The organism is Neorhizobium sp. R1-B (genome assembly GCF_004368875.1).
Taxonomy (GTDB): domain Bacteria; phylum Pseudomonadota; class Alphaproteobacteria; order Rhizobiales; family Rhizobiaceae; genus Neorhizobium; species Neorhizobium huautlense.
Genome location: NZ_SOEM01000009.1, coordinates 57,672 through 114,262 on the forward strand (window position 1 = coordinate 57,672; position 56,591 = coordinate 114,262).

At 60.8% G+C, this 56,591-nt stretch carries 51 protein-coding genes (1 of these 51 only partly in view); 33 read left to right on the top strand and 18 right to left on the bottom strand.

The genetic code is table 11. From position 1 onward, the window contains the following. The 4 genes in view from EDE05_RS14415 to EDE05_RS14430 are tightly spaced (each overlapping or abutting the next) and all read left to right on the top strand, a layout consistent with a single transcriptional unit that may run on beyond the window. A protein-coding gene (locus tag EDE05_RS14415; RefSeq protein ID WP_134101758.1) for a siderophore ABC transporter substrate-binding protein crosses the window boundary here: on the top strand, positions 1–436 show its end. It extends 464 nt beyond the left edge of the window; the window shows 436 of its 900 coding nt (coding positions 465–900); its start codon lies off the left edge, out of view; the stop codon is at positions 434–436. Further along, positions 433–1,410, top strand: a complete 978-nt coding sequence (locus EDE05_RS14420) for an iron chelate uptake ABC transporter family permease subunit (protein WP_134101761.1) — start codon at positions 433–435, stop codon at positions 1,408–1,410. Before EDE05_RS14415 ends, EDE05_RS14420 begins: the two co-directional genes overlap by 4 nt. Further along, entirely contained in the window at positions 1,403–2,344 is a 942-nt protein-coding gene (locus EDE05_RS14425) for an iron chelate uptake ABC transporter family permease subunit (RefSeq protein ID WP_134101764.1), read from the top strand. The genes EDE05_RS14420 and EDE05_RS14425 overlap by 8 nt, the downstream gene beginning before the upstream one ends. Continuing rightward, positions 2,341–3,099 carry an ATP-binding cassette domain-containing protein gene (locus EDE05_RS14430; RefSeq protein WP_134101767.1) on the top strand — a complete coding sequence of 253 codons (759 nt, stop codon included), beginning with the start codon at positions 2,341–2,343 and terminating at the stop codon, positions 3,097–3,099. The genes EDE05_RS14425 and EDE05_RS14430 overlap by 4 nt, the downstream gene beginning before the upstream one ends. A 103-nt stretch (positions 3,100–3,202) precedes the next feature. On the opposite strand, the gene EDE05_RS14435 is transcribed toward EDE05_RS14430, so the two are convergent. Then, a complete protein-coding gene (locus EDE05_RS14435; RefSeq protein WP_134101770.1) occupies positions 3,203–5,239 on the bottom strand; it encodes an NADH:flavin oxidoreductase in 2,037 nt (678 codons plus the stop codon). Positions 5,240–5,382: 143 nt separating this feature from the next. Here EDE05_RS14435 and EDE05_RS14440 point away from each other — a divergent pair, with 143 nt between their 5' ends. After that, positions 5,383–6,009 (top strand): TetR/AcrR family transcriptional regulator, encoded by a 627-nt coding sequence (locus EDE05_RS14440; protein ID WP_134101772.1) that lies wholly within the window; start codon positions 5,383–5,385, stop codon positions 6,007–6,009. A 59-nt stretch (positions 6,010–6,068) separates the two neighbouring features. Here EDE05_RS14440 and EDE05_RS14445 read toward each other — a convergent pair whose 3' ends face one another. Then, positions 6,069–6,314, bottom strand: a complete 246-nt coding sequence (locus EDE05_RS14445) for a DUF6074 family protein (protein WP_134101775.1) — start codon at positions 6,312–6,314, stop codon at positions 6,069–6,071. Between the two features lie 335 nt (positions 6,315–6,649). On the opposite strand from EDE05_RS14445, the gene EDE05_RS14450 reads away from it, so the two are divergent. From EDE05_RS14450 to EDE05_RS14465, 4 genes are all read left to right on the top strand, one after another. Next, positions 6,650–6,880, top strand: coding sequence for a hypothetical protein (locus EDE05_RS14450; RefSeq protein ID WP_134101779.1), 231 nt, complete (start codon positions 6,650–6,652; stop codon positions 6,878–6,880). A 78-nt stretch (positions 6,881–6,958) separates the two neighbouring features. Further along, positions 6,959–7,228 carry a hypothetical protein gene (locus tag EDE05_RS14455; RefSeq protein WP_134101782.1) on the top strand — a complete coding sequence of 90 codons (270 nt, stop codon included), beginning with the start codon at positions 6,959–6,961 and terminating at the stop codon, positions 7,226–7,228. Between the two features lie 211 nt (positions 7,229–7,439). Continuing rightward, entirely contained in the window at positions 7,440–8,162 is a 723-nt protein-coding gene (locus EDE05_RS14460; protein ID WP_134101785.1) for a response regulator, read from the top strand. Further along, positions 8,159–9,652, top strand: coding sequence for a HAMP domain-containing sensor histidine kinase (locus EDE05_RS14465; RefSeq protein ID WP_208325217.1), 1,494 nt, complete (start codon positions 8,159–8,161; stop codon positions 9,650–9,652). The genes EDE05_RS14460 and EDE05_RS14465 overlap by 4 nt, the downstream gene beginning before the upstream one ends. Before the next feature lie 30 nt (positions 9,653–9,682). On the opposite strand, the gene EDE05_RS14470 is transcribed toward EDE05_RS14465, so the two are convergent. Beyond that, positions 9,683–10,450, bottom strand: a complete 768-nt coding sequence (locus EDE05_RS14470) for an ABC transporter permease (protein WP_112800004.1) — start codon at positions 10,448–10,450, stop codon at positions 9,683–9,685. A gap of 112 nt (positions 10,451–10,562) precedes the next feature. On the opposite strand from EDE05_RS14470, the gene EDE05_RS14475 reads away from it, so the two are divergent. Both EDE05_RS14475 and EDE05_RS14480 read left to right on the top strand, forming a co-directional pair. Next, positions 10,563–12,653 carry a 4Fe-4S binding protein gene (locus EDE05_RS14475; RefSeq protein ID WP_134101788.1) on the top strand — a complete coding sequence of 697 codons (2,091 nt, stop codon included), beginning with the start codon at positions 10,563–10,565 and terminating at the stop codon, positions 12,651–12,653. After that, positions 12,650–13,525 (top strand): FAD:protein FMN transferase, encoded by an 876-nt coding sequence (locus tag EDE05_RS14480; protein WP_112800008.1) that lies wholly within the window; start codon positions 12,650–12,652, stop codon positions 13,523–13,525. The genes EDE05_RS14475 and EDE05_RS14480 overlap by 4 nt, the downstream gene beginning before the upstream one ends. A gap of 2 nt (positions 13,526–13,527) precedes the next feature. On the opposite strand, the gene EDE05_RS14485 is transcribed toward EDE05_RS14480, so the two are convergent. Further along, the gene (locus EDE05_RS14485) at positions 13,528–14,424 is read right to left on the bottom strand and encodes a transporter substrate-binding domain-containing protein (protein WP_208325218.1); all 897 of its coding nucleotides are present in this window, start codon (positions 14,422–14,424) and stop codon (positions 13,528–13,530) included. A gap of 5 nt (positions 14,425–14,429) precedes the next feature. Next, positions 14,430–15,116 carry a cytochrome c-550 PedF gene (pedF, locus tag EDE05_RS14490; RefSeq protein ID WP_112800010.1) on the bottom strand — a complete coding sequence of 229 codons (687 nt, stop codon included), beginning with the start codon at positions 15,114–15,116 and terminating at the stop codon, positions 14,430–14,432. Positions 15,117–15,265: 149 nt separating this feature from the next. Between pedF and EDE05_RS14495 the strand changes: the two genes are divergently transcribed. From EDE05_RS14495 to EDE05_RS14515, 5 genes are all read left to right on the top strand, one after another. Then, positions 15,266–16,450, top strand: coding sequence for an ABC transporter substrate-binding protein (locus tag EDE05_RS14495; RefSeq protein WP_112800012.1), 1,185 nt, complete (start codon positions 15,266–15,268; stop codon positions 16,448–16,450). Position 16,451: 1 nt separating this feature from the next. Continuing rightward, positions 16,452–17,417, top strand: coding sequence for a YVTN family beta-propeller repeat protein (locus EDE05_RS14500; RefSeq protein WP_112800014.1), 966 nt, complete (start codon positions 16,452–16,454; stop codon positions 17,415–17,417). Between the two features lie 15 nt (positions 17,418–17,432). After that, complete coding sequence (locus EDE05_RS14505; protein ID WP_245519913.1) at positions 17,433–17,894, top strand: hypothetical protein; 462 nt, start codon at positions 17,433–17,435, stop codon at positions 17,892–17,894. 7 nt (positions 17,895–17,901) lie between these two features. Beyond that, positions 17,902–18,615, top strand: a complete 714-nt coding sequence (locus tag EDE05_RS14510; RefSeq protein WP_134101792.1) for an ABC transporter ATP-binding protein — start codon at positions 17,902–17,904, stop codon at positions 18,613–18,615. Positions 18,616–18,677: 62 nt separating this feature from the next. Then, complete coding sequence (locus EDE05_RS14515) at positions 18,678–19,454, top strand: ABC transporter permease (protein WP_162712428.1); 777 nt, start codon at positions 18,678–18,680, stop codon at positions 19,452–19,454. 75 nt (positions 19,455–19,529) lie between these two features. On the opposite strand, the gene EDE05_RS14520 is transcribed toward EDE05_RS14515, so the two are convergent. Further along, a complete protein-coding gene (locus tag EDE05_RS14520) occupies positions 19,530–20,210 on the bottom strand; it encodes an ATP-binding cassette domain-containing protein (RefSeq protein ID WP_112800019.1) in 681 nt (226 codons plus the stop codon). Further along, positions 20,182–21,156 carry an ABC transporter substrate-binding protein gene (locus EDE05_RS14525; protein WP_134101795.1) on the bottom strand — a complete coding sequence of 325 codons (975 nt, stop codon included), beginning with the start codon at positions 21,154–21,156 and terminating at the stop codon, positions 20,182–20,184. Before EDE05_RS14525 ends, EDE05_RS14520 begins: the two co-directional genes overlap by 29 nt. 190 nt (positions 21,157–21,346) lie before the next feature. Here EDE05_RS14525 and EDE05_RS14530 point away from each other — a divergent pair, with 190 nt between their 5' ends. From EDE05_RS14530 to EDE05_RS14550, 5 genes are all read left to right on the top strand, one after another. After that, the gene (locus EDE05_RS14530; protein WP_105372369.1) at positions 21,347–23,113 is read left to right on the top strand and encodes a PQQ-dependent methanol/ethanol family dehydrogenase; all 1,767 of its coding nucleotides are present in this window, start codon (positions 21,347–21,349) and stop codon (positions 23,111–23,113) included. 111 nt (positions 23,114–23,224) lie between these two features. Continuing rightward, positions 23,225–23,911: a response regulator transcription factor gene (locus EDE05_RS14535; RefSeq protein ID WP_245422878.1), complete on the top strand. Its 687-nt coding sequence runs from the start codon at positions 23,225–23,227 to the stop codon at positions 23,909–23,911. A gap of 95 nt (positions 23,912–24,006) precedes the next feature. Continuing rightward, a complete protein-coding gene (locus EDE05_RS14540) occupies positions 24,007–25,158 on the top strand; it encodes an FIST N-terminal domain-containing protein (protein WP_245519914.1) in 1,152 nt (383 codons plus the stop codon). Continuing rightward, positions 25,155–27,347 (top strand): PAS-domain containing protein, encoded by a 2,193-nt coding sequence (locus EDE05_RS14545; RefSeq protein ID WP_134101799.1) that lies wholly within the window; start codon positions 25,155–25,157, stop codon positions 27,345–27,347. The genes EDE05_RS14540 and EDE05_RS14545 overlap by 4 nt, the downstream gene beginning before the upstream one ends. A 75-nt stretch (positions 27,348–27,422) precedes the next feature. Next, a complete protein-coding gene (locus tag EDE05_RS14550) occupies positions 27,423–27,860 on the top strand; it encodes a pseudoazurin (protein ID WP_134101803.1) in 438 nt (145 codons plus the stop codon). 103 nt (positions 27,861–27,963) lie between these two features. Here the strand turns inward: EDE05_RS14550 and EDE05_RS14555 are convergent, their stop codons facing one another. The 4 genes from EDE05_RS14555 to EDE05_RS14570 form a co-directional block, all read right to left on the bottom strand. Next, a complete protein-coding gene (locus EDE05_RS14555; protein WP_112800028.1) occupies positions 27,964–28,749 on the bottom strand; it encodes a TIM barrel protein in 786 nt (261 codons plus the stop codon). A gap of 8 nt (positions 28,750–28,757) precedes the next feature. Beyond that, positions 28,758–29,768 (bottom strand): Gfo/Idh/MocA family oxidoreductase, encoded by a 1,011-nt coding sequence (locus EDE05_RS14560; protein WP_112800030.1) that lies wholly within the window; start codon positions 29,766–29,768, stop codon positions 28,758–28,760. Positions 29,769–29,778: 10 nt separating this feature from the next. Further along, positions 29,779–30,678 (bottom strand): sugar phosphate isomerase/epimerase, encoded by a 900-nt coding sequence (locus EDE05_RS14565; protein ID WP_134101806.1) that lies wholly within the window; start codon positions 30,676–30,678, stop codon positions 29,779–29,781. 257 nt (positions 30,679–30,935) lie between these two features. Next, positions 30,936–31,964, bottom strand: a complete 1,029-nt coding sequence (locus EDE05_RS14570) for a LacI family DNA-binding transcriptional regulator (RefSeq protein WP_134101901.1) — start codon at positions 31,962–31,964, stop codon at positions 30,936–30,938. 338 nt (positions 31,965–32,302) lie between these two features. Here EDE05_RS14570 and EDE05_RS14575 point away from each other — a divergent pair, with 338 nt between their 5' ends. Genes EDE05_RS14575 through EDE05_RS14590 form a run of 4 tightly spaced genes read left to right on the top strand, consistent with a single transcriptional unit; the run spans position 32,303 to position 37,833 of the window. Beyond that, positions 32,303–33,358: an imelysin family protein gene (locus EDE05_RS14575; RefSeq protein WP_112800036.1), complete on the top strand. Its 1,056-nt coding sequence runs from the start codon at positions 32,303–32,305 to the stop codon at positions 33,356–33,358. Between the two features lie 52 nt (positions 33,359–33,410). Further along, on the top strand, positions 33,411–33,938 hold the full coding sequence (locus EDE05_RS14580) for a hypothetical protein (RefSeq protein WP_112800038.1): 528 nt from the start codon (positions 33,411–33,413) through the stop codon (positions 33,936–33,938). After that, positions 33,935–35,485 carry a multiheme c-type cytochrome gene (locus tag EDE05_RS14585; RefSeq protein ID WP_112800040.1) on the top strand — a complete coding sequence of 517 codons (1,551 nt, stop codon included), beginning with the start codon at positions 33,935–33,937 and terminating at the stop codon, positions 35,483–35,485. The genes EDE05_RS14580 and EDE05_RS14585 overlap by 4 nt, the downstream gene beginning before the upstream one ends. After that, positions 35,482–37,833 (top strand): FTR1 family protein, encoded by a 2,352-nt coding sequence (locus tag EDE05_RS14590; protein WP_112800042.1) that lies wholly within the window; start codon positions 35,482–35,484, stop codon positions 37,831–37,833. The genes EDE05_RS14585 and EDE05_RS14590 overlap by 4 nt, the downstream gene beginning before the upstream one ends. 182 nt (positions 37,834–38,015) lie before the next feature. On the opposite strand, the gene EDE05_RS14595 is transcribed toward EDE05_RS14590, so the two are convergent. Continuing rightward, complete coding sequence (locus EDE05_RS14595) at positions 38,016–38,852, bottom strand: ferritin family protein (RefSeq protein ID WP_112800044.1); 837 nt, start codon at positions 38,850–38,852, stop codon at positions 38,016–38,018. Between the two features lie 155 nt (positions 38,853–39,007). Here EDE05_RS14595 and EDE05_RS14600 point away from each other — a divergent pair, with 155 nt between their 5' ends. From EDE05_RS14600 to EDE05_RS14635, 8 genes are all read left to right on the top strand, one after another. Next, positions 39,008–41,299 (top strand): NosR/NirI family protein, encoded by a 2,292-nt coding sequence (locus tag EDE05_RS14600; protein ID WP_166675465.1) that lies wholly within the window; start codon positions 39,008–39,010, stop codon positions 41,297–41,299. 24 nt (positions 41,300–41,323) lie between these two features. After that, positions 41,324–43,243, top strand: coding sequence for a TAT-dependent nitrous-oxide reductase (gene nosZ / locus EDE05_RS14605; protein ID WP_112800046.1), 1,920 nt, complete (start codon positions 41,324–41,326; stop codon positions 43,241–43,243). 32 nt (positions 43,244–43,275) lie between these two features. Beyond that, complete coding sequence (locus EDE05_RS14610; RefSeq protein ID WP_245519915.1) at positions 43,276–44,616, top strand: nitrous oxide reductase family maturation protein NosD; 1,341 nt, start codon at positions 43,276–43,278, stop codon at positions 44,614–44,616. After that, on the top strand, positions 44,613–45,524 hold the full coding sequence (locus EDE05_RS14615; RefSeq protein ID WP_112800050.1) for an ABC transporter ATP-binding protein: 912 nt from the start codon (positions 44,613–44,615) through the stop codon (positions 45,522–45,524). Before EDE05_RS14610 ends, EDE05_RS14615 begins: the two co-directional genes overlap by 4 nt. Continuing rightward, the gene (locus EDE05_RS14620; protein ID WP_112800052.1) at positions 45,521–46,348 is read left to right on the top strand and encodes an ABC transporter permease; all 828 of its coding nucleotides are present in this window, start codon (positions 45,521–45,523) and stop codon (positions 46,346–46,348) included. Before EDE05_RS14615 ends, EDE05_RS14620 begins: the two co-directional genes overlap by 4 nt. Next, entirely contained in the window at positions 46,345–46,896 is a 552-nt protein-coding gene (locus EDE05_RS14625; protein ID WP_112800054.1) for a nitrous oxide reductase accessory protein NosL, read from the top strand. The genes EDE05_RS14620 and EDE05_RS14625 overlap by 4 nt, the downstream gene beginning before the upstream one ends. After that, positions 46,889–47,860: an FAD:protein FMN transferase gene (locus tag EDE05_RS14630; protein WP_166675466.1), complete on the top strand. Its 972-nt coding sequence runs from the start codon at positions 46,889–46,891 to the stop codon at positions 47,858–47,860. The genes EDE05_RS14625 and EDE05_RS14630 overlap by 8 nt, the downstream gene beginning before the upstream one ends. 149 nt (positions 47,861–48,009) lie before the next feature. Further along, on the top strand, positions 48,010–48,177 hold the full coding sequence (locus EDE05_RS14635) for a twin-arginine translocase TatA/TatE family subunit (RefSeq protein WP_112800058.1): 168 nt from the start codon (positions 48,010–48,012) through the stop codon (positions 48,175–48,177). Positions 48,178–48,282: 105 nt separating this feature from the next. Here EDE05_RS14635 and EDE05_RS14640 read toward each other — a convergent pair whose 3' ends face one another. The 6 genes from EDE05_RS14640 to EDE05_RS14665 form a co-directional block, all read right to left on the bottom strand. Continuing rightward, on the bottom strand, positions 48,283–49,083 hold the full coding sequence (locus EDE05_RS14640; protein WP_105372348.1) for an SDR family NAD(P)-dependent oxidoreductase: 801 nt from the start codon (positions 49,081–49,083) through the stop codon (positions 48,283–48,285). An 11-nt stretch (positions 49,084–49,094) separates the two neighbouring features. Next, positions 49,095–50,264, bottom strand: a complete 1,170-nt coding sequence (locus tag EDE05_RS14645) for a zinc-dependent alcohol dehydrogenase (protein ID WP_112800060.1) — start codon at positions 50,262–50,264, stop codon at positions 49,095–49,097. A 144-nt stretch (positions 50,265–50,408) separates the two neighbouring features. Then, positions 50,409–50,936 carry a DUF4142 domain-containing protein gene (locus EDE05_RS14650; RefSeq protein ID WP_105372346.1) on the bottom strand — a complete coding sequence of 176 codons (528 nt, stop codon included), beginning with the start codon at positions 50,934–50,936 and terminating at the stop codon, positions 50,409–50,411. A 189-nt stretch (positions 50,937–51,125) separates the two neighbouring features. Continuing rightward, entirely contained in the window at positions 51,126–52,682 is a 1,557-nt protein-coding gene (locus EDE05_RS14655) for a SpoVR family protein (protein WP_134101813.1), read from the bottom strand. Between the two features lie 12 nt (positions 52,683–52,694). After that, positions 52,695–54,014, bottom strand: a complete 1,320-nt coding sequence (locus EDE05_RS14660; protein ID WP_105372345.1) for a YeaH/YhbH family protein — start codon at positions 54,012–54,014, stop codon at positions 52,695–52,697. Between the two features lie 24 nt (positions 54,015–54,038). Then, positions 54,039–55,988: a PrkA family serine protein kinase gene (locus tag EDE05_RS14665; protein ID WP_105372344.1), complete on the bottom strand. Its 1,950-nt coding sequence runs from the start codon at positions 55,986–55,988 to the stop codon at positions 54,039–54,041. Positions 55,989–56,591 lie beyond the last annotated feature (603 nt).

Sequence of the window (56,591 nt, forward strand, 5' to 3'; positions counted from 1 at the left end):
GCTGGACGAACAGATCAAGGCCGCAAAGGCAGCCGTCGCCGGCAAGGGCAAGGGGCTCATCATCATGACCAATGGACCGAAGGTGACGGCCTATGGTCCCGGCTCGCGCTTCGGCTGGGTGCATGCCGCGCTCGACCTGCCGCCGGCCGTTACCGACGTGAAGGCGGCGAACCACGGGGAAGCGGTATCCTTCGAATTCATCGCCAAGGCCAATCCCGACTGGCTGCTGGTTCTGGATCGCGCCGCGGCGATAGGCTCAGGCGAACAGGCCGCAAAAGCGACGCTTGACAACGAACTGGTCGCACAGACGGCCGCATGGAAGAAGGGACAGGTCGTCTATCTGCCGGCCGCAGAATTCTACATCGCCGCCGGCGGGATCCAGTCGATGCAGCGCGTGCTGGCAGCCATCGCCGAGGCCTTTGCCGCCGTCAGATGAATACAGCCGCTCGCCAGAAGCCGTCACCTATCGGATTGGCCGCGGGTTTCGTACTTGCGGTTCTCGTCATGTTGAGCCTGTTCGTCGGCGTCATCGACATGCCCTTTCGGCGGGTGTTTTCCGACGCCGGGGCGCTAGAACTGCTGCTGATCAGCCGCCTGCCGCGAACGCTGGCGGCTCTGCTTGCCGGATCGGGTCTGGCGATCGGCGGCCTCATCATGCAGACGCTCGCCCGCAACAGTTACGTCGAGCCCTCGACAGCCGGTACCGCACAGAGCGCCGAACTTGGCGTGCTTCTCGTCACGCTGCTGTGGCCTTCGGCAAACCTTTTGATAAAAAGCATCGTCGCGACCACGACCGCACTTTTCGGTACGTCGGTCTTCCTGATGACGGCGCATCGGCTGCCGCCGACCCAACCCTTTCTGGTTCCCCTGTTCGGCACCGTTTATGGCGGCGTCATCGGGGCAGCGGTTACCTTCGTCGCCTGGCAGGCGGACCTGCTGCAGTATCTCTCAGTCTGGACCAACGGAGATTTCTCCGGGGTGCTGCGCGGGCGGTATGAACTATTGTGGGTCGGCGCGGCCATGCTGGTGGTTGCATGGATGATCGCCGACCGGCTGACGATCATGGCGATGGGCCGCGACGCCAGTATCGGGCTTGGCATCGATTATCCCCGCATGCTGCAACTCGGTCTCGTCATCGTCTCCGTCATCTCGGCCCTTAGCACCGTGATCGTCGGAATGATCCCCTTCGTCGGCCTCGTCGTACCAAATATCGTATCCCGGCTGATGGGCGACAACCTGCGTGGTACGCTGCCCGTCGTCGCCATGAGCGGCGCGATCCTGGTGCTTGGCTGCGACATCCTCGGCCGGCTGATCCGCTACCCCTATGAAATTCCGGTCGGTACGGTGATGGGCTGCGTCGGCGGCGTGGTTTTTCTCTGGCTTCTCTTTCGGCGGCCGGCCCATGCCTGACCGTCGGCTCCTTTGTCTCGGCGCGGCAGCGATTGTCTGCATCGCCGCCTATATGACAATCGGACTGCGCGGCAATATCGGCTTCGTGCTCTTACTGCGCGCAACGAAACTCGCGGCCCTGCTGCAAGTCAGCCTATCCATCGCCCTGTCGACGGTGATTTTCCAGACGGTGACCAACAACCGCATCCTGACGCCCTCGATCATGGGGCTCGACGCGCTCTATCTGTTCGGGCAAATGCTGCTCGTGTTTCTGCTGGGCGGTCTCGGCTACTCGGCGCTCGATCCCCAGCTGAAATTCGCCGGCGAAGTGATGCTGCTCATGGGCCTGGCGACCGCTCTCCTGCTGCCGATGCTGAGGCGCCGCACGGATATGGGGCTGATGCTGCTTGCGGGCGTCATCTTCGGCATCCTTTTCCGCAGCCTGCAATCACTCTTGGCCCGCCTTGTCGATCCCAATGACTTCGCCGTGGCACAGAGCGCGAGCTTCGCCAACTTCAACGATGTCCGCACCGACGTGCTGATCTTTGCAACAATTCTGACCGCCGTGGCCGCGGTGATCGCCTGGCGGGCGCGGCATCTCCTGGACATCGTGGCGCTCGGCGCCGACAGCGCGACCGGACTTGGGGTCGCCTGGGCGAGAACGGTCGCCGGCCTTCTACTGCTCGTCTCGTCGCTGGTAGCCGTATCAACCGCACTGGTCGGGCCGATCGCCTTCTTTGGTCTCCTGGTCGTCGCCATCGCGGAGCGGGTTGTCGATACCCGGCGCCATAGCATGCTGATGCCTGCAGCGGCCTTCACCGCCGTGATCATCCTCGTCGGCGGCCAGACATTCTTCCAGCATGGGCTCGACAACAGTTCCACGCTCGGTGTCGTCATCGAATTCGCCGGCGGCCTTGCCTTCCTCATTCTCCTCTTCCTCGGGAGCCGCAGATGATCCGGGTGGAAAAAGTCTCGCTGAAACACGGTTCGACGAGGATCCTGCACGATATCTCGCTCGAGATCCCGAAAGGCGGCATCACCGCGCTGATCGGTCCAAATGGGGCGGGCAAGTCCTCACTCCTCTCGCTGATCGCGCGGCTTCAACCGCTGCAGACAGGAAAGATCAGCATCGAGGGCTTTCCGGTCGACACGACACCGAACCGGGATCTCGCGAAGATCATCGCGATCCTGCGTCAGGACTCGATCGTGACAAGCCGGCTGCGTGTCCGCGAACTCGTCGGCTTCGGCCGTTTCCCGCACGGACGCGGCCGGTTGACGGAGGAGGACCAGAGGATCATCAATCAGTCGCTGCAGCAATTCGACCTGACCGATCTTGCGGGCCGGTTCATCGAGACGCTCTCCGGCGGGCAACGTCAACGGGCCCTCGTTGCCATGGCTTTCGCGCAAGGTACCGACTATCTGCTCCTCGACGAACCGCTTAACAATCTCGACATGTATTTTGCCCGTGAGCTGATGCGGTCGCTGCGCAAGATCGCCGATGGCAAGGGCAAAACCGTCGTCATCGTGCTGCACGATATCAACCAGGCGGGGGTCTATGCGGACCGCATCGTGGCGATGAAATCCGGCCGCATCATTGCCGATGGCCCGCCCTCAGGACTGCTCACCCCGGAAACGCTGCATACCATCTTTGGATTCGGGATGCGGGTGGAAACGATCGACGGCATTCCGATCGTGGTGCATCTTCGTTAAGCAGCCATTCCCGAAGCCTGACAATTCCACCGGCCTGGGACGCGTTCAAGATACTGATGCTAATCGGGAGTCGCTTTCAGATCTTCGCTGGCTCCGGCTACTCTCAGATGTCCTTTGCAAGCCGCAGCGCATCGTAGATGGCAGCATGCGTGTTGCGGGCCGCCACCGCATCGCCGATGCGGAAAAGCTGATAGGAGCCAGCCGGATTGCGTTCGATCGTCTGCGGTGCCCCGGAAAGCAGTTCATCATAGGAGACTTCCCCGAGGTTTTTCGAACCTGGCTTCAGCTCGAAGTATAGATCGTCCAGCGGGATGGTCCCGTGATTGACGACGATCTGGTCAACCATTCGCTGCTTGGCAACCCCGCCATAGTCGCTGCCGACATGGGCGACGATCTGGTTGCCGCTCCTCTCCACTGCTTCCAACCGGTAGGTGACCGTGAAGGTTACGTCGAGCTTCTGCAGCGCCCGCATGTAGGGCACGAGGTTCATCGCCATGACCTCCGGCGCGAAGGAACGGTCCGGCGTCATGATCTCGACCTTGCCGCCCGCCTTGGCGATAAATTCCGCGGCCTGCAGCCCTGCATGGTCACCCGCGTCGTCGAAAACCAGCACGTTGGTGCCGGGCCTCACGTCGCCCGAAATGATATCCCAGGAAGAAACGATGAGTTCGTTGCCCTTCGAAAGCACCTCGGTATGCGGCAGTCCGCCGGTCGCGATGATGACAACGTCTGGATTTTCCGCCGCAATCGTGTCCGCTTCCGCCCAGGTGTTGAAATGGAAGGTGACGCCAAGCTTTTCGCATTGGCTCATCCGCCAGTCGATGATGCTGATCATTTCCCGCCGACGTTCGCTCTGCGCCGTCAACCGTATCTGGCCGCCAGGATCGTTCGCCGCCTCGAAAACCACGACGTGATGGCCACGTTCGGCCGAAACGCGTGCGGCCTCCAAGCCTGCCGGCCCTGCCCCGACGATCACCACCTTCTTGCGCAGGGCGGCTTTTGGAATGGTGTGCGGCATGGACTCCTCGCGACCTGTCGCGGCATTATGGATGCAGAAGGCCATGCCGCCCTGATAGATGCGGTCGAGACAGTAATTCGCGCCAACGCAGGGACGGATGTCGTCTTCCCGCTTCTCGATGATCTTTCGCACGATATGCGGGTCGGTCATGTGCGCACGCGTCATGCCAACCATGTCGACCTTGCCCGCCGCAATGGCATGACGCGCTGTGGCGACGTCGGGGATCTTCGCGGCATGAAAGGTCGGGAAGTTCGTGGCCGCGCGGATCTCGCCGGCGAAATCGAGGTGCGGAGAGTTCGCCATTCCCTGGATCGGTATAACGTCGGTCAAGCCGGGATCCGTATCGATATGGCCGCGGATGACGTTCAGGTAGTCGATCAGCCCGCTGTCCTTCAGGCGTCTCGAAATCTCGATGCCTTCAGCTTGTCCGGTGCCGCCGGGAAGACATTCGTCGGCGGTGTAGCGGACACCGAGAATGAAATCATCGCCTACCCTCTCTCGCATCGCCTTGAAGACTTCGAGACAGAAACGCATCCGGTTTTCAAGGGATCCACCATAAGGTGCCTCAAGCTCATTTGTGAGCGGGGAAACGAACTGATCGATCAGGTGGCCATAGGCCTCCAGCTCCACGCCGTCCATCCCGCCTGCCTTCATGCGCTCGGCCGCATCAGCGAAGTCCTTGACGATGCGCTCGATATCCCAATCTTCGAGCTTCTTCGGGAAGGCGCGGTGCGCAGCCTCGCGATGATGGGAGGGGGCGACAACGGGCAGCCAGTCACCCTTGTCCCAGCGCGTGCGGCGGCCGAGATGGGTGAGCTGGATCATGATCGCTGCCCCCTCCTCGTGCACGGCATCGGTCATCTGCCGGATCCACGGTACGATTTCGTCCTTGTAGGCGAGCAGATTGTTGAAGACCGGGGGACTATCCTTCGACACAGCGGCGGAACCGGCCGTCATGGTCAATGCCACGCCGCCCTTCGCCCGCTCGACCGTATAGGCCCGGTAGCGCTCCTTCGGCATGCCGTCCTCCGGATAGGCCGGCTCGTGCGATGTCACGATGATACGGTTGCGCAAGGTCAGATGCTTCAGCTTATAGGGCTGAAGGAGTGGATCGTTCGACATGCGCGGGCTCCGGCCTAGGGATGTTCACGCAAAGTTAGGTGGGAATGTACATATATGTCAACGATGAAAACAGTCATGTCTTCTACCTGGGCAGATATGTACATTCGGCTTGTAGCTCTCGCTTGGATTTGTTAGGAGAATTTATGGATCAAGCGACAGGTGACAGCGGCTGGCGGGGCTCCTACGAGGGATGGCTCGAAGCTGCCTACGTTTCGCTGCTCGAGTCCGGTGTGGATTCGGTGAAGATCCTGCCGCTTGCAAAACGGCTCAATCTTTCCCGGACGAGCTTCTATTGGTTCTTCAAGGATCGCGAAGAGCTGCTGTCCGCGCTGATCTCGCGCTGGCGAGAGAAGAACACCGGCAACCTTGTGAAGCAATCCGAGGCCTATGCGGAGACGCTCGCCGAAGCGATGCTGAACGTCTTCGACTGCTGGCTGAACAAGGAGCTTTTCGATTCCCAATTCGAATTTGCCGTTCGCAGCTGGGCGCTTCAATCGCCCGAGATCCTGGCTGACGTGCAGCAGGCCGACCAGGTGAGAATGGAGGCGCTCAGCCGAATGTTCATGCGGTTCGGTTGCGACGAGGGGTCCGCGGATGTTCGCGCGAGAACGACCTATCTGGTACAGATCGGGTATATCTCGATGCAATCCAGGGAGGACATCGCCCTGCGCATGAAACGCATCCCCCGATACGTCGCGATCTATACCGGCCAGGCGCCCCAGCAGCGGGAACTCGACCGCTTTTTCGCCCGGCATGGCTACAGACAATAGCCTCCACGCCGTAAGCGGACGTCAAGACGACCGATCAAAGCGGGAGATGCAATCGTCGTTCATGATCCCGATGCGGCGGCAGCGTATTCCTTCTGCAGTTCCAGCTGCACCGCATTCATGAAGAGGCTCGCCTGATGGGAGATTTCTTCCACAGATGCGCCTTGCGCTGAGAGTTCCGCGGAAAAAAGCACCATTTCCGATCGCCAGAAAAGGTTTGCTTCTTGGCCATGGAGTGTCCGAAGAGCTTGCGCGCAACGTCTCACTTCGGCCGCCCGCCGGTCGGCGGGAAATTGCATTAGGGTCATGCCGTCTCCGTCATTGCCAAACGAATCGCTTGGTGTGGCAGAAGACTGGCCGCCAGTCCTTCACAAAAAGTGAACCTGCCCATCGGTCACGATTGTAAATGTCGTGGCGATCCAGAAAACCGGAAAGGTCGACGACTCCTTCTTGGATCGGCCATTGTGGAGAAGTACCGCAAGCCCGACGCGGTGTCCTATTCATACCAACGAACCGGTGGGAGCCGTAAAACGGCTCCGTGACACTTTGATACAATTTTGGTGCACCGCGGCATAGCTGTGCGACAAATGAGGGTTATTCCTTTCTCGTACCCCAGAGGTACGGCTAACGAGAAAGGAAACACATGTTCAGACATCTCATCATCGCACTTACCGCAGGTCTATCTTTCGCCAGCGCAACGCTCGCAGAAGACGGCAAAAACCGGCTGGACCGGACCCAGACGAATAGCATCAGCGTCGAAAGCGACAGCTATCGCAGCTCCGAGCAAACGCCTTTCGGCTCTCGCACCAGCCGCGACGACCGCCGCATCTTCGACAGCGGTGACTATTACGACGGTGCGTTTCGGCCCAACTAACCCCCGCAGCTCATTCAAGACCCCGATTGCCGCACGGTCGCAAACTCAAGCGCAATCAAAGCACAAGGATTTATACCAATGATCAAGACCACCAGCATCACTTTCTTGCTTGTATCCGCAGCTCTAGCCACCCCGGCCCTTGCCGAAGGTGATTATTACGAGGGCGTTCAGCGCCAGTCGCCGGTAGAGGCTGTCTCGCCGGGACGCAATTCTCTTGGCGATCACAGCAAGACCTTCTACTTTCCGAAGTCGGACGCCGGCTCATTCGCATGGAACACCACCCGCGACGACCGGAAAATCGGCGACAGCAGCGACAGTAGCGGCGACCAAGGAGGCCTCTCGCGCTAGAACCGAATGACACGGCCTCAACCCCGCACGCTGTTGTGAGGTTACCGGCCGAAGCGTCCCAGCAGTCACTCTGCGCCACCTCACGCAGAGGGCTGGTGGGACGGCGGTTTTTGGTGAGGAAAAGCCGTGCTCGTGATTATGTAAATGGGCTGTCCTTTTCCGGTCAAATTTGATGGCGGGGGCGATCGAATTGAATCTCGTGGGAATTGCAATGGAGACTTCGCCGCATATCGCCGTCGTGGATGACCATCATGACATCCGGGATCTGGTTGGCCAGTACCTGACAAGACATGGCTACAGGGTTAGTCTGGCCGAAAGCGGCGAGACGCTGCGTGAGATCTTGGCGCGCGAGGCCATCGACCTCATCGTGCTCGATATCATGATGCCCGGCGAGGATGGCATCAGCATATGCCGGCAGCTTCGCGCATCCATGGCAACCCCCATCATTTTCCTCACCGCGATGTCGGAAGACACCGATCGCATCGTCGGTCTAGAAATCGGTGCGGACGATTATCTTGTCAAACCCTTCAATCCTCGCGAACTGCTTGCACGGGTCCGTGCTGTCCTGCGTCGCGTCCAGGGGACGGCAGCGCGACAGAGTGAACCGATCAAGGGAAGCACTATTCGTTTTGATCACTGGACCTTGGACTTCGCCCGGCAGGAACTTACCGACAGCGATGGTATAGGTGTAGCATTGAGCACGGTCGAATTCCGGTTGCTCAAAGCGTTTCTCGATCATCCCGGAATGGTCCTCAGCCGGGACCAACTCCTTGATCTTACCTCCGGAAGAACCGCCGACCCCTTCGACCGCAGCATCGATAATCAGGTCAGCCGCCTGCGCAAGAAAGTCGAAGCAGATCCCAAAAATCCGGCCATCATCAAAACCCATTGGGGCGGCGGCTACAGCCTTTCGGCAAGCGTGGTGAAGTCATGATCGCGTGGTGGAAACGAAGTCTGGCCAGACAATTCATAGGCTTTATTCTTTTAGCGCTCGTCGTCTCGCAAGTGCTTTCGTTTCTCATCTCGTGGGATGAGCAGGGCAAGGCGCTGAAGGCGGCCTCCAAAAGCGAGTTTTTCACACGGACGGGTTCGATTACCCGACTCATGGAGGTCATTCCTACCGAACTTCGCGAAGAGGTACTGCAAGCCAGCGAGACATCCACCACTCGTTTTTGGCTGACAACTGGTCCACCGGCAGATCTTGTTGCCTGGCGGCGCAGCGCGACCTCGCACCTCGTCCGCCCGATCCGCAACGCTGTGGCCCTGCCTCCTGAATGGGGTCTTGGCTCTGCTTCGGGACAATTGGAAGCGGCACGAAGCGTAGAGACCGAAATCAGCGCCACCGCCGGGATGCCTGAATGGATTCAGGCTGGCGGCACGCTCTGGCCCTTGGATCAGCCCGCCAGATACACCGATCTCGTGACGTCGAACGGCAGCGGCTCGGGAATGGGAATGGCCGTCCAGCTCAAGAGCGGACTTTGGCTCAATACAGCCTATTTCAAGACAGCCGGAACACCCTGGTGGCGCTCGCCGTCGCTCTATTCCTTCGCATTAAGCGTCGTGATCCTCTGCGTGATCGTGATCCTTGCAACGGCCCGCATCACTCGTCCCATGCGCCAGCTTGCCATAGCTGCCGACGCTTTGGGGCGCGGCGAGAACATTTCGCCTATTCCCGAAAGCGGGCCCGACGACATCCGCTTGACAGCCGTGTCCTTCAATCGAATGCAGCAGCGGCTGCACCGCTATGTCGAGGACAGGGTCAGGATGCTTGCGGCGATCGGTCACGATTTGCGAACGCCTTTGACTTCACTGCGGCTGCGGGCTGAATTCGTATCGGATCCCGATGTCCAGCATCGAATGCTCGATACCATCGATGAAATTCAGGCGATGACGGAAGCGACCATAGCCTTTGCCAAGGGCGAGGCATCCACCGAGGAAACGCGGACGATCGATCTGTGTGCGCTGGTTGAAAGCCTCTGTCACGACCTGGGCGATCTGGGCCACAAAGTGGAATTCACGGAAAGCAAGAAGACCCACTATCGCTGCCGTCCCGGGGCATTGCGCCGCGCCATACGCAATCTCGTGGAGAATGCAGTCAGGTATGGTGGCAGTGCGAGCGTATCGATCGTCGAAACCGCGACCGGCTTCGACATTCTCGTCAAGGATCATGGTCCTGGCATTCCGGAGGAAATGCGGGACAAAGTGTTTTCGCCCTTCTTCCGGATGGAGAAGTCACGCAATCGGGAAACCGGCGGTATCGGCCTCGGAATGTCGATCGCCCGGGCGATCGTGCGGCACCACGGAGGGGATATAGAACTGTCGTCCAACAATCCGGGCCTGATGGTATGCGTGCACCTACCGAAAATGGACCGTGCAAACATCCGACATCGACAGGATGCGATGGCGGCACAATGGACATTATAGGTTGCCATGGCCGGCAATGGTCAACGAAGTTCAACGTTTCCAGCTCGCCGCCCGTGCCTCCCAGCGCTGGATGATTCCGTGCTCGGCGACCAGCATGACAGCGACGAACGAAAGTGAGTAGACGAGTACGTGGGCGGTCTGGAACTGCTGGAAATACAGGTGGATACGGAAACCGACCCCATTGGACCGGCCAAGAAATTCGACGACGAGCACGATCTTCCAGATGATAGCAATGCCGTTGCGTGCGGCCACTGCCAGCCAGGGTGCCAGTTGCGGCAGGACCAGGTGCCGAAGACGCTCCCCGCGCGAAAGCCGGGCCACCAATGCCAGATCATCGAGCGCCGGATCGAAGGACCGTACGCCTTGGCGGATGGTGACCATGACCATCGCCGTCTTGTTGAGCGTCACCGCGACGATCGCCGCAAGCTCGTTGAGCCCGATCCAAAGGTAACAGAGCACGATCAACACCAGCGCCGGCAGGTTCATGAAGATCGTCACCCAAGGATCAGCCCAGCGGTTGAGAATCCGGTGGCGCCCGAGCAGGAAACCGAGCAGGCAACCCGCCGCCATGGCAAGTCCGAATGAGACGACGACGCGCAGAAGTGTCGCGAACAGTTCTCTCGGCAATCGACCGGCCGCGGCCTCCGACCAAAATACCTGCGCGACGTCGACCGGCCCGGGAAGGACGGTCGGGTCCGCTTTCAAGGCGGCGAGGACGGCCCAGAATAGCCCGAACAGGCTGAGGGAAAGAAGGAACACGCCCCCTTGCAACCGGTCTTCGAGGCTCTTCTGCGACATCTGAATTCTCCCGAACCAACTATAGCGGCCGAACCGCATGTCCGATCCGCGACCTTGGTCGTATGGCGACCTCTCGCGCGCTGCATAGAAATCTGGCTGGGAGGATTGCGCCATGGGAAGACGCCTGGCCCTACTGAGCTTTTTTGTTTTCTGCATGCTTTTCTCCGGCCGCGCGGCCGGTGCGCCGCTCAGCCGTGAGGCGCTCGCAAACCTGATCGTACCGCCTTACGCGCTTGGCGAGCAGCTGAATGAAAACGGCGTCTGGACACTGCTGAATTCCGGCGGAGCGCAGGCAGGCTATGCCTTCGAGACCGGTCCGCTCGCTCCCCTTCCCGGGTTTTCCGGAGCTCCGATCAACATGCTGGTGCTGATCGACAGGGAGGGCCGCTTCCTCGATGTGCGGCTCATCGCCCACAACGAGCCAATCTTCGTATCCGGCCTTGGGGAAGCACCGTTGCGCGCTTTTCTCGAACAATATCGCGGGCACTCGATCCGGGAGGCGCTCGTCGTCGGCACACCCTATGGCGAGGCCGGGGGCGGCTCCAGTCTCGTCTATCTCGATGGGGTAACCAAAGCCACGGCTTCCGTCCGCATCGCCCATGAAACCATCCTGGCCGCAACGCTCGCGGTCGCGCGGGAGAAGATGCAGGGCGTGACAAGTGGCCCGCCCGTGCATCCCGATCCGTCGGTCGATGAGAAACTCGAATGGACGACGCTCGTCGAACGAGGCCTGGCTCGACATCTCAAGGTGACGAATGCCAAGCTCGATGAGGCCTTCGCGGGCACGAAATGGGCGGATGATAACCCGGAGGCAGCCACTGATCCGGAGGGGCTCTTCCTTGATCTTTGGGTGGTGGATATCGGCCCTCCCGCAATTGCCCGGGCCGTTTTGAGCAAGGAAAGTTTTGCCGATCTTCAACGCCTGCTGCGCGTGAGCCCGGACGACGAGCCCGTGCTGGTCATCGACGCCGGCCGCCATGGCCTCGTTTCGGCGGATTTCGTGCGCAACACGGCGCCCGACCGGCTTTCGGCTGCTCAGGATGGTCTGCCTGTTGCCCTACGTGATGCCGACATGACGGCCGAAACCGGACCGGGCGTGCCGCACGGCACGACGATGATCCTGAGGATCGACCGCCGCCTCGGCTTCGACCCGACGCGGGACTGGATACTCTCCGCCCAAGCCGTGCGCGCCCATGGCATGCTGAAGCCGGAGATGGGTTCGGCCCAGTTCCTGATCACTCTCAAGGCTGATCCCGCCTTTTTCGTCCGGCCGGAAACGTCCAGCGTGAGACCACCCTGGCAGGCGGCAATCGTAGACCGGAAATGGGACCTCGCGGCGCTTGGCATTCTACTTGCGGGCGTGTTCGGCGCAGTCGGCCCCGGCATGCACCAACTCGCCGCGCCGACGGTGCTGCGTCCGGCGCGGCTTGCTCTTCTGGCAGTTGTTGTGGGGTTCGTCGGCTGGTGGGGCCAAGGCCAATTGTCGATCGTCACGCCGCTCGCCGCTCTCCGGGCGATAAGCGGCGGCGGTAACCTGGCGGTTCTGCTCTACGATCCCTTTTCGCTCATGGTCTGGGGGGCTGCCATCCTTGGATTTGTGCTATGGGGACGCGGCCTCTTCTGCGGCTGGCTCTGTCCGTTCGGCGCCATGCAGGAATTCGCTCATCATGCAGGCCGCTTGCTCCGGCTGCCGCAATGGAACCCCTCGCCGATCTGGGACAGACGATTAAAGGCCGGTCCATGGCTCTCGCTGGCAGGTCTGGTCGCGGTCACCTTCTTCGCGCCCGAAAAGGCGGAAACCGCAGCGGAGATCGAGCCCTTCAAGACGGCCGTCACAACCTTCTTCCACCGCGAATGGTACTATGTCGCCTATGCCGCTTTCTGGCTATTTCTCGCCGCAGTGACCTTCAAGGGTTTCTGTCGCTATATCTGCCCCCTTGGCGCGATCATGGCTCTCGGCGGGCTGCTTCGCACGCGGAACTGGATACCTCGCCGCCTTGAATGCGGTTCTCCTTGCCAACTCTGCCACGTGCGCTGCCCGTACGGCGCGATCCGAAAGACCGGCCGCGTTGCCTATTCCGAGTGTTTTCAATGCCTCGATTGCGTGACCATCCATGACGATGCGACGCAATGCGTGCCGCGGGTGCTGGCGCATCGAAAGCGCGCGGCCAATCCGGTGACCAGGGTGGGGATCCCGGCATGAACCGCCGCCGCTTCCTGTTCATCGCCGCAGCCGTTGCCTTCCCCGGCCCTGCGCGCGCAGAGGTGACGACCTGGCAGGCAGACATGCTCGGCGGTACGGTGCGCGTGGATCTGCGCGGCCCTCGCGGTCTTTCCCGGCATGTCGCAGACCTGATCGGAACGACGATTGCCGAGGTCGAGGCGGCAGCGAGCCTGTTCAAGCCGGATTCGGCCCTCAACCGATTGAACGCCATTGGCCATCTCGATAGCGCGCCTCAGGCACTTTTCGATCTTCTCCGTCTTGCCGATCAGGTCCACCAGGCAACGGGCGGGCGGTTCGACCCGTCGGTCCAGCCGCTTTGGCGCGCTCTCGCCGAGGGCCGGGACATCGCGCAGGCGCGTGCCACGATAGGTTGGGAACGGGTGCGCTTCGATCCGTCCATTCGGTTGGGCAAAGGCCAGGCATTGACATTCAACGGCATCGCCCAGGGTTACGCCGCCGACCGGGTGCGTCATCTCCTGGGGAAGGCAGGTTACGCACAGGCCCTTGTGGAGATGGGAGAGTTTGCCGCTCTCGGCGGACCGTTCAGCGTCTCCATCGAGGATCCCGTTTTGGGCCAGGTCGCCATACGCCGGCTCACAGGCACCGCCATCGCAACCTCAAGTCCATCCGCCATGAGGCTCGGCAATGTCTTTCATATCCTCGGTCCCCATGGCGAGCGGCCCTGCTGGTCGACGATCTCGGTGGAAACGGAAGATGCCGCGATGGCAGACGGTTTCTCGACGGCCTTCTGCCTGATGACCGCCGATGAAATCCGCACAACGCTTGGCCGGATCGGCGGGTTGATGCGCGTGACGGCGGTGGATGCCGCCGGCGACGTCTCCACCTTCTAACGCTAACGCTGCGGCGGTGTGAAGGTCAGGCCATAATGGCTAAAGATGCGGCTGATTTGCCCGTCAGCGAGCGCCTTATCGATAGCATCATCGACCGCGTAGGCGAGATCCTTGTGCTGGTAGTTCACGCCAATGCCTATCGTCCAGTTCCCTCGCGCAAAACCCACGAGCGGGGGCGAATGCACCTTCAGCCCGCCGTCCGGATGACGGGTAAGCCCCGCCTCCAGTTCGGCGCGCGGTCCCATCGCCGCCTTGGTATCTCCTGCAGCGAGTCCATCCATGGCGGCCGCGGTAGACCGATATCGGTTGATCTTGCCTGCGGGACCAATCAGCGACGTGAGATAAAAATCGGCGATCGAGTCGTTTTCGACGGCAACCGGATCGAACCGGAAGAAGGGCGGGGTCGGCGCCTTCTCCTCGTAATCGGTGCCTCGATAGGCGATTGCTATGTTTTCGGTCGCATATTGTCCGGTAAAGGTCACCTGCTCGATGCGGCAGACAAGCTCGCTGTCATAAGGCACATGCAGCATGACATCGCTGACGCGACCGCCGATGGCTGCACCCTTCCAGACATAATTCATCAGGTCGGCTTCAAGATTTTCCCCAGCCGTAACGAGACGGAATTTTGCTTCCACCCCCAAGGCCTTTGCGATCAACCGTCCGACATCGACGTCCACGCCGGCCGCCTTCCCCTTCTCCTCGTAGGACCAGGGCGCATAGTCCGCATAGACTGCGAACTCGATCCAGCCCTCTTCTATGATCCGGTCGAATTCGCGGCCGACATCCTGTGCGAATGTGTTCTGCGGCTTGGCCTGAGGCACATAGCCCTCGCAGCGGGCAAGGGCGCCGCCCGGAAGGGCGACGCCGATTGCCAGAGCCAAAAAGGCGCAGCGCATCATGGCGGCTACTGGGTGGCCGAAAGGCCGACCGTCAGCACCTCCGCGGCCTTCTTCCAGCTTTCAGGCTTGTCGGAGAGGATACGCGCCGCCTCGTAGGTGACACTGTCGGCGACCGGCGCTCCGGAGGCCGTCTTCACGTCGGTGGCGATCGTCTCTAGTTCCTTCTTGAGCGCCGCGGTATCGGCGACCTTGCCGCTGCCAAGCTCGTCACGGATTTCGTGGAGGCGCTTTGCATGGGGATCCAACGCCCCATCCTCTGGGCGGGTCTCCACATAGGTGCGGATGGCCCAGGCCGCCTTCTGGCCAAGGATATCGCCAAAGGCCGGCATCTTGGTCGTGCCATCCTGGGTGTAGCCGTGACGGAAGCGCTCGATGAACCATTCGTCACCGTATTCCTCTGCTTCGAGGAGGCGCAGATCGGGCGCAAGGCCGCCAGAAACCGCGCCGAGTCCATGACAGCGTGCACAATTCTGGTTGAAGCCGGATGCCCCGATCTCGACCGCCTTCAGCCACACCTCGTGGCCGGCTTTTGCCTCGCGATAGGGGTTTTCGGTCAGCCACTCCTCGCCCACCTCCGGCAACGCGTCCGTGTTGACCGGCTGCGGCGCGACATCGCCGTGAGCGATAACCAGGCCGGTCGTCGCCATGAGGATGAAAACGGCGATCCCGCCGCGAATGCTATTGGCCGTCATGCGGTCCTCCCTCGCATTTCCAACTCGGCATTTTGTAAGGCAGCGCGGGTGCGGCGCGATATGCGACCTAGGTCGCGACATCCCATGACACCAAGGTCGTATTTCGAGCATCCCCGCATGCCGCCATGCTGGCGCAGGGAGGATGTGACATGGCGGAAAGCTTCAGGGATCGGAAAGGTTTGTGGCTCGCGGCCGCGATCTTCTGCTGGGCTTCCTCTGCCACGGCCGAAATCGCAGTACCCATGATTTACATGAGGCAGGAGATCCAGCCGCCGCCGGTCCTTTCCAATCTCGATCCAATCCCGGAGGACCGAGGCATTGCAGGAGCGGAGGTCGCGCTGGCGGACACGAAAACGACCGGCCGCTTCATGGGGCACGATTACAGCCTCGCACTCGTCTCGGTCGAGCCCGGCGGCGATTTCCTCGCGGCGGCCCGCAAGGCGCTTACCTCGTCGAAAATCCTGTTTCTCGACGCGCCGCCGGAAGGCATTCTGGCGGTGGCCGACCTGGCCGAAGCCAAAGGTGCCCTTCTCTTCAACGTTTCCTCCGGCGCAAAGCAACTACGCGATGCGGACTGCCGCGTGAATATGCTTCACACCGTGGCGGAAGACGCGATGCGCACCGATGCGCTGATGCAGGCGCTGAAAGCGCGGCGCTGGACCCGTACGGTGCTGATCGTCGGTCCCAAGCCCGAGGACCGGGCGTTTGCCGACATATTACGCACCTCAGCGCAGAAATTCGGCATCGACATCCTTGTCGAGAAAGACTGGACCTTCAACACCGACTTGCGGCGCGCCGCCGGTCGCGAGATTCCGCTGTTCACCCAGGACTTTCCCGATCACGACGTCCTGTTGATTGCCGATGAGGCTGACGATTTCGGGCGCTACGTGCAGGACAACACATGGCTGCCACGTCCGGTCGCCGGTTCGGAGGGTCTGCGGGGCGAAGGATGGGCGCCGGTGCTTGAGCAGTGGGCCGCAGTGCAGCTCCAGAACCGCTTCGAAAAGGCAGCGGGCCGTGAAATGGGCTCGCGCGACTATGCCGCCTGGGCGGCGGTTCGCACCATCGGCGAGGCTGTCACCCGGACTAATTCCGGCGATCCGGTCGTTCTGCGCAAGTTCATCCTGTCGGCCAAATTCGCCCTCGACGGCTTCAAGGGCCGCAGCCTCAGTTATCGCGACTGGGACGGCCAACTCCGCCAACCGATGGCCGTCGTTAATGCCCGCGCGCTGGTCGAACTCGCACCGCTCGACGGCTACCTGCACCAGACCAACGAAATGGACACGCTGGGCCTCGACCGGCCCGAAAGCGCCTGCACCGCCTTTGAGGGATGAGATGAGATTTCCGGCTCTGCTGATTGCACCTCTGCTGGTCGCCATGCCTCTTCAGGCGGGCGCGGGGGAGATCTGGGTAACGAACGAAAAGGACGATACCATTTCCGTCATCGATACGGTGCGCCTGGAAGTCGTACGCACCATCCCGACCGGCGAAAGGCCACGTGGGATCACGTTCAATTCCGACCGCAGCCGCGTCTATATCTGTGCATCCGACAGTGACACGGTTCAGGTGATGGATCCCGCCACCGGAAAGATCCTGCACGATCTGCCCTCCGGCGAGGACCCGGAGCAATTTGTACTCGCGCCCGACGACAGGCATCTGTGGATCGCCAATGAGGATGACGCGGTGACGACGGTCGTCGATGTCGAGACCCGTCAGGTGGTGGCCCAGGTCAATGTTGGCATCGAGCCGGAGGGCATGGCCGTTTCGCCGGACGGCAAGATCGTCATCACCACATCGGAAACGACCAATATGGCGCATTGGATCGACACCGAAACCAAGAAGATCTTTGCCAACACGCTTGTCGATGCCCGTCCGCGTCATGCCGAGTTCGCCAAGGGTGGAGCAGAACTGTGGGTCTCGTCGGAAATCGGCGGCACGATCACCGTCTTTGACGTCGCAACACAGGCCGAGAAGGCCAAGATCCGCTTTGAGATTACGGGCATCAAAGCCGACCTTGTCCAGCCCGTGGGTTTCGAATTCACCCCGGACGGCAAAACCGCCTTCGTGGCGCTAGGCCCCGCCAATCACGTGGCAGTGATCGATGCCGATACGTTCCAGGTAAGGACCTATGTCCTTGTCGGGCGCCGGGTTTGGCATCTCGCTTTCTCGCCCGACCACAAACAGCTTTTCTCCACCAACGGCGTCTCCGGCGATGTGACCATCATCGACGTCGCGTCGCTGGAGCCTGTGAAATCCATCAAGGTTGGGCGCTTCCCCTGGGGCGCGGCTGCCCGGCGATAACGATCGAGAGAGGACATGATGAAGAACGCAATTCTGGCAGCCCTGGCGCTTGCCGCCATGCCCTTCGCAGCGCTGGCGGGCGACGATGACGACAACAAGGGCAAGGCAGGCATGGGTCTTGCCGGCGTCCTTTCAAAATCCAATCGCGAAGCGCTGCCGAAGCTTACGCTCTCGGCAGGCCAGCCGGTTGCCAAGGGTTCGCTGAGGCTGAAGTCCGGCAGATATTACACGCTGGAAATCAAGGCGGACGGCAGCCAGGAGCTGGCGCTCGAGGGAGCCGGCTTCTTCCGCGCCATCTGGGTCAACGAGATCGTCATCGAGGGGATCGAAATCCGGCCGCTCGGCGTCGATTCCATTGAATTCGACGAGGCAGGCGAGGCGGAAATCAGTTTTGTCGCCATCAAACCGGGCAGCTACCATCTCAAGGTGCACGGCAGCAAGGGCGATACGCAACAGGTCTCGATCACCATTGAATGAGCAGGACATGAGCGGCTTGACAGTGGAAGACATCAGCCACGACTGGGGCGCCCGGCGCGCGCTTGATGGCTTGTCCTTTTCCGTTGAACCTGGCCGCTTCTGTGCTCTGCTTGGGCCGAATGGAGCGGGAAAATCGACGCTGTTCGGCGTGCTCACGCGGCTTTTTGCGCCACGAGCAGGCCGCATCGTCATCGCCGGTCATGACATGAATCGCGAGCCAAGCGCGGCACTCGCTCGTATGGGGGTCGTGTTCCAGGCCTCGACGCTTGATCTTGACCTGAGCGTCAAGCGCAATCTGCTCTATTTCGCGGCCCTTCACGGACTTTCCGGGCGGGAGGCGGAAACCCGAACCATGGCGGCACTCGATAGGCTCGGCATGGCGGAGCGTGCGGGAGAGAAAGCCGCGAAACTCAATGGAGGTCATCGCCGGCGCATGGAGATCGCCCGTGCACTCGTTCACCGACCGAAGGTGCTGCTGCTCGATGAGCCGACGGTCGGGCTCGATGCAGCCTCGCGCGCCGCCATCACGCAGCACGTGCACGATCTTGCGGCAGAGGGGCTGACGGTGCTCTGGTCAACCCATCTCGTGGATGAGGTACGAGCTCAGGACCGCCTCGTCATCCTCCATCGCGGCCGAGTGCTGGCGGACGGCGAGGCTGGCGACATCGGCGGCGACGATCTGAACCAACGCTTCCTCGCGCTTACAGGAGATCAGGCATGACGGTCGAGGCGTTTCCTGTGGCGGGGTCTGAAACCGTCGGCTTCCTCAAGCCGCATCCCTTCATGGCATTGCGGGCGATCGTTCACCGGGAGACGCTGCGGTTCCTTAGTCAGCGGGGGCGGCTGATCGCGTCGCTCGTGAGGCCACTCGTCTGGCTCTTCGTCTTCGCTGCCGGCTTTCGGGCCGCGCTCGGGCTGTCGATCACGCCGCCCTACCAGACCTACATAACCTACGAGATCTATATCGTGCCGGGACTGGTCGGGATGATCTTGTTGTTCAGCGGCATGCAGTCGTCCCTCAGCCTCGTCTATGACCGGGAGATGGGATCGATGCGGCTGTTGCTGACGGCACCTTTGCCGCGCTGGTGGCTGCTTGGCTGCCGGCTTTTGGCCGGCAGCCTGATCGCCGTGCTGCAGGCCTATGCTTTCCTGGCGATCGCGGCACTCTACGGCATCCGCTTTCCCTGGCTCGGCTACCTGTTGGCAGCCCCGGCGATGGCAGCCGCCGCGATGATGCTTGGCGCGCTCGGTCTGCTGCTCTCCTCCTTCATCCGACAGTTGGAGAACTTCGCCGGCGTGATGAACTTCGTCATCTTCCCGATGTTCTTCCTCTCGTCCGCCCTTTACCCGCTATGGAAGATGGCCGAGGCTTCTCCCCGGCTGAGAGACCTCTGCGCGCTCAACCCCTTCACCCATGCCGTCGAACTCATCCGCTTTGCCCTCTATGCCAAGGGCAATGCAACGGCGCTTGCCGTCACGCTCGCCGCCTTCGTCGTATTTGGCCTTGTCGCCGTCTGGGGCTACGATCCTGCACGCGGGATGACCGCGCGAAAGACATGACGCGCTGAGCGCTCGACACCGCCTTGGAGGAGAAGTGTCTGCGCCTCGTCGCCGCCCGACAATGCGGGGCGGCGACTACGATCTCGACATCGTCCCGCCGGCCGCCGACAGCCGAAAACACGCACCGGCCTTCTGATTCTCCTCGACGATCCTTGCCGGGCGACCCTCCATCCGGAGAATGCGTCCGGCAAGCCGCTCTGCCTCCGCGCGCACATGGGTGACCAGAAGCGTTGCACAGGGACGGTCGGCGATCAGACGTTCGAGCAGGTCCATCATCTCCGAGGCAAGCGACGGATCGAGGCTGACGAAGGGTTCGTCCATCAGCAGCAGGTCCGGTGCGCAGGCAAAGGCTCGCGCCAGCGACAACCGTCGCTGCTGCCCGAGGGAAAGCATGCCCGGGAAGCGATCTCCCAGTCCCGCCAACCCCACATCCTCCAGCCAGCGCCCGGCTTCCTCATGGGAAATCCGGGCGACGACCTTGAGATTTTCAATGGCCGTACGCCATGGCAGGAGGACAGGCTCCTGAAAGACCATGGCCAGCCGGGCCGTCACCCGACGACGTCCGGTAAAGCTGCGGTCGAGACCGGCGATGATGCGCAGCAACGATGTCTTGCCGATGCCTGACGGGCCGGTCAGCGCCACCGTCTCTCCCGGCGCCAGCGAAAGCGCGATCGGGTCGAGCACACCGCCCGGCCCGCCGCTTTGAAGATCGAGCCTGAGGACAGGCTCAGCTGCCGGGGTGGTGGAAGACGCCATTGGGCAGCTCTTTCAGATCACCGACCAGATCGGTACCACCAAGTTCGGTCATCAGCGCCAGCATCCGCGCCGCAGCCCGTTCGTCGACCGCTCCCTGCTTCGGCGTGCCCGCCAGGAAGCCCGCTTTCAGCGCCTCGAACTCCGCATCGGTCTCCGCCCGCATCATCGGCCGGATGCGGTCCCAAGCCGACGGATCGGCGGAAAGCTTCTCTTTTGCCTGGCGAGAGGCGGCCGCAATGGCCTCGCCGAGTTTGGGATGAGCCTTCAGGGCCTCGCCACGCACCACATAACCGACGAGCGGCGTTTCGGGATCGAGGCCGAGAGCCACGGCGGCCTCGTTTACCCCAAGCAGCGTGCGCATGCCCGCCGCCTGCATCCGGGCGCCGAAATTCCAGAAGTTCAAGGCGCCCTGCACCTCGCCGTCGAGCGCCGCCTTGTAGACGAGCGGCGGAGCACCGAAGACCTGCTCGGTGGTGCCGGCAAGGTCGAAGTGCTCCACTTTCTGCGCATAGGCGCGCAGGATGAGCCAGCTTTTGTCGACCGGGCCGCCGGCGACGCCAATCTTCTGCCCTTTCAGGTCGGCAAGGCTCTTGGCCTGGCTGTCAGCCGGCACCATCAGCCCGCCAACGGCGCGCGAATAGGGAATGAAGACAAAATCGCGGCCGGCGGCCCGCTCGCGCGCCACCCAAAGCCAGTCGGAAACAATCATGTCCACCTCGCCGCCGATGAGCGCGATCTGGGCCGCGGGGGCGCCGGCGATATCGGTGACTTCCATCGAGAACCCGTTCGCCTTGTCGAAACCGTAGTGACGGATGGTGGCGGCTTCCCAGTTCACGGTGCCCGAAAGCTGAAGTGCCGCCCTCACCACGGGCGTTTCGGCAAATGCCGGCATGCTGGAAAGAAGCGCGGCGACTGCGGCGCCGGCAAGTGATTTCAGGAATGTCATGGCTCTCCTCCCCTTGACTAGGCGAATGGTAGCCCCCGCCCATCCCCCTCGATATACGACCTATTGGGGGGGCCGATTGGGGCCGGGAACACCGACATTACGACCAAGGTCCAATTCATCGCCGTGGCGAGTAGGCAGATGATCCGCGCTGTGGAGCCCGCATCCTTTGTGGGCATGGAGGGAGGATGTCATGAGGAGTTTCGTTCTGGCCGCGGTTGCGGCCATCGCCTGCGCAAGTGCGGTGCAGGCCGGCGTAACGGAAGAGGATCTTGCAAAGGACGCCGAAACCGTCGGCGACGTCTTGACCAATGGCATGGGGCGCGGCTTGCAGCGCTTTTCGCCGATGGAAACGCTGAACACCAAGAACGTCAAGAACCTGGTGCCGGCCTGGGCGTTCTCGCTCGGCGGCGAAAAGCAGCGCGGCCAGGAAAGCCAGCCGATCGTCTACGACGGCATCATGTACATCACTGGCTCCTACAGCCGCCTCTATGCCATCAACATCAAGACCGGCAAGGAAGTCTGGCAATATGATGCGCGCCTTCCGGAAGGCATTCTGCCCTGTTGCGACGTGGTCAACCGCGGCGCGGCGATCTTCGGCGACAACATCTATTTCGGCACGCTCGATGCCCGTCTCGTGGCATTGAACCGCAAGACCGGCGATGTCGTCTGGAACAAGAAAATCGCGGACTACAAGGAAGGTTACAGCTATACGGCCGCACCGCTGATCGTGAACGGCCTCGTCGTCACGGGCAATTCCGGCGGCGAATTCGGCGTTGTCGGCGAAGTACAGGCCCGCAATGCGGAGACCGGCGAACTTGTCTGGACCCGGCCGGTGATCGAAGGCCACATGGGAACCTTCAAGGGCAAGGAAAGCACCATGACCGGGACGCTCAATGCGACCTGGCCTGGCGACTTGTGGAAGACCGGGGGCGGGGCGACCTGGCTCGGCGGCTCCTATGACGAAGACACGAAAACGCTCGTCTTCGGCGCCGGCAACCCCGCTCCGTGGAACAGCCATCTTCGCAACGCCGGCAAACCCGTGGAGGGCAACAAGGGCGACAACCTTTATGCCGCCTCCCGTCTCGGTATCGATCCGCAAAACGGCGAGATCAAGTGGCACTTCCAGACCACGCCGCGTGAGGGCTGGGACTTCGACGGCGTCAATGAGGTTGTGCCTTTCGTCGACAAGGACGGCAAAAAGCGCTTTGCGACGGCCGACCGCAACGGCTTCTTCTATGTGCTGAACCGTGAAGACGGCAAATTCGTCTCCGCTCACCCTTTCGTGAAGAACATCACCTGGGCGAAGGGTATCGATAAAACGGGCCGTCCGATCTACAACGAGGACAACCGCCCAGGCGATGCCGCAGCGGCGGCCAATGGCTCGAAGGGCCAGCAGGTCTTCGCCGTTCCCTCGTTCCTCGGCGGCAAAAACTGGATGCCGATGGCCTACAGCCCGAAGACCGGCCTGTTCTATGTTCCCTCCAACGAATGGGGCATGGACATCTGGAACGAGCCGATCAGCTACAAGAAGGGTGCCGCCTACCTCGGTGCCGGCTTTACCATCAAGCCGCTCTTCGAAGACCATATCGGCAGCCTGAAGGCGATCGATCCCAACACCGGCGAGATCAAGTGGGAGTATAAAAACGGCGCTCCGCTCTGGGGTGGAGCGATGGCTACCGCCGGCGGTCTCGTTTTCTTCGGAACGCCTGAAGGCGATTTCATCGCTCTCGACAACCAGACCGGCGAGGAGCTCTGGAAATTCCAGACCGGTTCCGGGATCGTCGGACAGCCGGTCACTTGGGAACAGGACGGCGAGCAATATGTCTCGGTGATTTCGGGCTGGGGCGGAGCTGTGCCGCTCTGGGGCGGCGAAGTGGCCAAGAAGGTCAACTACCTCAATCAGGGTGGCATGATCTGGACCTTCCGTCTGCCCAAACAGCTCGCATCGCTGAACTGAAGGAGCCGGGCGGAAACGCCCGGCTTCATCCTTTTCACCCGGGCCGGACAAGGCCGATGAAGACGGACCAAATCCATGTTAAGCTATCGCCAGCCCTTTCGGGAATTTCGCATGATGCCAGTTCCAGTACTTGAGAAACCCGTGCGCACGCTGAAATCGGCGCTGATCGTCGACGATCACCCGCTGTTTTGCGATGCGCTGGCGATGACCCTGACAGGCCCGGTCGGCATTCCCGACGTCGAGGCAGTCGGCACTTTGGAGGCGGCGCTCACCCGATTGGAAACGGGCCCTCTGCCTGACGTCGTGGTGCTCGACCTCAACCTGCCCGATGTCAACGGGCTCGATGGGGTGGTGCGCCTTCGCCGCGCCGTGTCGGAAACGCCGATCGTCGTGGTCTCGTCGCTCGATGAGATCCGGGTGGTGCGGGCCGCGCTGAAAGCCGGCGTGAACGCCTTCGTACCGAAGCATGCCTCGCGCGAAGAGTTCCGCGAGGCCTTCGCCGTCATCGCGCGAGGCGAAATCCACGCGAGCCGAATGGCACTCGAAGCCTCGGCGCCGACGCCGTCCGAAGAAGCGGTGAAGCGGCTGGCACTGCTGACGCGCCAGCAGGCGCGTATCCTGCAGCTCGTCTGCGCCGGCCGGATGAACAAGCACATCGCCTATGAGCTTTCCATCGCCGAAACCACGGTGAAGGCGCATATCACCGCCATCATGCGAAAGCTCGGCGTACAGACGCGCATGCAAGCCGTACTCTTCGCGCAGGAGGCGAGTTTCAGCACGATGGTAAGCGACGTCTGAAAACAGTCTGGCCAAGCTGAACTTCGCGCTGGCGCATAGTCTCGGCGGATGCTTTAAACTTGATGACGGGGGAAAGGCGGAGGAGGCCATCGCGCGTGGATGAGCAGTTCGTCGCGCGTGCGCTCGTTTCAGCGCACGACACCTGTCCGGTCGAGCGCCTGGCGGAAAGCCTTGGCCCTGGCCCGTTTTCACTCGTCCTGATCTTCGTCTCGCCCGAGGCCGATGTGCCAGCCATCGTTTCCGATGCGGCACAAGCCTGGCCAGGCGCACGGATCGCCGGCTGCACTACGGCCGGAGAGATTTCCGGTGCGGGCTATGATGAGGCGAGCATCGTGGCGGTCGGGTTCCATTCTCGCTATTTTGCCGCCGAGACGCTGCTCGTCCCGGATCTCTCGAAGCTTGTGGCGAGCGAGCTTTCCGATGCGCTGCTTCATCTTCGCCAAACGCTTGCTCGTGACCACGGGCACTTTCCGGAAGAATTCGCCTTGCTTCTGGTCGACGGCCTCTCGACCCGAGAGGACGAACTGGCCTCGGCGCTTGCTGCGGGCACAGGGGCAATGCCGCTGATTGGCGGATCGGCGGGCGATGGCGCGTGCTTCCGCGAGACCTTCGTCTTCGACGGCAAACGGCTTCTTGCAAACGCCGCCGTGATATCCGTCATGCGTGGCGCCTGTCCGCTGCGCGCTTTCAAGATGGATCATATCAAGCCGACGGAACGCCGGATGGTGGTGACTGAGGCGGATCCGGCCGCCCGTATCGTGCGGCGTATCAATGCCGAGCCCGCCGTGCGCGAATATGCCCGCCTCATCGGTATGCAGCCGGAGAGCGTCAATACACTCACCTTCGCAATCCACCCCCTTACCGTCTGCATGGGTGAACGCCACCATGTCCGCGCGATTCAGCGCGTCCTGCCCTCGGGAGAACTTCTGTTTTTTTCCGCAATCGATGAAGGCATGGTTCTGACGATCGCAGAGCCACAGGATCTCGTCGGTCACCTGGCAAGCGAACTGCAAGCTCTCAAGAAACCGGGCGATCCGGTCGCCGTTCTCGCTTTCGATTGCGTTCTGCGGCGTGTCGAAGCTCAGGAAAAGCAAATGACGGGGCAGGTTTCAGCGCTGTTGCGGGAACATGGCGTCATTGGCTTCTCGACCTATGGCGAGCAGATCGGCCCCATGCATATCAACCACACGATGACCGGGCTCGCCTTCTATCCGCCCGGCACGGTCGTCTCGGAAAGCGCCCCATGAACAAACGCATCTCCGATGGTCTGCTCGATCCCGCAGATGGCGAGGCGCGCAATCTCGAAAAGATGCTCGACATCGCGGACGCCCTGATGCGCCATGTCGAGCAGAGCTCCGGAGACAGGGGAGCCGCCTTCGAGCAGTTTCGCCGTGCGGCCATACTCGAAGAGCGGGTCCGCCAACGCACGCGCGACCTGGAAGCGACGCTGAAGCAGCTCAACGACGCCAACAGCGCCACCGAGCGGGCAAGACGCGATCTCTCGCAGGCGATCGAGGCGATCGAAGAAGGCTTTGCCCTTTTCGATTCCGCCGAGGTGCTCGTTCTTTGCAACTCGCGCTTCTGCCGCGATCTTGGCGACGTGCGCCTGAAACTCGCTCCCGGAATAGCCTTTGCCGATTATGTCCAGGCCGTCAGCCGTTCAGCCCTCCTGGCTCTTCCCGAGGGCGTAACACCGAATGCATGGGCGGCAGAACGCATGCGGTTGCACCGGGCCCGGCAGGTTTTCAACGTCGGCTTGAGCGGCGACCGCTGGCTCCAAGTCAGCGAACAGCGCACTGCGGACGGCGGCACGGTCGTCCTTCAGACCGACATCACCGACATCATTCGCATGGAACGTTCCGAACGCGGCAAGCTGCTGGACGATCAGGCGCGCATGATCCGCGCCACGCTGGAGCACATCAACCAGGGCGTGGGCATCTTCGACGCCAACCGCCGATTAGCTGGATGGAACAGCCGGTTCGCCCAGCTTCTAGACATTCCCCTGCGGCTGTTGCGGCGGGGAACGCCCTTCAAATTGCTGGCTGACCGCATCGCCCGTACCGCGACCCTCGGCGACGGCTTTCCCGCCGACATCCTGGCTCGCTGGGTTGATGGCACGCTGCCGCGCGGGCCGCTTTCCTTCGAACTCCAGCATTCCTCGGGAATCATACTGGATGTGTTTGCGCAGGAGATGCCCGGGCGAGGATTTGTCATGTCGTTCGCCGATGTCACGCGCGAGCGTCACGCGATACAGGCCATGATCCGCGCCAATGCCACGCTCGAAGCGCGCGTGGCGTCCCGCACTGGAGACTTGGCGGCGGCGCTCGCCGAGGCCGAGCGGGCCAATTCGGCCCGTGTCCGCTTTGTCGCGGCGGCGAGCCACGATCTGCTGCAGCCGCTTTCCGCCGCAAAACTGTTCGTCGCGGCGGCACGGGACGATGCGGAAGCGACGCCGATGCGCGGCACCCTGGAAAAAGCGCACAATGCGCTTGTCAGCGTGGAAGGGATACTCGGAGCCTTGCTCGACATCTCACGACTTGAGGCCGGCGGCGCTGCAGTGGACGTCGGGCCGGTTCCTCTTTCGGTCCTGCTGAAACAGCTTACCGACGAATTTGCTCCCATTGCCGCCCGAAAGGGGCTGAGACTTGACATCCTGCCCTGCAGTCTGACCGTATCGAGCGACCCGACCTATCTGCGCCGCATCCTGCAGAACCTGATCAGCAATGCCATCCGCTATACGAGCAGCGGTCGCGTTCTCGTCGGGCCTCGCCGGACGAAAGGTCATGTGCGCATCGAAGTCCACGATACCGGACCTGGCATCGCTGCGGATCAGCAGCAATCCATCTTCCGCGAATTTCATCGCATCCAGGGCTCGGCCTCGGCGTCCGAGGGAATGGGCCTGGGCCTCGCGATCGTGGAAAGGGCCTGTGGCCTGCTCGATCACCGGCTGGCGCTTCGCTCGGCGCCGGGACGCGGCACCTGTTTCTCGGTCGATCTGGCCGTCGTCGCGCATCACGCGAAACCTGCCTATCGGGAGGCGACGCCGACGATCCCGGAGGAACCGGGCGACAACAGCGATCGTATCGCGCTTCTGGTTGAAAACGATCTGGACCTGCGCCGGGCCATCGCGCTGCTGCTGGAGCGGCGCGGAGTGAGCGTGCTTGAGGCGACAAGCGGCGAAGAAGCGCTCTCTCTGCTGGAAGAGATCGGAATCGTGCCCGATGTCTACCTGGTCGACCAGCAGTTGGACGGAACGCTCACCGGGATAGAGACCGTGCAAGCCCTACATGCGGAATATGGCGAACGCCCGACCCGCATCCTCACTGCCAACCGCACCCCACAGACACGTCTTGCCGCGGACGCCGCCGGCATCGAAATCATGTACAAGCCGATCGCAGCCGAGGCGCTTGAGGCCTTCGTGCTGCATGCCGGCTGATCGGCACCAAGGTCGCATTGCGGCAGGTACCACCCTATGGGACATCCCTTCCACCCGAATTGGAGGAGGAAGGACATGAAGAAACTATTGGCGGCATCTGCCCTGATGATCCTTGCGGCCGGTGCGGTCCATGCGGCCGAACACACCGTCAAGATGATGAACAAGGGCGAAAGCGGCAACATGGTCTTCGAACCGGCCGCCGTCGTCGCGGCCCCCGGCGATACGATCCGCTTCGTTCCGACGGACAAGAGCCACAATGTCGAGGCCATCAAGGGAATGCTCCCCGAAGGGGTCCAGCCCTTCAAGAGCGAGGTGAGCCAGGAATACGTGCTGACGGTCAGCGAACCCGGCTACTACGGGGTGAAATGTTCTCCGCATTTCAGCATGGGCATGGTCGCCCTCATCCGCGTCGGAGACCCGCCCGCCAATCTGGATCTGGTAAAGGCGGTGAAGTTGCCTAAAAAAGCAGATGAACGGATGAACGCTGCTTTTGAAGCTTTGGCGTCAAAGTAGGTAATCCTGTTGTGCGCGAGGCGATAAAGAAGGCTGGAGCGCGGCGCGCAATTGCCTTGCATTACACGCTGCCCGAGCCTGGGCACGGGCAGCGGTTATCGGTTCAAAGTTTGCTGGAAACGTAGCCAATGCTCTGGCGCACGGCGGCTTCCGGATGGGCCAGCGCATGCACTTCCTCGGCGAAAGGCTCGAAACTGTAGGGGCCGTCGAAGCCTGCGGCGATGAGCGCCCTGATCTGCGGAACATTCTCCAACCGGTCGGAAGCGTCGACCATCACACGATGCGCGTCGAGCATATCTTCGACAGCGACAGCCGGATCCACAACGCCGGAAATGTGCACCAGTCCGGTCCGATCCGGGAAGAGTTCCGTTTCACCGGCAAGGTGATGGTGGAAGGTGTCGTGCACCAGTTTGTAGACGGCGCCGCCCTCGGCCGCATCGATGGCGCGAACTGCTTCCTTCTTGGTCCGCAGCGACGAAACCGGAAAGCCAAGCGGCTCGACAAGCCCCGTCAGTCCACGCTCCTCAAGAATGGGCTTCATGGCCCTCAGCGCCGCGACAAGATCGTCGAACGACACCTTGGTGCCGTCGTTGAGCGGGCACATGACGAGCGCGTTGGCTCCGCTCGCTGCCGCATAATCCGCAAGCGCCACCGCCTTCGACGGCAGATCGCCTGACCAGACGTTGAAGGGGTAGAGCGCGTTGATCGAGACGATCGTCACGCCTGACTTTTCGGCGGCAGCCTTGACTGCTTCGGGTTTGACCGTCCCGACGATATCGGGAAGATCGTTGCGGATCTCGACTTCTGTCAGGCCCAGACTACGGGCTGTCGCGAAGAATTGCTCGAGCGAAAGTTTGGGCGCGGTGATGTGATTGATGGCGAAACGCATCGAAGACCTCAGTTGTAGAGCGCCGGACGCGGCGGCAGATTGATTGCGACGGGCCGTCCCTCGGCCTCCTGGGCAAGAACACAGGCATCCGACGTGATCGCGGCCACATAGCCATCCCAGCAGTTCGGGCCCGCAGCGGTGCCCTTGGCAGCCACGTTGATGAAATCCTGGAGTTCGACGTCGTAGCTGGCGATGAAACGATCCTTCCAATCGGTAAGAATATCGTTTTGGAGTTTGGCGCCAAGGCGTGTTTGTATGGCCATCGGTTCGGGCAGGCTGGCGATGCCGTCTTCGCCCACCACTTCGCACTGGATGTCATAACCATAGTGGCAATTGACGAAGATCTCGACGTCGATGATCGTCCCCTTGGCCGTCTCAAGGATGACAATCTGGGGGTCCCTGAGCTTCGCGTGACTGCGTGCCGCTGAACGGGGGAAGATCACTCTTGCCGAAACGTAGTCGTCGTCAAGCAGCCAGCGCAGCACATCGATCTCATGGATCATCGTGTCATGGATTGCCATCGGCGTTACATATTGTTCCGGAACGGCCGGATTGCGGTGGGCAGCGTGAACCATGATCGGCGCGCCGATCTTGGTGTCGACCGCCTGTTTCAGCGCAACATAACCGGCGTCGTATCTGCGCATGAAACCGACCTGCACCAGCCGCTTTCCGTGAGCCGTTTCCGCATCCACGATGCGCTTTGCTCCCGCGGCGGTCGTTGCCAGAGGTTTTTCGCAAAAGCAGGGCTTGCCGGCGGCAATCGCCGCAAGCACGTATTGCTCGTGGGTGGCACCCCAGGATGTGACCAGCACGGCGTCGACATTGGGTGACGCGATCAGTTCTTCCCCGGTGCGTAAAACCACGGCATCTGGCGCTATGTCTCTTTTTACCGCTTCGGCAGAGGCGAGATTCAGGTCGCTCAGAGCGACGATCTTCGCACCCCCAAGAACCTGATTGATCCGGCGCGCATGGTCGCGCCCAATTGCGCCGGTGCCGATGACACCAATTCCGACAGTCATTTGAAAAGCCTCACTTTTGATACTTTTGAATGTAGTTGTTCATCTCGGCGCACATGAAGCGGCCGGAGTGGTCTGCCTTGTCCTCCCAGGCGAAGACGCAGGAGGTCATGATGCCGTCGAAACCGATCTCGGCGAGCGTCCCGAAAAAGTCGTCCCACGGCACTTCACCCTGACCGATGTTGAGGTGCTGGTGCACGCGCGCCTGGGTGCCGGGCGGATTGAGAATGTAGCGCAGACCGGAAGACGCCTTATGATTGAACGTGTCGCCAACATGCACATGGGCCAACACGTCCTTCGCCTCGCGCAGCATCGCCCTCGTGTCGTCCCCGAAATAGAAGGTATGCGGCGCGCAGTAGAGGAACTTGACATTTTTCGAGTTCACCGTGCGGATGATGTCGAGGGCCGGCTGCAGCGTTTCGCACCAGTCCTCCGGATGCGGCTCCACATGCAGGTTGATGCCTTCCCGCTCGAAGATCGGAACGAGCTCTTCCATCGAGCGCCACCAGGCGTCCTCGCAGGCTTCGATCATCAAGCCGGTATGGCAGCAGTAACACGACCCCTTGTCCGGGTGGGGGCCACGGCCGAACTCCGAATTCATCGTGTCGACTTCCATCTCAACGGCGATCTCGATCGCTCTCTTCCAGTGCTTGACGGCCGCCTGCCGCTCGGTTTCATCGTTCGAAGCCCAGCGGTACATGGGCAGGAGCGAGGCGATCTTCACGTTCTCGGCGGCCAGCGCCTTCTTGAACGATTTGATCCGCTCCGGGAAAACCCGCGGCGCCTTGAACCACTCGAGAAAGTCGGACCGTGGGCTGAGTTCGATCCACTCGTAGCCAAGCTCACGCACCTTCCGCGGCAGCTCCTCAAGGCTAAGATGTCGATGCATGAACGGGTCGAGGGCGATACGCATGATGCTCCTTGCCTCCTTGCTGGAAATGAAGCCTGAGGGCGGTTTAGGACAACAGAAATTCACTGACGAGGATCGGTGATCTTCATCATCATCGTTCGGGTCAGGACTTGAGTTATCCAGGTGGAGCTGCCTCCTGTCGCCACCACCGGACAGAACATTTTCCGAGTGAAGGGCCGTCGTCAACGTCTCTTGACGATCACAGGCTATCAGCGCTGATAGAAACAACAGGATGACGTATGATAGAATCTATCAAACCATCAAAGGCTTTCAGGAAGCCAAAGCTGTGCGGGGAGGAAGCGTTGTCCCGGGGTCTCTGCCATGCCTTGTTCGATCGTATGAACCATGGTGGCAATCAGGTCGGCGCATAATTCACGCAGCGGCGTCTGGAACACGCCTGAGATACGCCGTTCAAGCAGAGCCTGTCGTGATTGCGGCGTCAACTCGTTGACGAGGCAGCCGATCTTTTCGCTCTTGTTGGTTTCCCGCATAGCTTCGATTGCGCCCTCCATACCGCCCCCGATGCAGTAGACTCCGACTAGATCGTCATGGCGAGAAATCGCGTCCATCAGCAATTCGTAGGTCAGGCGCCGTGTTTCAAGGTTGATGAGCGCATCCAGCACCTCGAACGTCGGAGCGTATTCCCGCATATAGCTGCGAAATCCGGTCTCGCGGAGCGAGTGCCCATGAAATCGGTGGCCGCCCAGCAGGAGCAGCAGTTTTCCCGGTGAATGCGATAGCCTGGACAACAGCCACGCTGCAGTCCGTCCCACTTTCATGTTGTTCGTGCCGAGATAGGCCTCCCGTACGCCTTGCGCAAAGTCGGAAAGCAGCGAGAAGGTCGGAATCCCGTGAGATTTGAGGGCGCTGACTGCCGAGGTGACATCGTAATGGTCCGGGCCGGTAGCACCAACAGCCTGCACCTTGCCTTTCATGCCGAGCAACAGGTCTGAAAGCTCGCCGGGCTCGCCGGACCTTGCAAACCGGACGTGCACCTGAAGGCGTCGGTCCTTGACCGCATGTGCGGCAGCCTGCAATTCCTCAGCGAAGGCCTGATAGAACGCGTGACGCTCCTTGCGCAATACAAAGCCGAGATCGTACGAAGGCAAATCTGCCAGCATTCGCTGCCGAATTATATTTGTACCGTGAAATCCGATCTGCTCGGCAGCAGAGAACACCCTCCTTGATGTTTCCTCCCGCACCGGCAATCGGGCATTCAAGACGCGATCGACAGTTGCAACACTGACGCCGGCCGCTAATGCGACATCGGCAATGGTGGGACGCTTCATTGATGCCACCTCTAAGGATCGGAATTCTTCGCAAGGCTGACGTAAACTGTCATGAAGATTGAAGGAAACCAATCAGCAATTCGATGGTTTGTCGAGCATAGCAAGCGGGTCACGCGGACCTGTCTCATGCATCCGCAACGCAGTCGCTACAGCTTTCCCGCCCCCAAGATTTTCGTAAAATACATGACTATCGCAGTCAATATTTGCGCTGGCACAAAGAGCGCTCGTGTCGCGATTGATAATCGTTCGCAACTGGCGTCTCACATCTCCACGTGAGGCGCCAGGATGATGCCAAGCGCCATTTTCATCTCCGAAGCGATCAGACGAAGGATATTGCCATGAACATGAGTAAGCCGGCCCTGGCCATGATGCTTACGTCCTCCCTGCTGCTGCCATGCGGTGCCGTCGCGGCGGACGACGCGGAGAGCCGGGGCCTCGCGAATGTCAAGCAATTCACGCTCGATCACAGCCGTCTCCTGATCGCCCAGGCTGAACTTCTGGAGGCTGCTCTTGTCGACTATGCTGGAACGATATCCGCATATCGCGGCGACTATGCATCAGCCTGGTCTGCAGAAGGCCCGCGGCTTGCAAAACAGATAGCATCAATCCGTAGCCTTTGGCTGGAAGCCTCGAACCATTACGAGACCATCGAGGGTATCGTTGCCGGCATTCCGGCTACCGCGAAATACGACCTCATCCTCGACGCCGGCAATCCGGGAACGGAAGGCGAGGACGTTGCCGAATACGATTTGAAGCTTCCCGACGGTACCGTTCTCAAACGTCCGGGCAACCTGTTCCACGGTGTCACGGAGCCGCTCTTCTGGGGGATGAGCGAGGCCGGCATCAAACTCTCCGCTGACCTTAACGGCGATGGCAAGACCACCCGAGGAGAGATTCTTTTCGACGCCAATCTCGGTCTCGGCGCCGCCAGAGCGTTGGCTTTCTGGGCAAAAGCGCTGGAAGCGGACATGAGCGCCTGGACACCCAATCGCGAGGATGCCTTCACCTCCGTCATCGTCATGACTCCGACCGTTGGGGACTATTTCGGCGAATGGAAGGAATCGCAGTTCATTTCCGGCGAAATCGGCGCCTTTGTCGCTCAAAGCCGTCTCGCCGATGTACAGGGCATCATGGGTGGTTGCCGGAAGATGTATGCCGAGGCGCTCTCTCCGGTGGTAGCCGCCGGCGATGCCGATCTCGACAGCCGCATCAAGGCAGGTTTTGAGGAACTGCTTGCACTCGTGGACGACACGTATGCCAGGGAAGCGTCCGGTGCGGAATTCGGTGTCGAGGAGGCGGACGCGCTAGGCAACGACGCGCAGGACACCGCAGACCGTATCGTTGCCCTCGTGCTTCAAGCGGCCGCCAAGGCCGGTGTCCGGATCCGCGGCTGAGGTTTCTCGACTGAGCGGCCGCCTCCACGGGCCGACTACAGGAAGCGATGAGATGGAACACATCCGCCTCACTCCCCCGCCGGCCTGTCGGCAGCTCCTGGCCGATTACGGCCCGCGCAGACCGGGGCTTCGGCGGGCGTTGACGCTATGCCTGCTGTTTGCATTTCTGTTCGGCACGGGGTTGCATGTCGAATTTCTTGCGGCGCGCAACTGGAACGCAGGTGAGGTGGTGCTGTTGCTCCACATCATCCTTGGTCTGGTCTTTGCAGCCGTTTTCCTGTCCTGGATCGCCGGGCATGTACTGCGCGGCCTGCCGAAGAGCCAACGGCCAGGTTTCACCTGGCTCAGTTGGATCCTGCTCGCAAAATATGCGGTCATCCTCGTGACGGGCCTGATGATGGTGTTGCCAACGTTGATCCATTTCGGTGGTGGCCTCTGGTTCTGGCGCTTCGAGGCGACTTATGTGCTGACCTTTCTGCATCTCTGGAGCGCAGTTGCCGCAGCTGCGGGCCTTATTGTCCATCTCACGCTGCGGCACTGGGCGCCACCACCGGCCGGAAAGAGACGGCGTGCGTCATGAAGTACCAGTTCAAGGCCCATCTTCCCCCGCTTGCGCTCGGGATGCTTTCCGCTCTGGTCTTTCTAGCTGGGGCGGAACTGTTGCGTCCTGAAATCCCGGAGCCGGGAGTCGAAGTCGCAGACATCCCGTTCTATCAGTTGCCGTTCGGTCCGGATGAAGCGGGGCGTGAGCGTCCCTTCTGGCCGTCGCGCGTGCAGACGGAGAATGGCAAGATGGCGGATCCCAGCCAAATCCGGTCAGCAGCGGAGTGCGCGGCCTGCCACAGGCGCGAGTTCGATGAATGGGCGCCGTCCCTGCACGCCATCGCCGGCCGGGATACGGTCTATGAAAGAGCCGTTGAAGCCAACGAGGACCTCCATAAGGATGGCGTGGAGAAGGCACGGTTCTGTGAGGGCTGTCATGCGCCGGGCGAGGTGCTGGCCGGACGCACCAATCGTTTCAAATCCGTCATGCCGTCTGATGCGGAAACCGAGGGCATCACCTGCGTCATGTGTCATACGGCGATCCACGCCGATCCCGAGGAGGGCAACGGAGCACTGACGCTTGCGGTGAATACCGGGGTAGACCAGTTGTCCGATCCAATGATCCTGGCTGCGCCGCGTGATCACGCTCGCGCCTACGGTGCAGCAGAGACCAACGCGTTGATCGCCAGCGGGGATTTCTGCGGCGCGTGCCACACCGAGGCCTATGACGGCTCCATGTCGAAGGCGCAGAGCCGGCAGCATGTGCAGACGACCTTCAGCGAATGGCGCGACAGCTGGTACGGCCGCAACAATGTCACCTGCCAGGATTGCCACATGGCGCCGGATCCGGCTGCCTATGTCCGGCAGATCCGAGCCGGTGATCTCAGCAAGCCGATCCGCTATGCCCACAATTTCGTCGGCTCGAACTACTTGATGTTCGATACCAGCCTCGGATCCAAGCTCACCTTTCTGCGGGGAGGAATCCTGCCTGGTCTTTCGGATGCAAGAAACACCGAACTTGTTGCCCGGCAGGGCGAGGCTACACGGGCGCTGTTGCGCTCGGCCGCAGGACTTGCGCTGCGCAAGAGTGAAGTCGCCGAGGGGAATCTGCGTTTTGCAGTGGCCGTACAAAATCTCGGCGCCGGGCACAATCTGCCGACCGGGGTGATTGATCAGAAATATATGTGGCTGGAAGTCATCGTCCGGGATTCGACCGGCGCCGAGATCTATCATTCGGGTGCCTTCGACGCGGAACGCGGCGAGACCGATCCGGAGGCCGTGATCTGGCGGGAAGACTTCCTCGACGCAGAGGGCAAGCGCATTCCCGACCATCTCACGTTCGTTACGGCCACCGTCTCGCATGTACGTCGCGGTGTGCCGCCGAAGGGAGAGGACGCTGTCATCTTCGAGACGCAGCTTCCCCCGGATGCCAGGGGGCCATTCAGGCTGGAGGCGCGGCTCTGGTACCGCGTCGCCACCCAGGAATTTACCTATAACACGTTGAAGACGGACCTCGTCATTCCGCCCTTCGAGCTGGCGGCCGCTACATTCAGCCTTCCCGATACCGAAAAGGTCCGACCATGATCAGAAATGCCTGCCGCGCCGCCGTGCTCGTGTTTGTTCTCATACTGGGATCGGCGGCGCAGGCGCAGGTGGTTCCCTGGCAGGACGCCGAAGTGGTGAGGACGGAAAGTGCGCAGATACAGCGCCGATTGTTCCGGACGCCGGACGCCGCCCTTCGCAAAGAGGTCGAAGAGCGGCTGGAGCGGGTCAACCATCTGTGGAGCAACCGGCTCGAGGCAGCCTATCAACGGATGGGACCCAATGAGGCCCATCATGTGGCCGAATCCGTTGCGGCATTTGCCGAGGCTGTTTCCCGGTGGGATTCGGTGAACGCCGCCGCCGCGCGTGCACAAATTTGGACAGCCATGCTCGACGGCGCCTTTCGCGCGACCCTGGCATGCCTGGAGCAAGGTCGCATGGAGGATGCCGCTGCCTGGCTCAACATTCGTGAATATGCGCGCACATCCCGCGATACGGCTGCCAGCATCGCCATGCGCGAAGCGCTGGCGGGCCGCCTTGAAGCGGAGCGTGCTCGCGAGGTCATCGAGGCGGAGCTGCTTGGCATCTATGCCGGTGAATTGCGCAGGGCAATCGCCGAAGCGCGGTCGCACCTAGCCACAGGCTATGGAGTGCAGTTATCCGCAGCTCTGTCTCGCGCAATCGGTCTTTACGCACTGCTATCCGACAATATTGCGAGCCGGCTCGAATCCGATGACGGCAGGATTCTCGGCGACGCCTTCGCGCGGCTCGCCCAGGCGTCGCCGACCGACGGGCAGGCCCTTCACTCGTTGGTCGCGCAGATCCAGGCGACCCTTGCCACCTATGCGCCGACCGGCTTGTCCTCAGATGAACTCGACCGACGTGTTCGGCTACTGGCGCGCTTCATCGGCCTCGTTCCGGTGGAATACGAAAAGGGGGTAAGGGACGGCGAGATCACCATTCCTTTCGAATACTTCGAGGCCGGCCTGTTTCGCGACCGTGCGGAGATGCTGTTCGGTGACCTCGGCTACGACCTTGCCGCCCGGTCTCCCGGGTCGTTCGAGCGCTTTACTGCAATTCTCGCTCAGATGAAGACCCTGGTCGCGGACAAGGGTGACGAGACAGTTGTGCGATCTCTCGCGGACGAGGCGGGTAGCCTTCTTGCGGATCTCTATGGGACGAAGCTGAACGAAGGCGGCCATGAGGCCGCTCTGTCGCTGCTGCCGGATATTCTCAACGAAATTCTGCTGGTATCTCAGGCTGGCGACTGGGAGGAAGCCGAACTGAAACGGCTGGAAGCCTATGCGCTGTTCGATCCCGACATCGAGCAACGCCTGATGCCGCGCGCCCCGAGCCTGGCGCTGAAGATGGAGGCGGGCTTCTGGGAGGGCAGCGTCGCTGAACCGGGTCTGGGGCGCATCATTGCCGACCGCAGTCCGGAGTTGCTGAAGCAAACCATTGCCCGGATGAAGAGCGCGACGGAGGAGGCGAAAGAGGTGCTGAATACCCAGCTTTCATCATCCGGCGCCTTCCTGCAATCCCTTGCCATCCTGCTGCGAGAAGGATTGGAAGCCGTGCTGGTTCTTGCGTGCATGGTCGGTGCCCTGAAAGCGAACCGCATGCCGGCCGCCGGGAGAGGAGGCTGGCGCTGGCCGTTGAGCTGCGGCGTAGCAATTGCGCTCGTCGGTTCCCTCGTACTCTGGCTCGTCGTCGGCAGATTGTTTGCAATGAGCACCCTGCAACGTGAACTCCTCGAGGGCGCTACCGCACTGATCGCGGCGGCGGTTCTTGTCTACGTGACCCATTGGATATTCCGCAAAGCCTATGTCGGGGATTGGGTGGCCGAAATACGCAGGAAGACTGCAGCCGCCGCCCAGGCCAGGACCGGGGAAAAAGTGAGGCATTTCGCTTGGTTCCCGCTGTTCGCACTGTCCTTCCTCGTCGTTTTCCGGGAAGGGTTCGAGACGGTTTTGTTCTACGAGGCCTTGCTGTTCGATGCCCCAGCCCTACCAGTGCTTGCGGGACTTGCAATCGGCGGACTGCTCGCCGCGACAGTTGCCTATGCCGTCCTCGGCCTGGAGGCGAAGTTGCCGGTCGCGGCCTTCTTTCGGCTAACGGGATGCCTGCTCGCTCTCCTCAGCATCGTCCTCATCGGAAGTGGGGTCCGTGGCCTGCAGACCGCAGCCCTCCTCTCCGCGACGCCGGTGGCTTGGTTCCCCGATCGCCCCTGGATGCAGCTCTATTTCGGCCTCTATCCTGTCGCCGAAGCATTGCTGGCACAGGCTGGTATGGCGGCTCTGTTGCTGCTGTCGGTAATCTGGCTGCTGCTGACAAAGGCGTTGGAGACGCGCGCCAGCAACACGCCGGTAGCGCCTCGGGAGCCGGTCTAGGGCTTGAGCATGAGAACTGCCGTGCTGTCACGCATAGCGCCGTCCGATCGCCATGCGGACCTGACATATCGATTTGCAAACACGTCAAGGGAGGCGTGGCTCATGGCTCGATCAGAGGCCGGCCGTCGGCAACTTGATCGGCGCGTGGCGAGCTCTGTCCGGGGGCCTATACCTACCGCCATCTACTCGCGGATGAATACGAGGCATTCGATGAGAGCTCCGGCCGAAAACTGCGCCTTCGCGCGCATATCTTCGTTCCTTTCGTGCTCCGCGAGATCCAGATAGGCATCGAGGATGAGTTCGCAGAGCGGGACAAGCCGTGTGCCGGCGCCTTGCGAGGCATTGTCCAGCACGCTGGTCCTGCCGTAGGGCTTGGCGAGAATATCTCCGCTACGTGCCCGCGACGCCACCGCCAACATGCGCAATCTTTCCGCTTCGTCCCGTGTAACCTCGTTGGCTTTTGCTTCAAGGTGATCTGCAAGGCGCAGTTCCAGCTGGGCCAGACCGGGACGCGCCGGATTTCCCTCCGCATGGCGCAAATTGTGAAAGGCGCGCCGACGTTCGCGGCGAAGAGTTGCCACATGGCCCAGTTCCTCGCGCGCCATCTGTTCGGCAGCGTCCCGTATCTCGTCGGATGGCGCGTGGGCGGCGACATAGGTCCAGAACACAAAGGCGCGTTCCTCATTGCGTACCGCCATGGAGAAGGCCCGATATGAGCTGAGAAGTTCCGGCGCGACCAGGCTCGCTCCCTCATCGTCGAACATTGCCTGCTCGGGGCGAACCACCGCTGGAATGGCAACAGCTGACTGCTCGATCCATCGATCGACATTGCCGAGATGCCCCTCTTCCTCCGCACACAAGGTTTCGAAGACAGCAGCAAGATCCGGGCGATGCTCTCTTCTCATGCGTTCGGCAAGCGCCGTATATCCGGCGATCGCCTCCTGTTCGAGAGCCCGGGCCATCGACAGAAGCGCTTGCATCGATTCGATCTGCCACGGTTGTTTTCCGTCGTCTGCCATTCTTGCTCCCTCGCCGGCTTTCCTGACGCGCATCCGCCAAGTCCCGCCAATCTGCGCGAAAGATGCCTCTCAAAGTTTGACTTAGCACAAAGTGCACCCGTGTTGCCCTCGATAGACAGGCTTCAACAGCATAGAGGCGTCGCGAAACGAAGCGGATGATAAAGAGCATAATTTCGAGCGGCAGTCGCAGGCCTCTGATCTGGCTGATCGCGATGGTGGCCTTCCTCTTTTCCGCCATGGCGTTTACATCGTCCAGCCATGCTGCCGATGCACTCGTCGGCTATCTCAACAAGGTGGGGCCGGACGACCTCTTCAAGGGCGCGGATCGCTTTGGCGATCCCGTTGGCGAGCCGCCGATCGCACCGGTTCTGCGCGGACAGGAGTTGCTCGGCTACGCCTACCTCAACTCCGATTTCACGAGTTCCATCGGCTACTCGGGCAAGCCTATCCATATCGTCGTCGGCATTGATCCGAAGGGCATCATCCGCGGCTTCAAGCTCGTCGACCATAAGGAGCCGATCGTATTGATCGGCATTCCTGAGGAAAAGGTCGTTGCTTCCATGAACGCCCTGATCGACAAGGACATGGGCCGCGTGGCGTCAGGCGCCGAGCGGCCACCCCAGGTCGATATCGTCAGCGGCGCCACGGTCACGGTACTTGTCATGGGCGACAGCGTGTCGCGTGCGGCAGTCCAGCTCATTCGCGCCAACCGCATCGGTGTCGGTCTCGCACCGACGGCGGCGCCTTCCTCAGAGAACCGCAAGCTCGATCTGACAAAGACCGCCACCAGCGATTGGCAGACACTTCTGGGCGACGGATCGGTTCGCAGCTTACGGATGACAGTGGGAGAGGTCTCCGATGCATTCCGCGCGGCTCGCCAAACGATTGCAGCGGACAAGCCGGAAACGAAGAATCGGGACGATCGTTTCATCGATCTCTACCTCGCGCCTGTCAGCGTCCCGGCGATCGGCCGTACTCTTCTTGGAAATTCCGCCTATGAGCGGTTGGCCGCGCAGTTGAAGCCGGGGCAGTCGGCGATCCTGGTGGCGGGCGACGGCGCCTACTCCTTCAAGGGCTCGGGCTATGTGCGCGGCGGCATTTTCGACCGCATCGAGCTTCTCCAGGACGGCCAAGGCCTGCGGTTCCGCGATCGAGATCACACCCGCATCCCGGCGCTGGGGGCGGAGGGCGCTCCCCGCCTGCGCGAAATCGCGTTGTTCGTGGTGCCCGCCGACTTTGCCTTCGACGTGACCGAGCCGTTCGAATTGCAGATGCTGGTGCAACGCAGCGCCGAAGGCCGCGACAAATCGATTCTGCCCTACAACCTCTCCTATGTCCTGCCGGACAGCTACGTAACGAAAGAGGCGCCGCCGGCACCGGCGCAGGCCGCAGCACCCCAAGCAGCCACGCCGGCGAGCGATATCCTTTCGGACGCGCAGGTCGCAGAGGGACAGCCGTTGTGGATGCGGATGTGGGACATGAACCGCATCAAGATCGGCATCACGATTTCTGCGCTATTGGTCCTTACCGCGATCTTCTTCTTCCAGGATTGGCTGGTAAAGCGCCCTGTCCTGTTCGCCTGGGTGCGCCGCAGCTACCTCCTGTTCACCCTCGTGTGGCTCGGCTGGTATGCCAACGCCCAGTTGTCGGTGGTGAATGTCCTCACCTTCGTCAATTCGCTGATCACCGGCTTCAATTGGGAATTTTTCCTGTCGGCTCCGCTGATCTTCATCCTGTGGGCGGCGATTGCCGCCGGTCTTCTCTTCTGGGGTCGAGGCCCTTTCTGCGGCTGGCTCTGCCCCTTCGGAGCCCTCCAGGAACTGACCAATACAGTTGCGCAAAAGCTCAAAGTTCCGCAGGTCCGGCTTCCCTGGGGGCTGCATGAGCGGTTGTGGCCGATCAAGTACATCATCTTCCTCGGCCTCTTCGGGTTGTCGCTCTATTCCGTCGCACTCGCCGAAATGTTCTCGGAAGTCGAGCCGTTCAAGACTGCGATCATTCTGAAATTCGCCCGCGAATGGCCGTTCGTCATCTTCGCCCTGACCATGCTGGCTGCCGGCCTGTTCATCGAGCGCTTCTACTGCCGGTATCTCTGCCCTTTAGGCGCCGCTCTCGCCATTCCCGGGCGCATCCGGATGTTCGAGTGGCTGAAGCGCTGGCCCGAATGCGGCTCGCCCTGCCAGCGTTGCGCCAAGGAATGCCCTGTTCAGTCGATCCATCCGGAAGGCCAGATCAACGTCAACGAGTGCATCTACTGCATGCATTGTCAGGAACTCTACCATGACGACCACCGCTGCCCGCACATGATCCAGGTGCGGCTGAAGCGAGAAAAATTCATGGCTCTTTCGACACCCGCATCCCGGGGAGAACCCCCGCCAAAAACGGTTGTCACCCACAATGGCGCTCCGATCGGCAGGGCCGGCGGAACGTCGGAAAACCCTGCGTGATCAACAAGCCTAAGAGAGGTTACAATGTCTAATGAGGAAAACCCGATGCGCCTGAACAGGCGTCAGATACTGGGGTCGACGGCCATTGCCGCGGCGGCCGGGGCGGCTTCTATCGGAGGCGCGCTCAGCCTGACAGGCGCCGTCGCCACTCCAGCGGCGGCCCAAGGGTCGTCCGACCACAGCTACGAGGTCAAGCCGGGTGAACTGGACGAATATTACACATTCTTCTCCAGCGGCCAGACGGGCGAGGTCCGGGTTGTCGGCCTGCCCTCGATGCGCGAACTGATGCGCATTCCCGTGTTCAACCGTTGCAGCGCCACTGGTTGGGGACAGACCAATGAAAGCCGCAAGATCCTGACCGAAGGGCTCCTCCCCGAATCCGTGGAATTCCTCAAGGATCTCGGCGGCACCTATGTCAACGGCGACCTGCACCATCCGCATCCTTCATTCACCGACGGCACCTATGATGGTCGTTATCTGTATGCAAACGACAAGGCCAACACGCGCGTTTGCCGTATTCGCCTCGACGTCATGAAGTGCGACAAGATCATCCAGCTGCCGAACCAGCACACCGTTCACGGCCTTCGCGTCCAGAAATACCCGAAGACGGGCTATGTGTTCTGCAACGGCGAAGACCGTGTGCCGATCCCCAACAATGGCAAGGTGCTTGACGATCACAAGCAGTATCACGCCATCTTCACCGCGGTGAATGGCGAAACCATGAAGGTTGCATGGCAGGTCATGGTCGACGGCAACCTCGACAATGTGGACTGCGACTATCAGGGCAAATATGCATTTGCGACCTGCTACAATTCCGAGGAGGGCGTCAATCTCGAACAGATGATGTCCAGCGAGCAGGACTGGGTCGTGGTCTTCAACCTGAAGCGGATCGAGGAAGCCGTCGCCAAGGGCCAGTTCAAGGAAATGGGCGGCGTGCCGGTGATCGATGGCCGCAAGGGTTCGCCCTTTACCCGCTACATTCCGATTTCCAACAGCCCGCATGGCATCAATACAGCGCCCGACGGCATCCATGTCGTTGCCAATGGTAAGCTTTCCCCAACCGTCACGGTCTTTGACGTTCGCAAGTTCGATGATCTGTTCAACGACAAGATCAAGCCGCGGGACTGCGTTGTCGCCGAGCCGGAACTGGGCCTCGGCCCGCTGCACACAGCCTATGACGGCAAGGGCAATGCCTATACCACGCTCTTCCTCGACAGCCAGGTCTGCAAGTGGAACATCGAGGACGCGAAGCGCGCCTACGCAGGCGAAAAAGTCAATCCGATCCGCCAGAAACTCGACGTCCACTACCAGCCGGGCCACAACCATACCTCGATGGGTCAGACCAAGGACGCGGATGGCAAGTGGCTTATCTCCCTCAATAAGTTCTCCAAGGACCGCTATCTGAACGTTGGTCCTCTGAAGCCGGAAAATGATCAGCTGATCGACATCTCCGGCGACGAGATGGTCATCGTTCACGACGGCCCCTCCTTTGCAGAGCCGCATGACGCCACGATCGTCCACGCTTCGAAGATCAATCCGGTGCATGTCTGGAAGCGCGACGACCCGTTCTTCGCAGATGCCGTGGCCCAGGCCAAGGCGGATGGCATCGACCTGATGATGGACAGCGAAGTCATCCGCGACGGCAACAAGGTCCGCGTGTACATGACATCGTCGGCGCCGGCATTCGGCTTGGAGACTTTTTCCGTGAAGCAGGGCGATGAAGTGACCGTCTATGTCACCAACATCGACGAGGTGGAGGACCTGACCCACGGCTTTGCCATCATCAACTATGGCATCAACATGGAGATCGGCCCGCAGGCAACCGCCTCGGTCACGTTCAAGGCCACCAAGCCGGGCGTCTGGTGGTATTACTGCTCCTGGTTCTGCCATGCCATGCACATGGAAATGAAGGGCCGCATGTTCGTCGAACCGAAGGCGGCGTGATGTCTCTTCGTCACCCGACGATACGATCTGGGATGGCGGCCTTCTTGGCCGCCATCCCAGCCGTGACGCTGGCGGCGGATATTTCCGTGTCACCGGCCGACGTCGCATTGCAGGAGGTTATCTCAAGAGCCGCGCCGGGAGACACGCTTGTCCTCTCGTCTGGCGATTACAGAGGTCCCATTGTGATCGACAAGCCTCTTGCGCTTGTCGGAAGGCCAGGTGCTGCCATCACAGGCAGCGGCGAAGGCAGCGTAATCACCATCGCTTCGCCCGGCGTAACCGTGCGTGGGCTCTCCGTCACCGGATCGGGCCGAAACCTGTCGATGCGTGATTCCGGTATCTATGCGACGGAGGAGGCAACCGGCGCAGTCATCGAAGACAATACGGTCACCGACAATATGTCCGGCATCTATCTCTATGGCGCGGCTGATTCCATTGCCCGCAACAACCGCGTGATCGGCCTCAGATCCGGCCGCATGAGCGAGGCCGGTAGCGGCATCACCATCTGGAACGCACCCGGCGCCAAGGTAATCGGCAACGACGTCAGTTTCGGCCGTGACGGGATCGCGTCGACCGCCAGCAAGAACAACGTCTTCAGCGGAAATCGTTTTTCCGATCTGCGCTTTGCGATCCACTATATGTACACCAACGACAGCGAGATCAGCGACAATGTCTCGACCGGCAATTCGGTCGGCTACGCGATCATGTTTTCGAAACGGCTGAAGATCGTCGGCAACGTTTCGAACGGGGATCGCGACCATGGGCTGCTTCTCAATGCGGCCAACAGTTCGGAAATCCACGGAAATACAGTCATCGGCCGGATGCAGCCGATCGATCGCTGGCTTTCGGCCGGTCAGCAGACAGGCGAACATGGAATGCCGAAAACCGAGGTCGCGGATGTGGCTTTAGAGGGCGGTGCTCGGCTCGGACCCGAAAAATGCGTCTTCATGTACAATGCCAACCGCAACCGGTTTGCGGATAACCACTTCGAAAACTGCGCCATCGGCATCCATTTCACCGCAGGCTCCGAAGGCAATCGGATGAGCGGCAATGCCTTCATCAACAACCGCAACCAGGTCAAATATGTCGGCACCCGTTTTCTCGACTGGTCCTTTGAGAACCGCGGCAACTACTGGAGCGATAATCCGGCTTTCGACCTCGACGGAGATGGCATTGCCGACAATCCCTACAGGCCAAACGATCTGATTGACCAGGTGCTGTGGACCTCGCCGCAGGCGAAGGTCCTGATGACCAGCCCGGCTGTTCAGGTCATCCGCTGGGCACAGGCCCAATTTCCGGCACTCCTGCCTGGCGGCGTGGTGGACAGCCACCCTCTGATGGCGCCGATCAATGAGAAGAAGGCAAGACCATGACGGCGACAGTTTCTGCCACCGGTATTTCCAAGCGCTACGGACGCGTTGACGCGGTGAAAGATGTGGCGTTTACACTCAATGCCGGCGAGACGATCGCACTTGTTGGACACAACGGGGCGGGCAAGACCACGCTGATCAAGCTCATGCTGGGGCTGATCCGCCCGACCACCGGCACCTTGAAGATGTTGGGCGAGGATCCTGCCCAGGGCGACTTCCATGTTCGCCAGCGGCTTGGCTATCTGCCCGAAAGCGTGTCCTTTCACATGGCGCTGACCGGCCGGGAAACCCTTTCCTTCTATGCCCGCCTGAAGCGGGTCCCCCTTTCCTCCGCCGATGCACTGTTCGAACGCGTCGGTCTTGCTCAGGAAGCTGCCGACCGCCCGGTTCGCACCTATTCCAAGGGTATGCGGCAACGGCTTGGGCTCGCCCAGGCCCTACTTGGCGAACCGCGCGTCCTGCTGCTTGACGAGCCGACGAGCGGTCTCGATCCGGCGCTTCGCCGCAGTTTCTACGACCTGATTGCCGACTTGCGTTCCGACGGCGCAACGGTGCTGCTCTCTTCCCACGCATTGACTGAACTGGAAGACCGCGCCGATCGCGTCATCATCATCAACCGGGGCGTAAAAATCGCCGATGGAACGGTCGACGAACTGCGGCGCATTGCGCGCTTGCCAACCCGCATCGGCGTCCGCTTCGCCGAGGATCCCGGCCCCGAATGGCCTTCTGGAGAAACAGGCTGGAAGCGGACGCCCACAGGCGCCTTCGAAACCGAAGTCGCGCCGGAGGACAAGATCGCGCTTCTGCACAGGATGACCGTCCAGCCCGCAAAACTCGCGGATCTGACCGTGATCGAGCCGACGCTTGATGATCTCTACGCACATTTTCTGACGGGGCAGGCGTGCAAATGACCAACATTCTCATCATCGCCCGCAAGGAGATCCAGGAAGGATTGCGTAACCGCTGGGTCCTGGCGACCACGCTGCTGCTAGCGGCCCTTTCCCTGACCCTTTCTTTCCTCGGCAGCGCCCCAACCGGCAATGTCGGCGTCAACCAGTTGGATGTGGTGATCGTCAGCCTTTCCAGTCTAACGATCTTCCTGCTGCCGCTGATCGCCCTGCTGCTCTCGCACGATGCCATTGTCGGGGAATCCGAACGCGGCACCATGCTGCTGCTGCTCAGCTATCCGATTGGTCGTGGCGAGGTCATCTTCGGTAAGTTTTTCGGCCACCTGGCTATCCTCGCTTTTGCCACGCTGATCGGCTTCGGAGCCTCGGCGGCGGCCCTGACATTGACAGGTACGGATATTACCGGCGAAAGCTGGTTGGCCTTTCTCTCCATGCTCGGCTCTTCGGTATTGCTGGGTGCAGTGTTTCTTGCCATCGGCTATCTCACAAGCACGCTCGCCCGCGAACGCAGCACAGCAGGCGGCATTGCGATCGGCATATGGCTGTTTTTCGTGCTGATCTACGACATGGCGCTGCTCGGCGGACTGGTCGCTTCCCAAGGCCGCGCCGTGCCGGCCCTCCTGCTCGATCTTCTGCTTGTCGCCAATCCGACCGACGCCTACCGCCTGCTCAATCTCGGCTCCGGAAACGCCGGCACGCTATCAGGTATGGGAGGGGTTGCCGCCAACAGCCGGCTGTCGGCTCCTGTGATGATCGTGGCGCTCTCCCTTTGGACCATTGTTCCGCTTGGTGTTGCCACTTTCTTTTTTTCCAGGAGAGAAGCATGAAAATTCGCCTGTCCATCATTGCACTTGCCTCGACGCTCCTGCTTTCCGGATGCAGCGGTCAGGAAGAGGCAACCCCACCCGCTCCCTTCGCCCTTACCGAGGATGCGATGGGCCGCTATTGCGGCATGAACGTGCTCGAACATCCAGGGCCAAAAGGACAGATCATTCTTGAACATATCCCGGAAGCGATCTGGTTTTCGTCGGCCCGGGATACCCTGGCCTTCACCATGTTGCCGGAGGAGCCGCGGGATATTGCGGCCATCTACGTATCCGACATGAGCAAGGCTCCAAGCTGGGAAGAGCCGGGAGCGGAAAACTGGATAGACGCAAAGAAGGCCTATTTCGTCATCGGCAGCTCACAGCGCGGCGGCATGGATGCAGACGAAGCGGTCCCCTTCTCCGTTCAGGAGGATGCGCGCAGCTTCGCGCAACAACATGGGGGGAAGATCGTCGGTTTCAGCGATATTCCAAGGGATTACATCCTGAGCGCCGGTGCGGCGACCGATACGGCATCAAATGACACCACAGAGGGGCAGGCAGATGACTAGCGGGATATCACGCCGCAGAACGTTGCGGATCCTGGGTGCAGCCGCCGGGCTATCGTTGCTTCCCTCCCACGGTAGGGCCGGCGTGGAAATCGAGCCGGTCGTTTGGCATGGCCATGCGCTCGGAGCCCCGACGACGCTCATACTCAACCATCCGGACCGCTCATTTGCGAAAAACCTGATCAGCCGTGTGGTGGCGGAAGCCCGCCGGCTCGAAGATGTCTTCAGCCTCTATCGCAGTCATTCCGAGCTATGCGAACTCAACCGTGTTGGTGCCTTGGCGGCTCCGTCGCGAGATCTGGTGGCCGTGCTGGAAGCGAGCCGCGAAGCCTGGGAGAAAACGAACGGAATTTTCGACCCCAGCATCCAGCCGCTCTGGGCACTTTACGCCCGCCACTTCAGCAAGACCGATGCCGCGGCCTCCGGCCCTTCTCAGGTCGAGCTGGAGCAGGCCAGAACCTCCATTGGTTTTCAGCACCTGGAGTTCAGCCGTGATCGGATCGTCTTCAAAAGGCCCGGTATGGCGTTGACGCTCAACGGGATCGCCCAGGGTTACGTCACGGACCGAGTGGTCGCCCTGATGCGGGAGAGTGGCATCGAGAGCAGCTTGGTCGACATGGGCGAAAGCTACGCAATCGGGACGAAGCCTGACGGGTCATCCTGGCGCATCGGATTGACGGCAAACCAGACAGATACTCGAACGGACAAGGTGCTTTCGGTGGTGAATAAGGCAGTCGCCACATCAAGCTTCTCCGGTTTCCATTTCGACAACGCCGGGCGTTTCAGCCATATACTTGATCCCCGGAAAGGCAAGATCGCTCCCCTCTACCGCAGAGTGACCGTCATTGCCGATAACGCTACCCGGGCCGACGCCTATTCGACCGCATTTGGTCTGATCGATCCGCAAACAATCCAAACAATACTTGCGGGAGAGCAGACTGTTTCGGTTGATGCCGTCCCCGTCTAGATTTTCCGCCGGTCTTGCTGTGAGCGCAGCCCTTCTTTCGTGCGTCAACGCTGCGCTGAGACAACCCGGAAGCTCCCACGGCAAGCAGTGCTCAGACCGGATGTGGTTCGAGAAGTTCTATTCTTCGCAGCTAACTCAGGAGTAAAAAAATGGGTTCCTTTAGTGCCTGGCATTGGTTGATCGTAGTCGCAATCATTCTGCTGCTATTCGGTCGAGGAAAGATCCCTCAGTTGTTGGGTGATCTGGGGCAAGGAGTCAGAGCCTTCAAAAAAGGTGTTTCTGACGACAATACGTCAGGCTCCGACGCAAGCCGTTAAGGGCGGGGCCGGATTATGTCGATGCAAGATCCTGTCCGCATCGGCACGGAAGGCCCTTACGTTAGCGGCATTCCAAAATATTTTATATTCCGCTGCCTGGCATCGTCAGTTCTTCGCGGAACCTGGTTCCGTCATCTTGCGGTGCTGCCTGGCTAGAACTTCGGACGGCGTGACGTTGGCGGCTGCCGACATCAGCTTGTTCTTCCATCCCGAGACGACGTCGCCTTCGCCTTCCATCATCGCGTCATAGCCAATCTTGGCGACCGGTGCCGGATCGTCCTTCTTGGCCTGGCCGACTCGTGTGTCCATGAGATCGGCGCGTTCGAAGAATTCGGTATCCGTCGCGCCCGGCATAAGGCAGGTGACCGTGACGCCGGTATTCCTCAACTCTTCGCGCAGTGCGAAGGAGAAGGAGTTGATGAAGGCCTTGGTGCTGTTATAGACCGCCTGGAATGTACCGGGAATAAAGCCGGCAATCGAACCGGTGAAAAGAATGCGCCCTTTACCACGGGCCCGCATGCGATTGCCGATATCATGGACCAGCGCCAACGTGCCGCTGATATTGGTGTCCACGACCCGTTGTACATCATCAATGTTTTCGTCAAGAAAGCCGTCGCCGAGGCCCCTGCCTGCGTTTGCCATCAAAAGGTCGATCGGTTTTCCGAGAGCGGAGATTCCCGCAACAAACCGGCGCACGCCATCGCGCGTTGAGAGATCGACCTGCATGGCTTCAACCTCCACGCCAAACTCCCTGAGCTTCGTCGCCGCCTCCTCAATTTGCGGCTCGTCTGCTGCGATGGCAAGATCATAACCATCCTGGGCCGCACATTTCGCAAGCTCGTAACCGATCCCCGACGAGGCGCCGGTGACGACCGCAAGGCCCTTGTCTGCTTCAGCAAGGCTCATGGCTTTCTCCTTCATGGTTTCATGACGACCTTGATGCAGCCATCCTGCTTGTCACGGAACGTCTTGTAGAGTTCGGGACCCTCTTCCAGCGTCGCGCGATGCGTTATGACGAAGGAGGGATCAATTTCACCTTTTTGGATCCGATCCATGAGGATCGGCAGGTAGTGCTGCACGGGCGTCTGCGCCATCCTGAACGTCAGGCCGCGATTGATGGCGGATCCCATGGGTATCTTGTCGAGGAAGCCGCCATAGACACCGACGATGGAGACGGTGCCGAAATTGCGGCAACAAAGAATTGCCTGACGCAGGACATGCGGCCGGTCGGTGCCCATGAACATGGCGACCTTGATCCGGTCGATACGTGAGTCCCAGCTTGCCGAGGCATCCGCTTCCGTACCGACCGCATCGATGCACGCATCCGCTCCGCGGCCGTGTGTCAGTTCCATGATTCGGTCGTAGATGTCCTCGTCCAGAAAATCGAGAGTGATCGCACCCGCCGAGGCTGCAAGCGTCAGTCGTTCCGGTACCGCGTCAATCGCAATTACCCGTGCGGCGCCGAGCAGGAAGGCAGAACGGATGGCCATCTGGCCGACAGGTCCGCAGCCCCAGATCGCAATCGTGTCGCCCGCCTGAATGTTGCAGAACTCGGCGGCCATATAGCCTGTCGGAAAGATGTCGGAGAGGAACAGGACCTGCTCATCGGTCAACCCCTCCGGAACCTTGATCGGACCGACATCAGCGTAAGGCACTCTCAGATATTCCGCCTGGCCACCGCTATAGCCGCCAAGCAGATGGGAATATCCAAACAGGCCTGCCGGCGAATTGCCCCACAGCTTGGTCACCTTGCTCCGATCAGGGTTGGAACGCTCGCAACCCGAATAGAAACCGCGCTGGCAGAAAAAGCATTCGCCGCAGGAGATGGTGAAAGGCACGACCACCCGATCGCCCACTTTCAGCTTCGTATTATCCCTCCCCACCTCAACCACCTCACCCATGGTCTCATGGCCCATGATGTCGCCGCTACGCATCTCGGGCATGATGCCATCGTAAAGATGGAGGTCGGAACCGCAGATCGCGCAGGCGGTCACCTTGATGATGGCATCTCTGCCGTCCTGGATTTCAGGATCGGGAACGCTTTCGCAGCGGATGTCGTGTTTGCCATGCCAGGTCAGTGCTTTCACAGTAAGGTCCTCTTGAGCGTCCCGCGCCAATGACAAGCCTTTCGGCTTCGGACGGGCATCGAATGAGTTGCCGGTCTGCGACGGCTCATCGCTGTGCCGGAGGATCCAACACAGCGGGTGCAGCAGCCGAATCTGGCGTCGCGTTTACTTGTCCAGATCCTTGGCCATCTGGAGATGGTGCTCCAGGGCTGGAGCGGTCTTTGCTGCCCAGGCCTTGAGATCCGCGTTGTCTCCTTCTTCGCCATAGCGCTTGAAGAGATCCACCGCATCCTCATGGGCGTCGACTTGGTCCGAATGATACTGGTCCGTAAAGTCCTCCCCTTGCAGGCCCTTCAGCTTGTCGAGCATTTCCCGCTGTGCCTCGGTCATCGCCGTCGGCAAAGCGATCTTTACCTTGCCGCTGTCGACGAGCTGCTTAAGTTCTGTGGCCGTCTTCTGATGGTCCTGGATCATCTGCTGCGCGAAGGTCTTCGTCGCTGCGTCTGCACGTTCGACGGCGAGCTTGCTGGATTCGATTTCGAACATGTCGCTGGTCGCCGCTTCCATCACGAAATCCTCGGCCTTCGGAGGAACGCCAACAAGTGAATTCACTCCTGATTTTTCTGCGGCCGATTGGGCAAGAGCCGACGTCGCCACCATGACCATGGCAGCCGCTAGAACGGTCCGTTTCATAAGGATTCTCCTTTCGCACCAGAAACGAACACGGCATTCCCTGCATGGTTCCAGACGATGTGTGAAAATTCGGCTGAGGAGGTCGGAAACAATCTTCCGATCTCAGCCCATGGCATGTCGCCACACCTGTCGTGGCACAAACCGGCTGCCAAGATCGAAGCGTGGAAGGCCGGGATGTTTAAGCAGGCGTCAGCTGGCTGAGCGCACTACGCCGCTATCCGTGGACGAGCACTCATAAAGCACCGCGCCGCTGGAAGCATCGATCCCTGTAAGGCTCAAGTCATATCCCCAGAGCCGGCGGATATGGCCGAGCGTGGCATCGCGTTCGCCCTCCTCCAAGAGGATGCCGTTCTTTACCCAATGCTGGAGCCGAAGCCGCCGGTCGCCGAGAAGATCAACATCGACCACCTGAATATCCGGCCGGTGCGCACCGGGATCATAGCTGCGGGCAAGCGCCGAGCGGACTGCAGAATAGCCCCGCTCGTCATGGATGGAGGCCACCTCGCAGAAACGGTCGGTGGCGCGATCGGAGAGATGAAACAGACGGAATCTGCGGATCAGCGCCGGGCTCAGATATTGCAGGATGAAGGATTCGTCGCGATGGTTCTCCCACGCATCGATCAGCGTACGCATCGCGTCGCCATTGCCGGCGATATCGGGAAACCAGTCCCGGTCCTCCGCCGTCGGCGCCATGCAGATACGCTCGATATCCTGCATCATAGCAAAACCTAAAGCGTAGGGATTGAGACCGGAAAAGCGTGGATCATTAAAGCTCGGCTGAAAAACCACGTTCGCGTGGCTCGCCAAGAGCTCCAGCATGGCGCCCTCGCTGATCTGGCCCTTATCGAACAGCCGGTTGAGGATCGTGTAATGCACGAAGGTCGCGCAGCCTTCGTTCATCACCTTGGTCTGACCCTGTGGGTAGAAATATTGCGCAATCACGCGCACGATCCGCAGGATCTCGCGCTGCCACGGCTCCAGAATCAGGCTATTCTTTTCGAGAAAATACAGCAGGTTCTCCTCTGGCAGATGGAGCGCCTTCCTGCGCTCCATCGCCTCCTGTTCCGCCTCCTCGACATCGGCGGCACCCGCCGTCGCCGGCAACGTGCGCCAGAGGTCGCTATAGGCCTGCTCCTCGTATTCCAGCCGTTCGCGCGCCCGCTCCGTCACCTTGGCCGGGGAAAGCCGCGGCGGGCGGCGGTAGTGGAAGACGCCCTGGTCCATCAGTGCATGGGCCGAATCGAGAATTCCCTCCACGGCTGCAAGCCCATGCCGCTCCTCGCATTTGGCGATGTATTTTTTGGCGAAGTCCATGTAACCGAGGATCGCTCCGGCATCCGTCCACTGGCGGAAGAGATCGTTGTTCTTGAAGAAATGGTTGTGGCCGAAAGCGGCATGCGCCGTCACCAACGCCTGCATCGGCATGGTGTTTTCTTCCATGAGATAGGTGATGCAGGGATTGGAATTGATGACCAGTTCATAGGCGAGCCCGCGCATACCCTTGCGGTAGAGGTGGCTTTCGAAGGCGAAGCGCTTGCCAAAGGACCAGTGCTGGTACATCAGCGGCATGCCGATGGAGGAATAGGCGTCGAGCATCTGTTCGGAAGAGATGACCTCGATCTGGTTGGGATAGATATCCAGCCCCAGTTCGCCGACGGCGATCTCTTCGATGGCGTCGTAAGCGCGCGACAGCGTGGCGAAGTTCCATTCGGAACTTTCAAACAGCAAGGTGGCGTCGCGTGCCATGATCACTCCGTTTCATCGGCCGGGCTGGGCTGCCTTGTGCCGGGCAAAGAGTTTTCGGAAAACCGGATAGATATCGGCGGGCCTCGCGATGCGGGTCATTTGGAAATTCGCTATCCTGCTCTCGACGGCGCGATAGGCTCGCCAGAGGGCCGTGCCATTGTCCGTCGCGCCGAAAATCTCGCTTTCCCGCTCGTCGATAATCTCGACATAGGCATAGTACTGGCAGAGCTTCATAAGGGCGTCGCGCAAGAGCTGTGCACAGCGCTCGGAATCTCCGGTAGCATTGTCGCCGTCGGAGGCCTGCGCGGCATAGATGTTCCAGAGATTGGAGGGATAGCGATCGAGGATGATGCGCTGCATCTCCTCCAAAGCCGTGGAAACGATCGTGCCGCCGCTCTGCTTGCTGAAGAAAAAGGTCTCTTCGTCCACCTCCCGCGCCTCGTCGGTATGGCGGATGAAGACGATATCGATGCGCTCGTAGCGCCGTTTCAGGAAGAGATGCAGGAGCACGAAGAAGCGTTTGGCGAGGTCCTTTTCCCGCTCGCCCATCGAGGCGGAGACGTCCATCAGGCAGAACATCACGGCATTGGCATTGGGAAGCGGCTGGCGTTCGAAGCGATTGAAGCGCACGTCGACAGGATCGACATAAGCGATGCGCCTGCGCTTCCTTTCAAGTGCCTCGATCTCCTCGCGCAGCGCGGCAAGGCGCCGGCGCTGCATCTGGGAAAGGTTCTCCTCCCCCTCCAGCGCGGCGATCTCCCCAGCAAGCTCCTGGTGTTCCTTGCTGTTCGGACGATGCAGCGCGATACGCCGTCCGAAGCTGTTGCGCATCGTGCGCCCGACATTGATGTTGCTCGGCGTGCCCGATGTGGTGAAACCGACGCGATGAGGCTTGTAGGTCACGGTCTCCTTGAGATTGAGCTTGACCATGTCGGGAAGCTCCAGATCCTCGAAGAAGAGGTCGAGCACTTCATCGCGCGAGAGAACGAAGAGGAAGTCGTCCTCCCCCTCGCCGCGGCCCGGCCCGCGGCCGACACCCTGCCCCCCGCCAGTCTCCGGTTTGCCGATCCGGTCACCCGCCGAAAAGCTCTCGTTGCCGGGAAGGACATGTTGCCGTTCACCGCTGGTCGAGGCGTTGCGGAAACTCGGCTCGTCAGCGCCACGCTTCGGCACCGGCACGCCATGCGCCGTATCGACATCGGCAATCCGATCGGATTTCACACGGTCGCTGATCGATCGCTTGAGTTCATCATGCACACGCCGGATGAAACGCTGCCGGTTGCCGAGGCTGCGGTCTTTGGGGTTGAGCCGGCGATCGATGAAGTTCGGCATTGACCCGCCCCCGCAACGGTATTGTCAGCCAGCCTTGTTGACACGCATGTACCAGTCAACGAGCCGCCGGACCTGCCGCACGGTATAGCCCCGCGCGGTCATGCGCTCGACGAAATCGGCGTGCTGCTTTTCGGTGGCACTGTCCTTCTTCGAACCGAAGCTGATGACCGGCAGGAGGTCTTCGACCTGACCGAACATCCGCTTCTCGATGACCTCGCGCAGCTTCTCGTAGCTCGTCCAGGCGGGGTTTCGCCCGCCGTTCCGGGCGCGGGCGCGCAGAGTGAATTTGACCACCTCGTTGCGGAAATCCTTGGGATTGGCAATGCCCGCCGGCTTTTCGATCTGCGAAAGCTCGCTGTTGAGAATGTCTCGGTTGAGGATCTGGCCGGTGTCCGGGTCCTTGAAATCCTGGTCCTCCAACCAGGCATCCGCATAAGCGATGTAGCGATCAAACAGGTTCTGACCGTATTCGCTGTAGGATTCCAGATAGGCCTTCTGAATCTCATGGCCGATGAACTCCGCATAACGGGCGGCGATTTCCGAGCGGATGAAGTCGAGATAATTCGCCTCGACCTCCTTCGGGAACTGCTCGCGGCGGATGGCCTGTTCGAGGATATACATGAGGTGGACCGGATCGGCCGCCACCTCCTTGGTATCGTAGTTGAAGGTTTCCGACAGGACCTTGAAGGCAAACCGCGTGCTGATACCGTTCATGCCCTCATCGACGCCGCCGGCATCGCGGTATTCCTGCAGAGACTTCGCCTTGGGATCGGTGTCCTTCAGGTTCTCGCCGTCATAGACGCGCATCTTGGTATAGGTCGGCGAATTCTCGTGCGGTGTCAGGCGTGTGGCGACCGTGAAACGGCTGAGGTTTTCCAGCACTTCCGGCGCGCAGGGGCTGTCGGATAGCTCGCTCTCGCGCAAAAGCTTCTCATAGATGAGCCGCTCCTCGGTGACACGCAGGCAATAGGGCACCTTGACCACGAGGATACGGTCGAGGAAGGCCTCGTTGTTCTTGTTGTGCTTGAACTGCAGCCATTCCGACTCGTTGGAATGCGCCAGCACGATGCCCTGATAGGGGAAGGCGCCGAAATTTTCCGTGCCGTTATAACTGCCTTCCTGCGTAGCCGTCAGCAGCGGGTGCAGCACCTTGATCGGCGCCTTAAACATTTCGACGAATTCCAGGAGCCCCTGCGTCGTGCGGTTGAGGCCGCCGCTGTAGGAATAGGCATCGGGGTCGGCCTGGCTGAAATTTTCGAGCTGGCGGATATCGACCTTGCCGACCAGGGCGGAGACGTCCTGGTTGTTCTCGTCGCCCGGCTCGGTCTTGGCGATGGCGATCTGGCGCAGGCGCGACGGCATCAGCTTGACGACGCTGAACTTCGAGATATCGCCGCCGATCTCGTCGAGGCGCTTGGTAGCCCAGGGCGAAATGAGACCGGTAAGACGCCGCTTGGCGATGCCGTATTTCTCTTCCAGAAGGTCGCCCATGCGTTCGCGGCTGAACAGGCCTAAGGGGGATTCGAAGACGGGGCTGATCTTGCCGTCGATGGCGAGCGTGTAGATCGGCTGCTCTTCCATCAGCTTCTTCAACCGCTCGGCAAGCGACGACTTGCCGCCGCCCACGGGGCCGAGCAGATAGAGGATCTGCTTGCGTTCCTCCAGTCCCTGCGCGGCATAACGGAAATAGCCGACAATGCGCTCGATCGTATCTTCCATGCCGAAGAAGTCGGAGAAGGAGGGGTAGAGCTTGATCGTGCGGTTGGCGAAGATACGCCCCAGGCGCTCGTCCGTGCTGGTATCGACGAGCTTGGCCTCGCCGATGGCCGCGATCATGCGCTCCGGCGCGGTCGCATACATGCTCGCATTGTCGCGGCAGCCAAGCAGGTATTCCTGTAGGCTCAGCGTCTCGCGCGCTTCACTAGCGTAGGCTTTTGAAAAGAGATCGAAAACGTCACTGCCGTCGGTTCGCATGGAACCCTCCCACAGTCGCCGGACCCAGCCGCATCAGCTGGCGGCCTGTAAAGTAATATACGAAAAAAACACGAGCTTTGTTCCCGCCGACTTCATAAAAGATATCAAATTCATGTGCCCACGATATTTCGGTCGGATTTCTCTCCTTACTATCGCGCTTCCGCTGCGCCAGTTCCAGGTCGTTTTCAGTCGGTAGCTCGACGGTCGTAAACTTGTGCCTGCTTCTGCGAACCAGATAAGTTATCGTGAGGCAAACCAAGCCGTAGCGAAAGAACCGCTTGTGAATAGTGCTCGGGGCCTGCTGTCACGACTGTCGTTAGTTGCCGACACTATTCTTCTGGGCTGACACAGTCCGCCGTTGTTTGCACGACAACCACACTCCAGCATCAGACATCCAACCGCGCACCGTCTCGCGCGGCACGAGCAGGCTATCACGTCCGGCCAACCTCTTCCACCGCCAAGGGCGTCCGGAAATCCGTTTAGACCGTTTTATTGCTCGCCTGAATCCGAACGAGAATCCTTGCAGATCGGTTTTGTGTTTCACAGATGCTCCGCAGCCCCTATTTCTATTGCGACAAGGCCGTGGCTCCTGAGGTCTATGAG

What these genes read in the sequence shown, in the direction of transcription:
- EDE05_RS14420 (WP_134101761.1), top strand. Translation starts at nt 433, where the DNA reads ATGAATACAGCCGCTCGCCAGAAGCCGTCACCTATCGGATTGGCCGCG.
- EDE05_RS14425 (WP_134101764.1), top strand. Translation starts at nt 1,403, where the DNA reads ATGCCTGACCGTCGGCTCCTTTGTCTCGGCGCGGCAGCGATTGTCTGC.
- EDE05_RS14430 (WP_134101767.1), top strand. Translation starts at nt 2,341, where the DNA reads ATGATCCGGGTGGAAAAAGTCTCGCTGAAACACGGTTCGACGAGGATC.
- EDE05_RS14435 (WP_134101770.1), bottom strand. Translation starts at nt 5,239, where the DNA reads ATGTCGAACGATCCACTCCTTCAGCCCTATAAGCTGAAGCATCTGACC.
- EDE05_RS14440 (WP_134101772.1), top strand. Translation starts at nt 5,383, where the DNA reads ATGGATCAAGCGACAGGTGACAGCGGCTGGCGGGGCTCCTACGAGGGA.
- EDE05_RS14445 (WP_134101775.1), bottom strand. Translation starts at nt 6,314, where the DNA reads ATGACCCTAATGCAATTTCCCGCCGACCGGCGGGCGGCCGAAGTGAGA.
- EDE05_RS14450 (WP_134101779.1), top strand. Translation starts at nt 6,650, where the DNA reads ATGTTCAGACATCTCATCATCGCACTTACCGCAGGTCTATCTTTCGCC.
- EDE05_RS14455 (WP_134101782.1), top strand. Translation starts at nt 6,959, where the DNA reads ATGATCAAGACCACCAGCATCACTTTCTTGCTTGTATCCGCAGCTCTA.
- EDE05_RS14460 (WP_134101785.1), top strand. Translation starts at nt 7,440, where the DNA reads ATGGAGACTTCGCCGCATATCGCCGTCGTGGATGACCATCATGACATC.
- EDE05_RS14465 (WP_208325217.1), top strand. Translation starts at nt 8,159, where the DNA reads ATGATCGCGTGGTGGAAACGAAGTCTGGCCAGACAATTCATAGGCTTT.
- EDE05_RS14470 (WP_112800004.1), bottom strand. Translation starts at nt 10,450, where the DNA reads ATGTCGCAGAAGAGCCTCGAAGACCGGTTGCAAGGGGGCGTGTTCCTT.
- EDE05_RS14475 (WP_134101788.1), top strand. Translation starts at nt 10,563, where the DNA reads ATGGGAAGACGCCTGGCCCTACTGAGCTTTTTTGTTTTCTGCATGCTT.
- EDE05_RS14480 (WP_112800008.1), top strand. Translation starts at nt 12,650, where the DNA reads ATGAACCGCCGCCGCTTCCTGTTCATCGCCGCAGCCGTTGCCTTCCCC.
- EDE05_RS14485 (WP_208325218.1), bottom strand. Translation starts at nt 14,424, where the DNA reads ATGATGCGCTGCGCCTTTTTGGCTCTGGCAATCGGCGTCGCCCTTCCG.
- pedF (WP_112800010.1), bottom strand. Translation starts at nt 15,116, where the DNA reads ATGACGGCCAATAGCATTCGCGGCGGGATCGCCGTTTTCATCCTCATG.
- EDE05_RS14495 (WP_112800012.1), top strand. Translation starts at nt 15,266, where the DNA reads ATGGCGGAAAGCTTCAGGGATCGGAAAGGTTTGTGGCTCGCGGCCGCG.
- EDE05_RS14500 (WP_112800014.1), top strand. Translation starts at nt 16,452, where the DNA reads ATGAGATTTCCGGCTCTGCTGATTGCACCTCTGCTGGTCGCCATGCCT.
- EDE05_RS14505 (WP_245519913.1), top strand. Translation starts at nt 17,433, where the DNA reads ATGATGAAGAACGCAATTCTGGCAGCCCTGGCGCTTGCCGCCATGCCC.
- EDE05_RS14510 (WP_134101792.1), top strand. Translation starts at nt 17,902, where the DNA reads ATGAGCGGCTTGACAGTGGAAGACATCAGCCACGACTGGGGCGCCCGG.
- EDE05_RS14515 (WP_162712428.1), top strand. Translation starts at nt 18,678, where the DNA reads ATGGCATTGCGGGCGATCGTTCACCGGGAGACGCTGCGGTTCCTTAGT.
- EDE05_RS14520 (WP_112800019.1), bottom strand. Translation starts at nt 20,210, where the DNA reads ATGGCGTCTTCCACCACCCCGGCAGCTGAGCCTGTCCTCAGGCTCGAT.
- EDE05_RS14525 (WP_134101795.1), bottom strand. Translation starts at nt 21,156, where the DNA reads ATGACATTCCTGAAATCACTTGCCGGCGCCGCAGTCGCCGCGCTTCTT.
- EDE05_RS14530 (WP_105372369.1), top strand. Translation starts at nt 21,347, where the DNA reads ATGAGGAGTTTCGTTCTGGCCGCGGTTGCGGCCATCGCCTGCGCAAGT.
- EDE05_RS14535 (WP_245422878.1), top strand. Translation starts at nt 23,225, where the DNA reads ATGATGCCAGTTCCAGTACTTGAGAAACCCGTGCGCACGCTGAAATCG.
- EDE05_RS14545 (WP_134101799.1), top strand. Translation starts at nt 25,155, where the DNA reads ATGAACAAACGCATCTCCGATGGTCTGCTCGATCCCGCAGATGGCGAG.
- EDE05_RS14550 (WP_134101803.1), top strand. Translation starts at nt 27,423, where the DNA reads ATGAAGAAACTATTGGCGGCATCTGCCCTGATGATCCTTGCGGCCGGT.
- EDE05_RS14555 (WP_112800028.1), bottom strand. Translation starts at nt 28,749, where the DNA reads ATGCGTTTCGCCATCAATCACATCACCGCGCCCAAACTTTCGCTCGAG.
- EDE05_RS14560 (WP_112800030.1), bottom strand. Translation starts at nt 29,768, where the DNA reads ATGACTGTCGGAATTGGTGTCATCGGCACCGGCGCAATTGGGCGCGAC.
- EDE05_RS14565 (WP_134101806.1), bottom strand. Translation starts at nt 30,678, where the DNA reads ATGCGTATCGCCCTCGACCCGTTCATGCATCGACATCTTAGCCTTGAG.
- EDE05_RS14570 (WP_134101901.1), bottom strand. Translation starts at nt 31,964, where the DNA reads ATGAAGCGTCCCACCATTGCCGATGTCGCATTAGCGGCCGGCGTCAGT.
- EDE05_RS14575 (WP_112800036.1), top strand. Translation starts at nt 32,303, where the DNA reads ATGAACATGAGTAAGCCGGCCCTGGCCATGATGCTTACGTCCTCCCTG.
- EDE05_RS14580 (WP_112800038.1), top strand. Translation starts at nt 33,411, where the DNA reads ATGGAACACATCCGCCTCACTCCCCCGCCGGCCTGTCGGCAGCTCCTG.
- EDE05_RS14585 (WP_112800040.1), top strand. Translation starts at nt 33,935, where the DNA reads ATGAAGTACCAGTTCAAGGCCCATCTTCCCCCGCTTGCGCTCGGGATG.
- EDE05_RS14590 (WP_112800042.1), top strand. Translation starts at nt 35,482, where the DNA reads ATGATCAGAAATGCCTGCCGCGCCGCCGTGCTCGTGTTTGTTCTCATA.
- EDE05_RS14595 (WP_112800044.1), bottom strand. Translation starts at nt 38,852, where the DNA reads ATGGCAGACGACGGAAAACAACCGTGGCAGATCGAATCGATGCAAGCG.
- EDE05_RS14600 (WP_166675465.1), top strand. Translation starts at nt 39,008, where the DNA reads ATGATAAAGAGCATAATTTCGAGCGGCAGTCGCAGGCCTCTGATCTGG.
- nosZ (WP_112800046.1), top strand. Translation starts at nt 41,324, where the DNA reads ATGTCTAATGAGGAAAACCCGATGCGCCTGAACAGGCGTCAGATACTG.
- EDE05_RS14610 (WP_245519915.1), top strand. Translation starts at nt 43,276, where the DNA reads ATGGCGGCCTTCTTGGCCGCCATCCCAGCCGTGACGCTGGCGGCGGAT.
- EDE05_RS14615 (WP_112800050.1), top strand. Translation starts at nt 44,613, where the DNA reads ATGACGGCGACAGTTTCTGCCACCGGTATTTCCAAGCGCTACGGACGC.
- EDE05_RS14620 (WP_112800052.1), top strand. Translation starts at nt 45,521, where the DNA reads ATGACCAACATTCTCATCATCGCCCGCAAGGAGATCCAGGAAGGATTG.
- EDE05_RS14625 (WP_112800054.1), top strand. Translation starts at nt 46,345, where the DNA reads ATGAAAATTCGCCTGTCCATCATTGCACTTGCCTCGACGCTCCTGCTT.
- EDE05_RS14630 (WP_166675466.1), top strand. Translation starts at nt 46,889, where the DNA reads ATGACTAGCGGGATATCACGCCGCAGAACGTTGCGGATCCTGGGTGCA.
- EDE05_RS14635 (WP_112800058.1), top strand. Translation starts at nt 48,010, where the DNA reads ATGGGTTCCTTTAGTGCCTGGCATTGGTTGATCGTAGTCGCAATCATT.
- EDE05_RS14640 (WP_105372348.1), bottom strand. Translation starts at nt 49,083, where the DNA reads ATGAGCCTTGCTGAAGCAGACAAGGGCCTTGCGGTCGTCACCGGCGCC.
- EDE05_RS14650 (WP_105372346.1), bottom strand. Translation starts at nt 50,936, where the DNA reads ATGAAACGGACCGTTCTAGCGGCTGCCATGGTCATGGTGGCGACGTCG.
- EDE05_RS14655 (WP_134101813.1), bottom strand. Translation starts at nt 52,682, where the DNA reads ATGGCACGCGACGCCACCTTGCTGTTTGAAAGTTCCGAATGGAACTTC.
- EDE05_RS14660 (WP_105372345.1), bottom strand. Translation starts at nt 54,014, where the DNA reads ATGCCGAACTTCATCGATCGCCGGCTCAACCCCAAAGACCGCAGCCTC.
- EDE05_RS14665 (WP_105372344.1), bottom strand. Translation starts at nt 55,988, where the DNA reads ATGCGAACCGACGGCAGTGACGTTTTCGATCTCTTTTCAAAAGCCTAC.